Genomic DNA, 57,671 nt, shown 5'->3' with positions numbered 1-57,671 from the left:
CAGGGGACGGGGAGCTCGTCGGTGTCGGAGGACGCCGACGTCATCGAGGCGACCCGGGACCTCGAGGACGCCCAGCGCACCTACGACGACACCCTCGACCGCCTCGACGACCTCGCCTCGGGGTACGAGCAGGCGCTGGCCCATGCCGAGCGACTCGAGGGCGAGCTGTCGGGTGCCGAGACCCAGGTCGAGGAGGCCGAGGCCGCCGTCAGGGATGCGCAGGCACGACGTGCCGAGCAGATCCGGCAGGCCTACAAGCAGCCGGGGGTCGACCTGCTGCGCACCTCCGGGGCGTTCCTGCTGGCCCCCGACGTCGGCTCTGCCCTCCACGCCTCGGCGGTGATGACCACCGTTGCGACGGAGACCGCCGCGCAGGCGGTCAGCCTGCACGCCGCCGCGGAGCGGGTGGTCGACAACGTCGCCAACCAGCAGGGGATCCAGGCCGGGACCGCGTCGGCGATGCAGGACCTGCGCAACCTGACCGTCGTGTTCGACGACGCCCTGGAGGAGGCGGCCGCGGCCGTGTCGGCGGCCGAGGAAGCCCTCGCCGAGGCGGAGGAGGACGCCGAGCGGCAGCAGCTCGTCTCCACGGGCTATCAGGCGTCCTTCGGCTACGTGCCTCCCGGCATCCTGCGCGAGGTCACCCTGCCCGGCGGCACCCAGGTCATGACGTGCCCGCTGGGCCAGCCCAACGGCTTCATCGACTCGTGGGGGTTCCCGCGATCGGGCGGTCGTCGGCACCAGGGGGCCGACATGTTCGCGGCCTACGGCATGCCGCAGTTCGCCGTCGCCGACGGCTACATCCGCCGGGTCTTCCACAACACCCTCGGCGGCCTGTCCATCGACCTGATCGACAACCTCGGCAACCGCTACTACTACGCCCACCTGTCGGCGGCCTACGTGACGGACTACCAGACGGTCACCGTCGGCCAGCTGATCGGCGCCACGGGACAGAGCGGCAACGCGGCCGGCACGCCCCCGCACCTCCACTGGCAGTTCCACCCCGGCGACGGCGGACCGATCAACCCCTTCCCCCTGGCTGCGGCGCTCTGCCGATGACCACGTCGTCGGTCGCGTCCGTGCACGGCCAGCCCGTCGGTGCATCGCATCGGTCTACACTCCGGAACACACGATGACTGACCCTGCCCCGTACCGCCGGCGCATCGACCGGATCACCGACGAGGACTTCCTCGACGGCCTCGCCGACCTGACGCCCGCGGACATCCGCACGATGCGCGACGACTGTCGCGAGGAGGAGGCGCGGCTGTCCTACGCCCGCCGCCTGCTGCACGGCCAGCTCGACATCGCCCGGGCAGAGCTCCAGCGTCGTGAGGGGTCCGACACCGACTCGCTCGTCTCCACGCTGACGACGATCCTGACCGACGAGGTCGCCGGCGGGGCACGGTCGGTCAGCAACAGCGAGGTCTACGTGCCGAGTGGCCCGCAGGGTCGTCGCCGCGGTGACCGGGTGCTGGAGGAGATGCCGCTGGGACGGCTGCCGGACCTGTCCGATCCGGAGCTGGTCGCCGCCGTGCAGCGCTTGACGGAGGAGGAGCAGGCCATCTCCGCCCTGCGCCGCAAGGTCATGGACAACCTCGACCGGCTGCAGCAGGAGCTCATCGCGCGCTACCGCGACGGAGCCGCCTCCATCAACGACGTCGTCAGGACCGTCGAAGGTTGACCGGCTGATCGGCCCACCGGCCGGTCCACGGGCCGTGCCGTGCCGCCACCAGCGCATAGGCTGCCGGCCGTCATGCCCTCCTCCACCTCCCTGCTGGTCACCGTCACCCGTGACGGTGTCATCGAGTCCGGCCACGTCGGCGACGTCGTCGTGGCAACACCCGACGGCACCGTGACGACGCTGGCGGGCGACGCGACGCGGCCCGTCTACCCGCGGTCGGCGCTCAAGCCGTTCCAGACCACCGCCGTGCTGGCCACGCTGCAGGACCTGGGCCTGCAGCCGGACGAGGAGCACCTGGCGATCATCAGCGCCAGCCACGACGGCGGAGACGACCAGCAGGTCGCGGCCGCATCGGTGCTGGCCGAGGCGGGCCTGGACGAGTCGGCGCTGCGGTGTCCCCCGGACTGGCCGATCAACGAGGCGGTACGGGTCGAGCTCGACGCACCCACCACGCTGTCGCACAACTGCTCCGGCAAGCACTCCGGGATGTTGTGGGCTCACGTCGCCGCGGGGCACGACCCGGCCAGCTACCTCGACACCGACACCGTCCTGCAGCAGCGGATCGCACGGGCCCTGGCCGAGATCCTCGACGGGCAGCCGCAGGGACCGGGCATCGACGGGTGCGGCGCGCCGGCATGGCTGACCACCCCGGGCAGTCTGGCCACCGGCTTCGCTCGCCTCGCGGCAGGCACGACACCGGCGCTTGCTGCAGTTCGCGATTCGATGGTCGTCCACCCCGAGCTGGTCGGGGGTCCGTCCCTGCCCGACACCAAGCTCATGCTGGCGGACGCCCGCGTCGTCGCCAAGCGAGGGGCCGAGGGTGTCATGGGCTGCGGCTTCGTCCACGAGCGGCTCGGTCCGGTCGGGATCGCCGTCAAGATCCAGGACGGGGCGGACCGTGCGGCCGGCCCGGCCACCGCCGCCGTCATCGAGGCGCTGGGCGGGGTTCCGGCCCCGGACGTGCGTCGGGTTCCGGTGCTCGGGGGCGGCGTTCCACACGGCTGGATCAGCGCGGTCCCGGAGCTGTCGACCCGGGCCACCGAAGCCTTCGGCCTCTCCTGACACGACCCGGCGACCGTCCGCCGGTCGACCCCGCGGAATCGCACGAAAATAGTTGGTGCTAACTCTTGCACGCAGTGCTTGCAACTGTTAACGTTGCAGACAACGGGGGCAAGCAGTGCCCTCCGAGACTCCAGACCATCAAGAGCCGAGGGTGAGGTGAGTGCCGTGAAGGATCCGAAGGACGCCATCGACGCCGCGGGTGACACCGTGAGGGACGTCGCCGATGCGGCCGACCGTCGCGTCCGCGACCTCGGCGGCTTCATCCGGGAGCAGCGCGAGGCCGCGCAGCTGTCGGTTCGCCACCTCGCCAAGCGCGCCGGGGTCAGCAACCCCTACCTCTCCCAGATCGAACGCGGCCTGCGCAAGCCGTCCGCGGAGATCCTCCAGTCCATCGCGTCCGCCCTGCGCATCAGCGCCGAGACGCTCTACGTCAAGGCCGGGATCCTCGAGGAACGGCAGACGGACCTGGCCAGCGCCATCCTCAGCGACCAGACGCTGACCGAGAAGCAGCGCCGGGCGCTGCTGGAGATCTACAGGTCGTTCACGGCCGGCCACGACGAGGTCGACACGACTCGCCAGGCCGACGACGACGCACCTGGCGAGGCCGAGGAGCACGCCTCGTAGGTCGTCGATGACGACCGGGCGCCGATGAGGTGCCCAGCAAGTGTGGTCAGGGGCGGCCGGCGTCGAACCGTGCTCCGCCCTCCAGCGGTCCGCTGGCCCCCCTGACCCTTCCCACCCATGCACACACCTGCCCGATGACGGGCACTTCCCGAGAAGGACACACCACCATGGCCACCACCGCCAAGAAGACCACCGCCAAGAAGGCCCCCGCCAAGAAGACGACCGCCAAGGCCACCACTGCCAAGGCCAGCACCGCCAAGGCCAGCACCACCAAGAAGGCCCCGGTCAAGAAGGCCGCGACCACCAAGACCGCCGCCACCGGGACCGCCACCACGACCAGGGCGCAGGACGGCTTCCGCCTGTCCCTCGCCGGTGTCGACCTGGCTGCGGAGGACGTCAAGGGCTTCGTCACCGACTACGCCTACGCCACCGTCGGCGCCAGCGACCGTGTCGTCGAGGTCGCCCGTGAGCTGCCCGAGCGCCTCGAGAAGCTGGGCAAGGCCCGCACCGAGCAGGCCGAGTCCTTCGTCGCCGAGACCCGCGGCAAGGTCGAGACCTTCGTCAAGGAGGCCCCCGCCAAGCTGCAGGCCGAGCTGAACGACGGCGTCGAGACCGCGCGCAAGGAGTTCGGGACCTACGCCACCCGTGGCCGCAAGGTCGTCGACACCCTGTCCAGGAACGAGACCGCCAAGAAGGCGCTGGACCGCACCGAGACGGCCCGCACCCAGGTCGCCCAGGCCGTGACCAGCCTCCGCAAGGTCGTCGAGCAGGGCCAGGACCGCGTCGAGCAGGCTGCCGAGCGCGTCGGCCTGCGTCGCACCGCCGAGTAACCCCGTCGCACCGGACGGTCGGGCCTGCACCGCCTCGACCGTCCCCGTGCACATCCCGCCGCGGCGTGGAGCACCCGCCGCCTCGCTCCCGCCACACCACGACCCCCGCATCCGTCCGGTGCGGGGGTCGTGCCCTGTCCGGGTCGGGTTCGTGCCGTGCCCACCGGGGCAGGCTGCCCGCGATGGGAAGATGCTTGCCGTCCTGTGACGTTTATCCTTTGCCGCGGCCGCGGTGTCGCGGCTCGAGGTACGGACGACACGGAGAGTGACTCGGGAACCCATGACTGACGACCAGGCGCTTCGTCGGGTTGGCCTCGTGGCCGTCCACACCTCTCCGCTGGCGCAGGCGGGAACCGGCGACGCCGGGGGCCTGAACGTGTACGTGGACAACGTCGCGCACGGACTGGCCCGTCGCGGGGTCGAGGTCGACGTCTTCACCCGCCGCCCTGCAGGTGACGTCCCCTCCACGGTCGAGGTCGAACCCCGGCTTCGCGTTCACCACATCGAGGCCGGGCCACCCGAGGCCGACAAGTCCGAGCTCGCTTCCCACCTGTGCGCGTTCTACCTGGGCCTTGCCGACCACCCGGCCGCCCGGGCCTCCCAGATCCTCCACGCCCACTACTGGATGAGCGGCTGGGTCGGGCTCCGCGCACAGAGCCGCCTCGGCATCCCGCTGGTCCAGACCTTCCACACGCTCGCCAGGCAGAAGAACGCCACGCTGGCGCCCGGCGACAACCCCGAACCGGCGCTGCGGCTGGCCGCCGAGCAGCGTATCGCCGTGCACGCCGACGCCATCGTGGCGCCGACTCCCGACGAGTCGGCGTTCCTGCGCCGGGAGATGGGCGCGTCGCGGGTGCACGTCGTCGAGCCCGGCGTCGACCTGACGACCTTCAACACCGCCGCGGGCCGCTCGTGGACCGCCGACCTGCTCGGTGGTGGTCGTGACGCCCGGATCGTGCTCTTCGTCGGCCGCCTGCAGCCGCTGAAGGGACCCGACACCGCAGTGCGGACCATCGCGGCGCTGGCGGCAACCATGCCCGCGGACGCCCCTCCGGTGCGGCTGGTCGTCGTGGGTGGCCCCAGCGGCAACGGGGCCGGGGTCGTCGACCCGCCGGCCCTGCAGGCACTCGCCGAGCAGCTGGGCGTCGCTGACCGCGTGGCGTTCCTGTCTCCCCGCAGCCACGAGCAGCTCGCCGCGCTGTACCGCGCCGCCGACGTGGTGCTGATGCCCAGCCACTCCGAGAGCTTCGGGCTCGTGGCCCTCGAGGCGCAGGCATGCGGCACCCCGGTCGTGGCCACCGACGTCGGTGGCCTGCGCCACGTCCTCGGCCCCCTCGACGGGGAACCCGGCGGCGGCACGCTGGTGGCCGAGCACGACCCCAACGCCTTCGCCAAGGCGCTGATGCCCTACCTGCTTGACCCGGCCGTCCGTGCCGACGCCGCCGACCACGCCGTCCGGCGCGCGGACCGGTTCTCCTGGGACGCCACCGTCGAACGGACCCTTGCGGTCTACGAGCAGGCGCTCGGGTTCCGCGACACCGCCGTGCAACGAGGCGCCTGATGGGTCGGGGAGAGGAGTCCCTGCGAGGTCGGGCGGTCGAGGCGATCGAGACGTGGGTGGCTGCCCAGGAGGACCTCGAGGTCGAGCGGCTCGACGACCACAGCTGGGTCGTCGCGCTCGCCGGGGAGAAGAAGCGGACCATCGGGCTGTTCCTGAGCGTCGGTGACCGCACGCTGGTCGCCCAGGCCCACTTCATGCGGGCGCCGGACGAGAACGTCGCGGCCCTGTACGAGCTGCTCCTGAAGCGGCACCAGCGCAGCTACACCCTGCGGTTCTCCGTGGAGGACACGGGCGACATCCTGCTGGTCGGTGTCGTGCCCCTGCTCGCCGTGACGGCAGAGGAGATCGACACGCTCGCCGGGGCGGTCCTGACCGTGGCCGACGAGACCTTCAACGCGGCCCTCCGGCTGGGCTTCGAGGGCTACATCGAACGGGAACAGCGCTGGCGCGAGCACACCGGGCAGGGTCGCAACCCCATCTCCTGAGCCGAGCCGTAGGCTGGTGTGCTGCGGGCACGGACCAGCCGCGCCAGTCGAAGGGACCAGTGGACGTGAACGGCAACATCGGCATCCTCGGCGCCGGCCGCATGGGCGAGGCGCTGCTCTCGGGACTGCTGCGAAGCGGTGCCGCAGGGCCCGACCGGATCCGTGCGACGGTGCGTCGGCCGGAACGCGCAGCGGAGCTGTCCGCGCGGTACGGGGTCGAGGTGTCCACCGACTCCGCCGCGGTGGCCGAGTGGGCCGACCAGGTCGTCATCGCCGTGAAGCCCCAGACGCTCGGACAGCTGCTCGACCAGATCGTCGGCCACATCCGCCCGGGCGAACCCGTCATCTCCGTCGTCGCCGGCATCACGTGCGCCCGGTTCGAGAAGGTGCTGGGCGACATCCCCGTCGTCCGGGTGATGTCCAACGTGCCGGTGCTCGTGGACGAGGCGATGAGCGCGATCTCGCCCGGCGCGTTCGCGACCGAGGCGGATCTCGTCACGGCGGAGAAGCTGCTGACCAACGTCGGTCGTGTCGTCCGCCTCGGCGAGCAGCACATGGACGCGGTCACCGCCCTTGCCGGATCCGGCCCCGCGTACTTCTTCCTCCTGGCCGAGGCGATGATCGACGCCGGGCTGCTGCTGGGCCTCTCGCGCGACGTCTCCACGGAGCTCATCGTGCAGACCATGGTCGGCAGCGCGCTCATGCTGCGGGACACCGGGCGCCATCCCGTCGAGCTGCGGGAGTCCGTCACCTCACCCGGCGGGACGACCATCGCAGCGGTTCGCGTGCTGGAGGAACAGCGGGTCCGCGCGGCCTTCCTCAACGCCATCGAAGCGGCCCGCGACCGTGCCGTGGAGCTCGGCAGCGACTGACCACGCCGTTGTGACCAGTCAAGTCAACTGCATCACGAACGACCGTGTTACCCGATTGTTCGCGTTATCACTCGGTGCGGCTGTGGCGGATGGGGGTACCTTCGTCTCCAGATGTACCACCCGATCGAGGGAGGCCAGATGACAACAGACACCTTGAGCCACGATGAGCTGCTCGCCGAGTTCGAGCAGCCGTGGCGCGGCGGATCCCCCGTCTTCGCCTGCTGCCGACGTTCCGTCGGCGTGGCGCTCGACGCGGTCGACATCGCTGCGCTCGGCAGCGAGGACGTCACGACCCGTGTCAACGCCCTGCGGGACGGGGTCGAGATGGAGCTCCCCGGCCACCTCGACGCCCACCGCTGCTGCGTCGGACACCTTGCCGACATCGCGTTCGACCTCCCCGACACGGTGGCGGCCACGGCCTGATCCGACCACACCGAATGACCACGGCGCCCCGACGGGGCGCCGTTCGTCGTTCCGGCGCCGACGTCCGTAGGCTGTCGGGTCCAGTGCTGATCCGTCGCGCCGTCCTCCCGACCCTCCTCGTCCTGCTCCTGCTCGGGACGCTGGTCGGCACCAGCCCGGGGGCCGGCCCCGGCACTGACGTCGACGTGGCGGTGCACGACGGACCCCGGCGCCACGGCACCGCCCTGGATGGGGTGCCCGAGCCGGGTGGCGACGCCGACGAACCCGTCGTGCGGTCCGGCCTCGTGGCCGGCGGCTACGCCGCAGCGCTGCGGGAGGCAGCCGACGTCCCCGTGGCTCCACTCACCCGGCCGCACGACTGGGTCGAACGGGGACCGTTCGCGACGGGCGGGCGCATCACCGACCTCGCCCTGCACGACGACGTCCTCTACGTCGCGACGGCGTCCGGTGGCCTCTGGCGGTCCGACGACGACGGGCGGACCCTGCAGCCGGCCTGGCCGCGTGACCTCCCCCAGCCCATCGGCGCCGTGACCGTCACCGCCGGAGGGGTGCTGCTGGCCGGCACGGGCGAGGCGAACGCCGGTGGCGGTTCCACGACCTTCCCGGGCACCGGCCTGTACCGGTCGACCGACGGTGGCCTGACCTGGGCTCCTTCCGGGCTGCCGGACTCCGCGACGGTGGCCCGGCTGGTGGCCCACCCGACCGATCCCGATGTCGTCTGGGCGGCCGCGGGAGGGGACCTGTTCGGGCCCGGGGGCGAGCGGGGCATCTACGCCTCGGAGGACGCAGGCGTGAGCTGGACCCGCGTGCTGGAGGGGGCAACCCCGACGGCCGGCGGCGCGGACCTCGCGATCGACCCGGCGGACCCCGACCACCTGCTGGCCAGCATGTGGGACCGGCATCGCATGCCCGACCTCCGGCGGTACGGCGGGTCGGGATCCGGCCTGTACGAGTCAACCGACGGCGGGCGGTCGTGGGCACCCATCAGCGACGGCATCCCCGGCTTCACCGACGACGCCGGTCGGATCGCCGTGGCCTTCTCACCCGCCGATCCCCGCGTGGCGTACGCCGTCGTGACCCGCGGCGACGGCCGCTCGGCAGGATTTCACCGGTCCGAGGACGGCGGGTCGACGTGGACGATGGTCACCAACGGCCCCCGCTACGCCGGCAGCCAGTTCATCTTCGGTTGGTGGTTCTCCAAGGTCTTCCCTGCCCCGGAGGACCCCGACCGTGTCCTCGTGCCCGGGCTGACCCTGCTGGAGTCCACCGACGGTGGTGCAACGTTCGCCGCCGACGGCAGGGTGCACGCCGACCACCACGCGCTGCTGTGGGACCCCGAGGACCCGTCCCGCGCGTGGCTCGGCAGCGACGGCGGGCTGTACCGCTCGACCGACGGGGGGCGCGTCTTCACCTGGACGCTCGCCGAGCAGCAACCGTTCACACAGCCCTACACCGTGGCCGTCCCGCCGACCGACCAGACCCGGGTCGCCGCCGGGTTCCAGGACATCGGCTGCATGCTCGCCGACGGAGACGAACCGTGGACGTCGGTGGGTGGCTGCGGTGACGGGGTGACCGTGTCGCCCCACCCGACCGACGCCGACGACGTCATCGTCTGCGGACAGTACGGGCGATGCCGGCGGACGACGACGTTCGGGGGAGGCGCCGCCAACCTGCCCACACCGCCGGTGGACCGGGCCGCGTGGAGCGCGCCGCTGGTTCGACTGGCCGCCGACCCCGAGCACCTGCTCTTCGGCGGCAACACCCTCCACCGCTCCGAGGACGGCGGAGGGACCTGGACGACCGTGTCACCCGACCTGACCCGAGGCTCCTCACCCGACATCGACTATCCCTACGGGACCATCACGGAGATCCTGCCGCTGGACGGCGACGGGACGGGCATCGTGGTCGGCACCGACGACGGGCTCGTGCAGCGCACCGACGACGGGGGTGCGACGTGGCGGACCCTGCTGGACGGAGACCGCTGGGTGACCAGCCTGGCCGCCGGCGGACGAGTCCTGCTGGTCGGCACGTCCGGCTACTTCGACGGCGAGGACAGCCCGCACGTGCGGGCCTCGACCGACGGCGGGGACACGTGGGTCGACGTGGCCGCCGGGCTGCCCGACGCTCCCGTGAACGATGTCGTGGTGGCCGGTGACGCGGTCGTCGTGGCCACCGACGTCGGTATGCACGTCACGTGGGACCTGCTGGGCCCGGACGGACCCACCGGCCACCCGGTGCGGTGGTACCGGGTCGGCGCGGACCTGCCTCAGGCTCCGGCCCTGGACCTCGACCACCGGGACGACACGGGCCTGCTGACCGTCGCCACGTTCGGTCGAGGGGTCTGGCAGACCCGGTTGCCACGGATCTCCCGTTGGGCCGGCGAGGGGCGCTACGCCACGGCGGTGGAGGTCGGTCGGGCCGGCGCGGTCGCCGACCCGGTGGACACCGTGGTGCTCGCGTCGGGCGAGGACTTCCCCGACGCCCTGACCGCTGCGGCGCTCGTGGCACGCGCCGAGGGCTGGCGGCTGCTGCTGACTGCCCGGGACACCCTGCCGGAGGCCACGGCGGAGGCGCTGACCGACCTGGCCCCCGCCACCGTGATCGTGGTCGGCGGCCCGGCAGCCGTGGCCGACCGCGTGCTCGACGAGGTGTCGTCGCTGGTCGACAGCGGCACGGTGCTGCGCCTGGCCGGGGACAGCCGCTACGCCACCGCCGTGCACGTCGCCATGGCCCACCGCGACGTGCAGGAGGTGCTGCTGGCCACCGCCGACGGTCCGTTCGACGCGCTGGCCGCCGCCGCGCTCGCGGTCCAGCGTGATGCCGTCGTCCTGCTGACCGACCCCGACGCCCTGCCGGCGGTCACGGCCGACGCGCTGGCGACGCTGGCCCCCGAGCGGGTGACCGCGATCGGCGGCAGCGCGGTCGTCAGCGACGAGGTGCTGGGAGGGGCCACGGCTGCCGCGGGGGGTGCGACCGGTGAGCGCCTGGCGGGTCCCGATCGATTCGCCACCGCGGGCGTCGTGGCCCCTGCGTCGGCGCCGGACGGCGCCGATGCGGTGTGGCTGGCCTCGGGGACGGCCTGGGTGGACGCCCTCGCCGCCGCGGCCTCCGGCGACCCGGTCCTGCTCGTGGGCAGCGACGGCGTGCCCGGCGTCACCGCCGACGTGCTGGCCACGCTCGGGCCCGTCGACGTGCGGTTGGCCGGCGGCACCGCCGTCGTCGGTGATGCCGTGGAGTCCGCCGTCCTGCACGGCGCGGGGTAGGTTGCACGGCCATGCCGACCGCGCTGATCTGGAACGACGAGGCCATCCAGTACGACTTCGGGCCGCACCACCCCCTCAAGCCCATCCGGGTGGAGCTGACCGTCGACCTGATCCGCGCCTGCGGGCTGACCGACCACGAGGACGTCCTGACGCTTCCGGGTGACCCCTTCGTCACCGACGACGTGCTGGCGCTGCACTCCCCCGAGTACGTCGACGTGGTCCAGCGGCTGTCCGCGAGCGCCGACCTGGCCGGCGACATGCGCTGGGGACTCGGCCCCGGCGACACCCCGGTCTTCAAGGGGATGCACGAGGCGTCGATGGACGTGTGCGGCGCCTCGGTCGCCGCCGCACGCGCGGTGTGGGAGGGCCGCGTCGAGCACGCCTTCAACCCGGCAGGGGGGCTGCACCACGCCATGCCCGACCGGGCCGCCGGGTTCTGCGTCTACGACGACCCGGCCGCGGCGATCCGCTGGTTGCTGGACCACGGCGCCCAGCGAGTGGCCTACATCGACGTCGACACCCACCACGGCGACGGCGTGCAGGCCTTCTTCTACGACGACCCGCGGGTCCTGACGATCTCGTTGCACGAGTCGGGCCGGACGCTCTTCCCGGGCACCGGCTTCGCCGACGAGATCGGCGTGGGCGACGCCCTGGGGACGTCCCTCAACGTCGCGCTGCCCATCGCGACGACGGGGTCGATCTACCTGGACGCCTTCGACGCGGTCGTGCCGCCGGCGCTCGACGCGTTCGCGCCGGACGTGCTGGTCACCCAGCTGGGCTGTGACACCCACATGACCGACCCGCTGGCCCACCTGGCCTTGACCACCAGCGACTACGAGGTGCTGGCCCGCAAGCTGCACGGACTGGCTCACGAGCACGCGGGCGGCAAGTGGGTGGCGATGGGTGGCGGCGGCTACCAGATCGTGTCGGTCGTCCCACGAGCCTGGACCATCTACTTCGCCGAGCTGACGGGGCAGGAGGTGCCGTTCGAGCTGCCGCTGGACTACGTCCGCAGGGCCCACGACCGGACGGGACAGGACACGCCCACCACGTTCCTGGAGGGGGCAGCCCGCATCAGCGCGGAGCGGGAGAAGCTGGTCCGTGCCGGCGCCGAGGAGGCCGTCGAGGCCCTCAAACGGGCCGCGTTCGGCCACCTCGAGCGGCTGACGTGAGGCCGTGGCCGACCGTCGGGTTGCGGTGAGGGCCGAGAACGGGAACGATGGACGGTCGCTGATTCTCCCCTGAAGGAACGACCATGCCGATCACCCGAGTCCAGAACCGCAAGCGGCCCAAGAACCGCGACAACACCCGCGAGCGCCACGTGCAGGACGCCGCGCAGGCCCGTTGGCTCGTCAACGGCTCCACCGCCACCCACGAGGAGCGGCTGGGCCTGGACAAGTACAACACCGAGGGCACCGCCGCCTCCGCCACCGCCGAGGGTGACAAGGCCTAGGCGGTTTCGGGGCCCCGGCTCCGACCCCGTTTCACGACCCCGGCAACCCCCGCGGTGCCGGGGTTCTGCCGTGCCCGGACATCTTCGGCGCCGCATCCCCGGCCGCGCCGTTTCCCCGGCCGCCGTTTCCCCGGCCGGCGTTTCCCCGGCCGGCGTCTCCCCGGCCGGCGTCGCACCGGCCGCAGCGCTCCTCGTGTGCGTTCCCCCTCCCGTGGGGCGGCCGATCGCACCCACCCTCGGGCCGCGTGTGCGATGGCCCGCCCAGGGAGGTGGGCATGCCACACGACGCGGATGGGCGTGTGCGATTCCGAGCGCCTGAGGACGTGCATCGCACACGCGTCCGCCAGGCCGGAGGACACACGCGTCCGCCAGGCCGGAGGACCGACTTGCGCGAGGGAGCAGGGTGGTGTCGGGCGATCACGACGGGCGGCCCGATATCCGACACGCATGGGCCGTACCGGCCAGTGTCCGGACAGCTGACCGTTCGGACCGTGGCCCGCGGGGCAGGCCGAAATGTCCCCGCAACCTCCGACCCGATACGCTCGACATCTCCCGCGTTGCAGGGCGACACCAAGGAGGGCGACCGGGTGGCTGGCATCGACCGACCGGAAGGCCGAGGGGGCCGTCGGATCCTGATCACCGGGATCGCTGGCACCCTCGCTGGTCGGCTTGCCCTGATGCTGGAGGCCGACGACCGCGTGGACTACGTCGGCGGCGTCGACCTGGCGCAGCCGTCCATGGACCTCCGCCGGACCGAGTTCGTGCGCGCGGACCTGCGCAACCCGCTGGTGGCCAAGGTCATCGACTCCACCCGCGTGGACACGATCGTGCACATGTCGCTGATCGCCGAGCCGGGCTCCGCCGGCGGCCGCTCCCGCATGAAGGAGCTCAACGTCATCGGCACGATGCAGCTCATGGGGGCGGCGCAGAAGGCCAGCAGGGTGCGCCGGGTCGTGATGCGCTCCACCACCGCGGTCTACGGCTCCCACTACCGCGACCCCGCGCTGTTCCGCGAGGACCACCAGCCGCGACAGGTGCCCCGTTACGGCTACACCGCCGACGTGATCGAGGTCGAGGGCTACGCCCGCGGGTTCGGTCGGCGACGGCCCGACGTGGACCTGACCGTCCTGCGGTTCGCCAACTTCATCGGGCCCGACATCGAGACCCCGATGACCCGGTACCTGTCCCTGCCGGTCGTGCCGACCGTCCTCGGCTACGACCCGCGGCTGCAGCTGTGCCACACCGACGACGCCGTGGAGATCCTCTACCGCGCGACGATGGACAGCCACCCCGGCATCTTCAACGTCGCCGCCCCCGGCGTGATCTACCTGTCGCAGGCCGCTCGGATGCTGGGGCGTCCGACGGTGCCGATCCCGGCCGGACTCGCCGGCACGGTCACGTCGGTCCTCAAGCCCGCCAGCGGCATCGACTTCACCGGCGAACAGCTCCCGCTGCTGCAGTTCGGTCGGGCTGCCGACACGAGCCGCATGATCGCGGAGTTCGGGTACACCCCGGCCTTCACCACCAAGGAGGCGCTCGCGGACTTCATCGCCGCCGGCAGGGTCGAGCCGCTGGTCTCCCACGAGGCCATCGAGCGGGCAGAGACCATGCTCGGCAACGTCGTGTCGAGCGTGCTGAGGAGGGTCTCGTGACCGATCACCGTGGAGCCGAGGTCATCAGCCTGGACGAACGCCGCCGCCCGCTGGGCCCCGTCGACTCGGGGCGACAGCGCTGCCAGAAGCTGCGGGCCGACGGATCCCCCTGCCGTCTGTACCTCGACGAGGAGGGCCGCTGCCGGGTCTGCGAACCCACCGGCCGAGCAGCACACCCGTCCTCGGGCGAGGAACGGGGACGCGGGGCACGCCTCGGCCCCGACCTGCCAACCCTCTCCGACCGGGACCTCGCCGACCTCGAGCAGGCCGTCCGCGGGGTGCTCGCCTTCACCCGCCGACGCTTGACCGGGGACTACGACGTCGACGACTACGGGTTCGACCGCGACTTCACCGAGCAGGTCGTGATGCCGCTGGCCCGCCCGCTGTACCAGCGGTGGTGGCGGATCCGCACCGACGGCATCCACAACATCCCCGACTCGGGCGGGGCGCTGCTGGTGGCCAACCATGCCGGCACCGTTCCGTACGACGCGATCATGACCAAGCTCGCGGTCTTCGACGAACATCCGGCCCACCGGCACGTTCGCGAGCTGGCCGCCGACCTCGTCATGAAGGTGCCGTTGCTGGGGCCGATGGCCCGCAAGTCCGGCAACACCCTGGCCAACGGCGAGGACGCCGTGCGCCTGCTCGGCTCCGGCGAGCTGGTGGGCGTCTGGCCCGAGGGGTTCAAGGGCATCGGCAAGGCCTACCGGGACCGCTACAAGCTGCAGCGGTTCGGACGTGGGGGCTTCGTCGAGGTCGCCATCCGCACCGGCGTGCCGATCGTCCCGGTCGCCACGATCGGGTCGGAGGAGATCTTCCCGATCGTCGCCAACCTCAAGCCGCTCGCCCGCATCCTCGGCCTGCCGTACTTCCCGATCACCTGGCAGTTCCCGCTGCTCGGACCGCTGGGCCTCGTGCCGCTGCCGTCCAAGTGGGTCATCGAGTTCGGCGAGCCCATCCCGACCGCCCATCTCGGCCCCGACGCCGCCGACGACCCGATGCTGGTCTTCGAGATGACCGACCGGGTCCGCGACACCATCCAGCAGATGATCTACCGCAACCTCATGGGACGGCGTTCGGTCTTCTTCTGATCGACCGGCTGGTGCCCGTCGGCCGTCGCGTCCGGCAGCGTCGCACCCGGCGGGCACACTGTTGACCCCCATGGTCACGACGTTCACGGTCCTGCAGGTCGCCGAGCACATCGAGCGGCAGGTCACCGATGTCTGGGACCGGCAGTTCTGGGTCCGTGGCGAGGTCTCGGGCCTGAAGCGGCAGGGCAAGGGCGTGTGGTTCGACCTCGTGCACACCACCGAGGACGGGCAGGTCGTGGCGCAGCTCAACGTCTCCATGCCCGCCTCCAAGGGACGCCTGGTCGACCGGCGTCTCGCCGCGGTCGGCCAGCCCCTGGAGGACGGCCTGGAGATCCGCATCAAGGCCAACCTGCAGTTCTGGGTGAGGGGTGGCCGGCTGTCGTTGTCCCTGGCCGACATCGACCCCTCCCACACCGCCGGGGCGCTGGCGCTCGCCCGTCGTGACCTGCTGGCCGCCATGCAGGCCGACGGGTCCTTCGACCGCAACGGCCGGCTGCCCACGCCCCGGGTGCCGCTGTCGCTCGGGCTGATCACAAGCGGCGGGTCCCAGGCCTTCCACGACCTGGTGGAGGAGCTGCGGGCCAGCGGCCTGCCCTTCCGGCTGCACCTGGTCTCCACCCGCGTGCAGGGGCCCGACGCCCCGCCGCAGATCGTCGGGGCGCTCCGCACCCTGTCCGCCCGGTCCGACATCGACCTGGTCCTGCTGACCCGCGGGGGCGGCGCGGAGGTCGACCTGATGACCTTCGACCACGCCGACGTCGCACGTGGCATCGCCGAGTGCCCCACTCCCGTCTGGACCGGTATCGGCCACCACCTGGACCAACCCGTCGCCGAGCTGGTGGCCGCCCGCGCGCACAAGACCCCCACGGCCCTGGCCCAGGGGGTGGTCGCCACCGTGCGAGCGGCGGCCGACGACACCGAGCAGGTCTGGACCGACGTCCGCGACCGGGCCCGTCGCCGCCTGGACCGCGCCGACCGTGCGCTGTCGACGGCCGCCCGCCGAACCGCTGCGGCACGGACCGCGCTGCGGGGTGCCCATGGCCGCGTGGACGCCCACCAGCGACGGCTGCAGCAGGCGGCCACCCGGGTCACCAACCAACGGCTGGGTGCCCTGCAGGACCGCGCCGACCGGCTGCAGCGCGACGCACCCAGGGCGCTGGCTCACCGCGCCGACCGGCTCGACCGGGCCGAACGCCTGGTCACCCTGGCCGACCCCGACCGCCTCATCGAACGGGGCTGGACCGTCACCACGCGGGCCGACGACGGGGGCCTGGTCACCGGGCCCGTTCCCGCCGGCACCGTCCTGCGCACCCGCACCCGCGGGGGCACCATCACCTCGGAGGTGATCCACACCGATGACCGCTGAACCGACCACCGAGCCGACCGCGTCAGCGCTGGAGGGGCCCGAACCCGACAGCTACGCCGACGCCGAGCAGGAGCTCGAGACGATCCTCGAGGCGCTGGAGGCCGACGACGTCGACGTCGACGAGCTGTCCTCCCGCGTCGCTCGCGCCCGCGAGCTGATCACCTGGTGTCGCGGTCGGCTGCGCAGCGCCGAGGTCACCATCACCGAGCTGCTGGCCGACCCCGACGACTGACGACTGGGGACTCACGACTGACGACTCACGACTGACGACGTCGACGCGGTCAGGACCCGGGCAGCTCGTCGACGTCCATCGGCGCCGACGACGGGGCGCTCCCCGGATCGTCGGGCAAGCCGTCGATGAGCTCCTCGATCGCCTCCCGCACCGGGTCCGGGACCTGCTCCTCGACGGGACCGGTGTCGGGCAGCGGGAACGGGGCCGGTTCCGGCTCCGGCTCGGGCGGTCCACCCGGGGACGGATCGCGCGACGGCGGCGTGCCGCCGTCACCCGGGACGGGATCGCGTTCGTCGGGAGGAGTGGACCCGGTCGGCGCCGGCGCGGCCGGTGGCGGTGTCGCAGCACCCGGAGGGGCGGCCGGCACGCAGGGACACGCCTGGAAGGGCTGGTCCGCCGGGGGGATGAACGTCAGGTCGAGGGGCGACTGGCTGGGTGGCGTCGGCGGGGTGCCGTCGGCCTGGGTCCCGCGCGAGATCGACGGGTCGGCAGCAGGGTTGTCGTGCACCCCGAGGGCGCATGAGGTGCAGGCCCCCGTCACCAGGACCTCGATGCGCTGGCCGATGCGGTTCAGCGACGTGCGCAGGTCCTCCAGCGCCGCCGCGGCGTCGCCCTGGACCGGTGGCAGCAGGTCCAGCTGGCGGTTGGTCGTCACGACCCAGTCACCGAGGGCCTGCAGCACCTCGGTGTCGCCCGTGTCGAGGTAGGTCGCCAGGTACTCCTGGGCCCCGTCGCGCGTGTGGTCGTCGGCCAGGCGCAGCCCGGCGGCTGCGGCGACCGTCTGCTGGCGTTCCGCGGCGGTGTGGGCCTCCTCCACGCGGGTCGTGGCCTGTCCGAGCAGCCCCTCGCCCCTGGACACCCCGGCGTCGGCGAAGGACAGGGCCACGTCCTCGGCGGCCAGCTTCAGGTCGTAGAAGAGGTCCCCGGGGAGGGACCCGCTGGTGGCGGCGGCAACGCCTCCAGTGGAGAGGACCATCGCGGCGGTCCCACCGGCCACGGCGGCCCTGGAGGAGTACGCCCAGCGTTCGGTCGTCGCGGTCACGGTCTCGCGGATGCGGGTCAACAACGGCGGCGGTGCGGCCGCTCGGAGGTTCGCCTCGCGGATCAGCGTGGTCCGCAGGTCCGCCCGCGCCTCGGGTCGCATCGCCACGGGTTCGGGTTCGGCGGTGTGGCTCACGAGGTCGGCCAGCATGGCCAGCCGATCGAGCTCCGCCGGGACGTCGTCGCCGACGCGCGAGCCCTGCGGGAGGGCATCGCCCTCCAGCAGTCGCTCCAGCAGATCCGCATGTCTCATGTCGTCACCACCCTCTTCAACGACCGGTGCCCGTCGGCGTGACGGAAAAAGTTGACGGCCGTGTCAGACGCGCCGCGCCCGCCGGTCATCCGGCCACCGCCTCGACGTCGACGAGCGTTGCGAGCGCCTTGAGCGCCCGGTGCTGCAGCGCACGGACGGCCCCGACCCGGCGCCCCAGGATCTCCGCGGCCTCCGCGACCGACAGGTCCTCGACGAACCGCAGGTGCAGCACCTCGGCGTGGTCGGGCTTGAGCTTCGTCAGGGCCGCCTGGACCTCGGCCACAACCGCTGCCCGCTCGGCGTCGCGCTCGGGGGCCGACGACAGGTCGATCTCGGTGACCCCGGCGTCGGGCTGGGCCTGCTCCAGGCGGAACCTGGCGCTCTTGTAGTGGTCGTGGACTCGGTTGCGGGCGATCGTCAGCAACCAGGCGATCGGATCCGCACCGGTATACCGGTAGGTGTCTATCCGGCGCAGGGCTCGGGTGAAGACGTCGCCGGTCAGGTCCTCGGCGAGATGGCGGTCACCGACCCGGCGATACACGAAGGCGTACACCCGGTCGACGTAGCGGTCGTAGAGCGCGGCGAAGGCCGCCGACGACCCACCCTGGGCCTCCTCGACCAGCCGGACGACCTCCGGGTCGACCGGGCGCAGGCCGGGCTGCGCCACGGACGTGGCGACGGTGTGGAAGGCGGAGGCGCTGAGCATGGACGTTCCCGCACGAGCGCGGGTTCCTCACCTACACCTGGGCCATCGAGAGCTGGACGACGAGGGCTGCGATGATCGTGATCAAGAGGATCGCGATGGTGATCATGGTCCCGGGACGCATGCGTTGTGCCCTTTCAGTTCGCCGTCGACCCAACCGAATCCTGCACAGGAGCCTGCCGTGACCGACGAGTCCTTGCCAACTCCCTCGCCCCGGGACCCAACGGCATGGGGCACGGTCGGGGACGCCCTGGCCGATCCGGAGCGCAGCGCCGTGGGGCTGATGCTGGCCCAGCGGTTCGGTGAGGAGGCGATCTGGCAGACCCCGGGCGCACGCCACGAGCTGCAGGACCCGCGGGTCGGGCCTCCCGACGCGCTGGCCCACCTGGTCAGCAGCGGCGCCGAGGACCGGCTGCTCCACGCCGTCGGCCGTTCCTTCACCGACATGGTCGCCCTTCGCGAGACGGGTGTCCGGCACGGCCCCGACGTCGTGGCGAGGCCCCGCACCCCCGACGAGGTCGAGGCGGTGCTCGGCTGGTGTGCTGACGCCGGGATCGCGTGCATCCCCTTCGGTGGTGGCACGTCCGTCGTCGGCGGGGTGACGGCCGGCGGGGTCGACGGTCCGGTCGTGGCCCTGCAGACCCGGACGATGGACCGGGTGCTGGAGGTCGACACCGCCAGCCGTGCCGCCCTCGTCCAGGCCGGCGCAACCGGCCCCGGCCTCGAGTCCCAGCTGCGGCCGCACGACCTGACCATGCGGTTCTTCCCGCAGTCCTTCGAGATGTCGACGCTCGGGGGCTGGGTCGCGACGCGGGCCGGTGGGCACTACGCCACCCGGCTGACCCACATCGACGACCTCGTGGAGTCCGTCGACGCGGTCACCCCCAGCGGTCGTTGGTCCTCCCGTCGGCTGCCGGGGTCCGGCGCGGGCCCCAGCCCCGACCGTGTGCTGCTCGGGTCGGAGGGCGCGCTCGGCGTGATCACGTCGGCGTGGGTCAGGGTGCAGGACCAGCCGGTGCACCGCGGCGGGATGTCGGTCACCTTCGACGGCTTCGGCGAGGCGCTCGGCGCCCTGCGATCCCTCGTCCAGTCCGGCCTCGACCCGGCCAACTGCCGGGTGCTCGACCCGGGGGAGGCCTACCTGAGCGGTGCCGGCGACGGCTCGCGGGCCGTCATGGTCGTCGGGGCGGAGTCCCCGACGGTCCCCGTCGACGCCGACCTGGCCGCGATGGCCGAGCTGCTGGCCGACCACGGCGGAGAGGTCGGCACGGTCCGCATCCGTGGTCGCCAGCTGTCAGCAGACGGCGGCGACGCGTCGGATGCGTGGAAGCAGTCGTTCCTGCGGGCCCCGTACCTGCGGGACGCCCTCGTCGACCACGGCATGGTCATCGAGACGTTCGAGTCGGCCGCGACCTGGGACCGCCTCGGCGACCTCGTCGAGCGGGTGCGGGCCGCGACCACCGCAGCGGTGGAGGAGGTCTGCGGACAGGGCATCGTGACCTGCCGGATCACCCACGCCTACCCCGACGGCGCCGCCCCCTACTTCACCGTCATCGCCCCCGGCCGTCGCGGCGCCCGGGCCGCGCAGTGGGCCGAGGTCAAGCAGGCCGCCTCGGAGGTCCTCCTCGCCGAGGGTGGCACGATCACTCACCACCACGCCGTCGGCCGTGACCACCGCCCGTGGTACGACCGCCAGCGTCCCGAGCTGTTCGCCACCGCCCTCGGTGCCGTCAAGGCCGTCACCGACCCCACGGGCATCATGAACCCCGGGGTGCTGGTCGGGTGACGGCGTGCTGGTCGGGTGACGGGTGCGGGTCGGGCGGCCCCGGTCAGCCGGCGCCGACGAGGTCTCCGGCCAGCGCCTGCTCGCACTTGACGCGCTCACGAGCCAGGAACTGCACGAGGGAGTCCCGCGTGTCCAGGTAGGAACGGCAGTCCAGCTCGAGGGTGATCGTGCCGTTCCAGCCGGACGCGCCGACCTCGGCGAGGAACGCCTCCAGGGGCAGGATGCCGGCGCCGATGGGGGCGTGGGAGTCCTTGCCGTTGCCGAAGTTGTCGGCCACGTGCAGGTGGACGATCTTGTGCCTGAGGGCCCGCCACATCTCGAAGATGTCGATGCCGGCGACCGCACAGTGGCTGGTGTCCATCACGACGTGGTCGAACGCGTCCATGTCCTCGGTCGTGATCACGCTGGAGAAGGACCGGCCGGCGACCGGGAACAGGTTCTCCATGCCGAAGGTCACGCCCGACGCCTCCTCCATCGGGAGGATCTCCTCCTCCAGGAACCGGCGGGACCGGCGCTCCCAGCGGAACGGGGCGTGGGCGACCATGACCTCGGCCCCGACGGCGGCGGCGATCTCCATCGACATCGCCGCCTTCCCGGCGTAGGCGGTGCCCAGCACGTTGCGCAGCAGCAGCAGGAAGGGGCCGTGGATCGCCGGGACCGACAGGCCGGCCTGCTCGGCGCACGCCACGATGCGTTCGGGGTCCTGGGTGTCGGCGTTCTGTCCGACCATCACCTCGACCGCCCCGTACCCGGCGTCGGCGATGGCGTCCATGACGTAGTCGAGCGGCGTCATGAACAGCGGACCCGTGGCGGCAAGGATCCTGGGACGGGACGTGGGCGAGGCGGAAGCCATCGTCGGCAAGGATATCGGCGTCGTGGCACGATCCGACCCGGTCAGGTCACGCAGACGTTGACCGTTGGTGAAGGCTCGATGACGTCGATCTCCTTCTCCGCGTGATCACGAGGCACCATGCAGCACACGACACCGACTCCCCCCACCCTCCACGACGGGCTGCGCGCCGTCGCCGACCGCCACGGCGACAACCTGGCCCTGCGCTCCGGCGAGGACGAGGTGACCTACGGCGAGCTCGACGCGCTGGTCGACCAGGCCGCCGCGGCGCTGGCGGCCAACGGGGTCGGGCGTGGCGACCGTGTGGCGCTGATGCTGGGCAACCGCGTGTCCTTCGTCGTGACCTGCTACGGCGCGTGGCGCGCGGGGGCAGCGGTCGTGCCCATCAACACCGGCCTGACCGCACCCGAGATCGCCCACGAGCTGAGCGACTGCCGGGCCGCCGTGCTCGTCGTCGGCCGCGCCTGGACCGACACCGTCGCCGAGCTCCGCGGCACCCTGCCGGAGCTCGAGCACGTCTTCGTCGCCGACTCCACACAACCGGTCCCCGTCGACAGCGGCATGCGGTCGTGGCGCCAGACCCGCGCCGGCCACGCCCAGGACGCTCCCAGCGGGGTCGAGGTCGGCCCGGACGACCTTGCGTTGCTGGCCTACACCAGCGGGACGACCGGCTCGCCGAAGGCGGCGATGCTGACCCACGGCCAGCTGCTGGCCAACCAGCGCCAGCTGACCGCGAGCAACATGGGCCTGACCGCCGACGACGTGGTGTTCACCGCGTTGCCGCTGTTCCACAGCTACGCCCTGAACGTGGCCATGGGGATGGCGGTCCAGGCCGGCGCCACGCTGGAGCTGGTGGAGCGCTTCGAGCCGTCCTCGGCGCTGTCGTTGGTCAGCCGCACCGGCGTGACCGTCATCGTGGGCGCACCGCCCATGTACGTCGCGTGGCTGAACACCCCCGGGGCCGACGAGGTCGACCTGTCCTCGGTCAGGCTGGCGACGTCCGGTGCCGCACCGCTGCACCCGAAGGTGCTGGCCAGGTGCGCCGAGGAGCTGTCGCTGGACATCCGCGAGGGGTACGGGCTGGCCGAGGCGTCCCCGGTCGTCGCCTCCTCTGCGGCACTGCCCGAGGCGGTCCCCGGCAGCGTGGGCCGTCCGCTGGAGGGCGTCGAGGTGCGGATCCTCGACGACGACCACGAGGCCGCACCCGGTGACCCGGGGCTGATCGCGGTGCGCGGGGACAACGTGTTCAGCGGCTACTGGGACGCGCCGGAGGCCACCGCCCAGGTGCTGGACGCCGACGGCTGGCTGCACACCGGGGACATCGGCTACACCGACGGCGGGCTGCTGTACCTCGTCGACCGGGCCAAGGACGTCATCATCGTCAGCGGCTTCAACGTCTACCCCGTCGAGGTCGAGCAAGCGCTCGCGTCCCACCCCGACGTGGACCGGGCCGCCGTCGTCGGCGTGCCCCACCCCTACACGGGTGAGGCCGTCAAGGCCTTCGTCGTCCGTCGCGAGGGCACCGAGGTCACCGGCGACGAGCTGCTGGGCCACGTCGCCCGGCGGGTCGCCCGGTTCAAGCAGCCGAAGACGATCGAGTTCGTCGCCGACCTGCCGACCCTGCCGACCGGCAAGATCCGCCGTCGGCTGCTCCGCGACCTGTAGCCGACCCGGGATCGCGTCGACGGGGGGTCGCCGGGTACCCTCGCGAGTGCCATGAACCCCGTCTTCCCCCTCATCGCCATCGCCGTGGCGTGGACGTTCGCAGGCCAGCTGGGCCGGCAGTGGTGGGACCGTCGCCGTGCCCACGCGTTGGCATGGGCGTTCTCGCTGTTCCTGTTCGGCCTCGGTCACGTCGCCGTGCTGATCGGCCTGACCGCCGGCTGGTCCGCGCCCACCTTCGGCATCTACTGGCTGTCCGGTGCCCTGCTCAACGTGCCGCTGCTGGCGATCGGCCAGCTGCACCTGCTGGACCGAAAGCGGTCGGTCATCTGGTGGACCCTCGCCGGCCTGGCGGTCCTGTGGAACGTCGTGTTCACCATCACGGCGACCTACGACACGGCGGTGCTGGAGGCGGCGACGGGCGGCATCCCGGCTGGCAGCGAGGTCCTGGCCGGCACGACCGCCTACGCGTTGCTGCGCCCCATGACCTACACCTTCGCGATCGTGGTCATCGGCTCGGTGTACAGCGCCGTGAAGATGAAGAAGTGGGCGCTCCTGCTGATCGCGGTCGGGACGACCGTCGCCGCGGCCGGGTCCAGCGTGATCGGCTCGTCGGTGGACTACCTGTTCCCGGTGCTGTCCGCCGTCGGGGTGCTGCTGATGTACACGGGCTTCCGGACCGTGTCGGCGCCCGCGCGGACCAGCGAACCCGCCACGGCCACCGCGTGAGCCACGTCCGCGTCTACACACGTTCGGGCTGCCACCTCTGCGAGGACGCGATCGCCATCGTCGGTCGTCTGGCCGGGCCCCCGCACACCGTCGAGCTGGTCGACATCGACGCCGACCCCACCATCACCGACGAGTACACGATCCGCGTGCCGGTCGTGGAGGTCGACGGCGAGGAAGTCGCCCAGTACCAGGTGAACGAGGCCGTCCTCGCTGGAGCGCTCGGCGCCTGACCTGTCGGGGAGCGGCCGGCGGGCGCACGATTCGGGGGCTCGGAGCGATGACGATACAGTCACCCATGTGAGTCAACGGCAGATTCCCGAGGCCTCGGTGGCGCGCCTCCCGCTGTACCTCCGCGCCCTGATCGACCGGGCCGAAGCGGGGGTCGAGAGCATGTCCTCGGGCGAGCTCGCCGCGGCCGCAGGCGTCAACTCCGCCAAGATCCGCAAGGACCTGTCCTACCTCGGGTCCTACGGCACTCGGGGCGTCGGCTACGACGTGGAGTACCTGATCGCACAGATCAGCCGTGAGCTCGGGTTGACCCAGGACTGGTCGACCGTGCTGGTCGGGGCCGGGAACCTGGGGCAGGCGCTGGCCAACTACGGCGGCTTCGCCGACCGCGGGTTCCGCATCGCGGCGATCCTCGACGCCGACCCGGCGAAGGTCGGCATGACCGTGGCGGGCGTCGAGGTGCTTCACCAGGACGAGGCCGAGCGGATCATCAAGGAGGAGGACGTCGCCATCGCCATCCTGGCGGTTCCCGGCGACGCGGCGCAGGAGGTTGCCGACCGGCTGGTCGAGGCCGGCGTCACCTCCATCCTCAACTTCGCGCCGGCGGTCATCCAGGTCCCCGAGGGGGTCAGCCTCCGCAAGGTCGACCTGTCGATCGAGCTGCAGATTTTGGCCTACTACGAGCAGCGTCGGCTGGTCAGCGACGACCTCGCCAACGGAGCCGTTCGGCGACACCTCGACGGGCTGCCGGACTGACCGTGGCCGGCCGCACCCCGCTGCTGCTGGACCTCGCCGGTCGGCGGGTCACCTGCGTCGGTGGTGGGCCGGTCGCGGCCGCCAAGGTCGTCCCGCTGGCCGCGGCGGGGGCCGAGGTGCACGTCATCAGCCCGACCTGTCACCCGGACCTGGCGGCCGTCGCCACCCACCACGCCCGCGAGTGGCAACCCGGTGACCTGCACACCACCCCACCCACCTGGCTGGTCGTGGCCGCAACGGGGGTCCGCGAGGTCGACGACGCCGTCCACGCCGAGGCCGAGCACGCCGGGACCTGGTGCCTGCGCATCGACGGTCGTGGCCCGGTGGCCGTGCCGTCGGTGATCCGGGACGAGGACCTGGTGGTCGCGGTGTCGACCGGCGCGCCCGCCCTCACCAAGCGGTTGCGCCAGCACCTCGAGGCGACGCTGGGGGGTCGCTGGGCCGACGCCGCCCGCACCCTCGCCGCGCTGCGCCGCGACCCCGAGGTCCGCGCCGCGCTCGCCGAGGTCTCCCCCGCCGAACGCCGTGACCGGTGGCGCCGCGCCGTCGACGCCGCCCTCGCCACCACGCCCGAGCCCCCCTTCCCCCACACACCCTCCTCCGACACACCCTCCCCCGCGGACGTCCTCCGCGGCTCCTGACGCGTCGACCGGGTCGGGAAAGAGTGACGCCCCCGGGGGGTGGGACCGGGGGCGTCAGGCGGCCGCGCCGTGGGGACGGCTGGCCACCTCTGGCTCAACTGTACGACGAAAACCAACGACACAGGGAGTGCAGCTTGGGGCTGCGCCGGGTGACCGGAGTCATCTTCGGGATCGGTCCGGCGGACGGTCCGTGACGGGCGGCGGCTGTGCCATCCTCACCCCGTGACCTCCTCCACCGTCCCCAACGTCCTGGCCGCCCGCTACGCCTCCCCCGCGATGACCGACATCTGGTCGCCCGAGGGCAAGGTGGTCCTCGAACGACAGCTGTGGCTCGCCGTCCTGCGCGCCCAGCGCGACCTCGGCGTGGACGTGCCCGAGGACGCCATCGCGGCCTACGACGCCGTGGTGGACACCGTCGACCTCGACTCCATCGCCGCTCGCGAACGGGTGACGCGTCACGACGTCAAGGCCCGCATCGAGGAGTTCTCGGCGCTCGCCGGCCACGAGCACGTCCACAAGGGCATGACCTCCCGCGACCTCACCGAGAACGTCGAGCAGCTGCAGGTCCTCCGCGGACTCGAGCTCGTCCGCGACCGCTCGGTCGCCGCGCTCGCACGCATCCAGCGGCTGGCGACCGAACACGCCGAGCTCGTCATGGCTGGTCGGACCCACAACGTCCCGGCCCAGGCGATCACGCTGGGCAAGCGCCTGGCCAACTTCGGTGAGGAGCTGCTGCAGGCCACCGTCCGCCTCGACGAGCTGATCGCGCGGTACCCCCTCCGCGGGATCAAGGGCCCCGTCGGCACCCAGCTGGACCAGCTGGACCTGCTCGGCGGCGCCGACGCCGTGGACCAGCTCGAGCAGCGCGTGGCCGAGCACCTCGGGTTCGCCCGGACCCTCGACAACGTCGGCCAGGTCTATCCCCGGTCGCTGGACCTCGACGTCGTCTCGGCGCTGGTCCAGGTCGCATCCGGGCCGGCCAACCTGGCTCGCACCCTCCGGCTGATGGCCGGCCAGGAGCTGGCCACGGAGGGCTTCAAGCCCGGCCAGGTCGGCAGCTCGGCGATGCCCCACAAGATGAACAGCCGCTCCTGCGAGCGGGTCAACGGGTTCGCCGTGATCCTCTCCGGGCACCTGACCATGGCCACGGGGCTGGTCGGTGACCAGTGGAACGAGGGTGACGTGTCCTGCTCCGTCGTCCGCCGGGTCATGCTGCCGGACGCCTTCATGGCGGTCGACGGGTTGTTCGAGACGTTCCTGACCGTGCTCGACGAGCTCGGCGTCTACCCGGCGGTGATCCAGCGCGAGCTCGACCGGTACCTGCCGTTCCTGGGGACCACGCGCATCCTGGTCGCCGCGGTCCAGCGTGGAGTGGGCCGCGAGGTCGTGCACGAGGTCATCAAGGAGCACGCCGTGGCGGTGGCGCTGGGCATGCGGGAGGAGGGACGGGTCGACAACGACCTGCTCGACCGGCTCGCCGCCGACGACCGCCTGCCCCTGGACCGTGCCGCCCTCGACGACCTGCTCGCCGACCCCGCGGCCTTCGTCGGCGCCGCCCCCCGGCAGGTGGCGGCGTTCGCCAGCACCGTGGCGGAGTGGACGGCGCGGTTCCCCGAGGCCGCCGGCTACACCCCCGGCGACATCCTGTGACGACCGGCCCAGCCCGACCGGTTCACTGCTGACCGGTTCGCTGCTGACCGGTTCGGGGTCGACGGTTCACTGGCGGACGGCGACCGCGTCGGGGCCGACCGTCGACAGCCAGACGGGGTTGCGGCCGGTGGGGACCTCCGCGATCGGCGACATCGCGCCGTCGTCGACCAGTCCGATGACCAGGCGGCGGTCGTCGCCGGTCAGCACGGCCACCGCAACCTCCCGACCGGAGGGGTGCACCACGCCGGCGGCCCGGTCGGCGCCGTCGAGCAGCGGCATCGACGTGCCGTCGGCCAGAACCAGCCTCGAGGTGGTCCCGTTGTCGGTCGTGACGGACACCGTGATCGCACGACCGTCGGCGGATGACGAGTCGACGCCCTGCACCGCGAGGTCGTCCAGCACGCGGGTGACGCCGCGTGTTGCGGGGTCGACGACCAGGCCGCCGGTGACCGTCCCGTCGACACCGGTGGCCCACAGCACGCTGGCCGGCCCCAGCAGCAGGGGCTCGTAGCCGGTCGAGTCCGGGATGACGGTGGCCGTTCCCGCGATCAGGTCGACGACGGCCAGCGCGTCACCGGACACGGCGATGGCGGTGCTGGCATCGGCCGAGGACCGGATCGGCGTCGTCAACGGCACCGACGGCTCCAGCGGAGTGACCGTGCCGTCGACCCCCATGACCCCTGGTGCCTGGCCCAGCAGCAGGACCCGACCGTCCTCCAGCGGGTGGGGCAGGGCCGGCTGCTCGAGCGTGCCGACGACACGTCGGGTGCTGCCGTCGACGGCCTCGACGACGACCTGGCGGTCCGGCGGTGGGCCCACGCTCGCCACCGTCAGGCCCGACTCCGACAGGGCCACCGCGACGGCGTCGAGCGGTCGGACCTCGGCGGTCCGGGTCTGGAGCACCGCGAAACCGTTCGGCACGTCGAGCAGGACCACCGATCCGCTGCGGGACGACGCCACCACCGAGGACCCCGGTGCGACGAGGTCCTCCATGGGGGTCACGGTCCCGGAGTCGAGGCGCAGCATGGTGGTCAGGTCGTCGGGCTCCCACAGCACGGTCGGCCCGTGGATGCCGTCGCCGGGTGCCACCGAGGGCGACGGCGGATCGTCCATCCCGAAGCTGATCAGGGACAGCTGGCCGCTGACGGCGTCGTAGCGCGCGAACCCGTCCGGCAGGGTCCGGATGAGGGCGTGCGAGGCGCCGGGCGCCGCCCACATGCCGACGGCCCCCGGCAGACGGAAGCGCTCGACCTCCTCACCGTCCTCGGTGCGGACGACCACGTCGGTGGCCTCGCGGTTGCCGAGCGGTCCCTCGAGGTGGACCAGGACCGTGTCGCCCGGCGCCGGCGGGGCCATCTCGTCGGCCATGTCGACCGGATCGGGGTTCTCCGGTGTGGGCAGCCCCTGCGGGCCGGGTTCGGTCGCGACGGGGACCTCGGGCGCGCCGGGCCCCGACAGCGCGGTGTCGTCGGAGGCCGACGGCGCCGGGTCGGGGTCGCCCGTGCAGGCCGCCAGCAGCACCATCACGACCAGCACGACGAGGGGAACCAGCGCTCGGAGGCGTGCGGGCGACGACGTCGCCCGATCACCGGCCCTCCCTGTCCGTCCCGTCATCCGGGCCGAGGCTACAGCGGTCCGCCGTCGGGGACGGACCGCCGTCGCACCGCGGTCAGCGTCGTGGTGCGGAGCCGAAGGTCATGGCGAAGTCAGGAGCGCCGATGTGCACCACGGGGGAGGCGCCGGACAGCCACCCGAGGGGGCCGGCAGGGGGGACCTCCCAGGTCGACCGTGTCCGGCGAACACGTCCTCCGGCGCGGATGCGGGAGGCGACCGTCCGCCCGTCGAGGGTCTGCACGACCCGCCCCGGCAGCGGGAACGGCAGGCGCACGTCCGGGCCGCCGGCGGGTTCGACGGCGGCAGCGGCGGCCAGCCCGTCAGCGGTGCTCGCCGACCAGGACCGGTACCCGATGTCGAAGGTGGCCATCTGCTTGGGGATGCCCCACAGGCCACGTCCACCGGCCATGGACACCTCGCTGTCCACCCAGATGTCGGTGATCGACAGCGCCGGACGCAGCCCGTGGCGAACGACGACCGCCGCCAGCAGCTCGTGATAGCCCATTAGTCCGCGTTCGTCGTAGCGCACGAACGCCGTGGCCACGACCGCGCGCCCCGCGACGGTGAGGGGGCGCGTCCCCTTGGGCAGGACCGGCAGCCGGTCGTGGTCGACGTGCCACATCGTGATGGCGCCGGTGCCACGCAGGTCCCACGGTTCGGCGGGGTAGCCGGTCATGCGACACCTCCGGCGGCGGCCGGCACGCCGACCTCCACCAGCTCGTCGAAGTCGACCTCGGCAAGGCGGCGTTCGTACTCCGCGACCAGGCCGGGCCAGTTGGTCGTGATGCGGCCGCCGTCGGTGTACCAGCTCGTGCAGGCGCTCCAGATGCTCTCGCCCAGCCGTTCCTGCATCTCCGCGTCGTAGGCACGTGCGACGTCGGCACGGACGTCGACGCATCCGACCCGGCCAGCGGCGATCGCGTCCACGACCTGGACGATCCAGCCCGCCTGTGCCTCCAGCATCTGGATGATCGAGGAGCCGCCCAGGTTGGTGTTGGGGCCGTACATCACGAAGAGCTGGGGGAACCCCGGCACGGCCAGGCCCAGGTGCGCCCGGGCACCGTCGGCCCACACGTCGTGCAGGTCCAGCCCGTCCCGGCCGGTGACATCGATGCCGTCCAGGAAGCGGGTGGCGGCGAAGCCAGTGCCCCAGATGATCACGTCGACCTCGTGGATCCGGCCATCGGCGGTGCGCAGCCCCTCGGGACGGGTCTCGACGATGTCGTGGGTGACCACGTCGACGTGATCGCGGTCCAGCGCCGGATACCAGTCGTTGGAGAACAGCACGCGCTTGCAGCCGAGCGGATAGTCCGGCACCAGGCGTTCGCGCAGGTCGGGGTCGCGAACCTGCGCCCACAACGTCGCCTGCCAGGTGGCCCGCAGGAGGGGCTGCAACACACCGCCCTGCTCGAAGGAGCGGTTGAACCACTCCGAGAGGCTGCGGGTCAGCCGTCTCCCAACCTGCTGGGTGGCCGGCCACCGCTCGAACGCCCGGTGGTGCAGCCCGGTGTAGGCACGGTCGGGCTTGGGGACGACGTAGGGGGCGGATCGCTGGAACACCGTCATCGCGCCCACGTCGTCGACGATGCCGGGCACGAACTGGATGGCGCTGGCGCCGGTGCCGACCACGGCGACGCGCGTGCCGGTCAGGTCGACGTCGTGCCGCCACCGGGCGGAGTGGAAGGCCGTCCCGGCGAACGTCTCGGCCCCGGGGATGGCGGGGATCGACGGCTGGGACAGCTGGCCGACGGCGGGGACCAGGACGTCGGCCTCGAACCGCTCGCCGGACGCGGTGTCGACATGCCACACGCGGGTGGATTCGTCGAAGGTCGCGGCCGTCACCTCCATGCCGGTCCGCACGTCGGCCAGCACCCCCTCCTCCTCCGCGGTGCGGCGGATGTAGTCCAGGATGTCGGGCTGCTGGCTGTAGCGGCGTGACCAGGTCGGCTGGGGGGCGAAGGACCACGAGTACAACGAGGACGGCACGTCACAGGCTGCCTGCGGGTAGGTGTTGTCACGCCAGACCCCGCCCACGTCGTCGGCCCGCTCGAGGATGGTGACGTCGTGGTGCCCGGCCCGGTGGAGCGCCATCGCGAGGCCGAGGCCCCCGAACCCGGCGCCGATGACGAGGACCCTCGGGGACGTGCGGGCGCGGCTGCGTGGTGTGGTCGGCTCTGCCATGGGAGGACGGTACGGGGGCGAGGTGGCGCCGACGAAGTGAAGAGCGGACAGCTGATCGAGGATTCCGGACAACCTTCGGGCAGGATGGCTTGAGTGCTGCCACTCCAACGACCGGCTGCCCGCGCTCCCGACTTCCCCCGCGGGGTCGGGTCGACGGTGCTGCTCGTCGCCCACGCCGCCGACCGGGGGGTCCCGGTCGAGCAGGTACTGGCCGGGTCGGGGCTGTCCTCGACCGACCTGGTCGACACACATCGACAGGTCACGGCGGGTCAGGAGCTGCGGGTCGTGCGCAACCTGCTGCGCGACGTCGCCCGAGGCGAGTACGCCGCGGAGGGTCGAGCGGTGGGCCGGCGATACCACGTCAGCACGTTCGGCATCTTCGGCTTCGCCCTGCTGTCGAGCGTCACCGTGCTGGACGCGGTCGACGTCGCGCTGCGGTTCTGGGACCTCTCCTTCGCCTTCGCCCTGCCGGTCGTCGAGGCGGAGGAGGGCCGCCTGCTGATCCGGCTGTCGACCGAGGGGATCCCCGACGACGTGGTGGCCTTCGTGCACGGCCGCGACACCGCGGCGATCGAGACGGTGCTCGGTGAGCTCCTGCCCGGTCGGCCGGCCCCGCGGTTCGTCGGCGGCACGCTGGAGGTGGGGCCGGACTACCTGGCAAACCCCCTCCCCCAGGGGGACGCGCGCACCCGGGCGATGTACGAGGGAATGTGCGAGGAGCTCGTGGCGTCCCGGCGGGCCCGGTCCGGCGTCGCCCAGCAGGTTCGGGTGCTGGTCACCCAGCGACTGGCCGAGGGGGCGCCGATGGCGGCGGTGGCCGCAGACCTGGGCATGACCGAGCGGACGCTGCGTCGCCGCCTCGGGGTGGAGGGGACCAGCTACCGGCTGCTGCTGGAGGAGGTCCGCGAGTCCCTGGCCACGGAGATGTTGGCCACCGGTCGGCTGGCGGTGGAGGACGTGGCGCTGCGGCTGGGGTACGCCGAAGCCTCCAGCTTCATCGCCGCCTTCCGCCGGTGGACCGGGCGGACCCCCACTGCCTGGCAGCGCGACCGTCCCTGAGGGGCAGCGTGCCCGTCCCTGAGGGGCAGCGTGCCCAACCGGCCCCGCCGGCCTCCGTCCGGGCGGCCGACCAAGAGGTCGTGTGGCATCCCCTCCTCCTGTGGCTGGGCAAGTCACCCGCTATCGGGTGCGGTGTGCGTTGCCCGCCCGGGCGAGGTGGTGATGCCGCACGGTGGCTTGGGGTGTGAGGGATGGGCGCCCACAGGGGAGGGGGATCGCACACGCCCCCGGTTGGGACGGACCAGCGGCCCGAGGGTGGTCGGCCCCGTCGGTGGACGGACGGCCCCGCCCCCGGGTGATCGGCCCGTGGGGGGCCGGCCCGCCACGGCCTCGTGTGGCATTCCCTCCTCCTGTGGCTGGGCAAGTCACCCGCTATCGGGTGCGGTGTGCGTTGCCCGCCCGGGCGAGGTGGTGATGCCGCACGGTGGCTTGAGGTGTGAGGGATGGACGCCCACGGGGGAGGGGGAACGCACACACCCCCGGTCGGGCCGACCGAGCGGCCCGAGGGTGGCAGCGGTGGCCGGCCGGGACCCGGGTCAGGTGGTGGGGGACGCGGCGATGTCGGTGCGGTGGTGGGCGCCCTGGAAGTCGATCGTGCCGACGCCCATGTAGGCCCGAGCACGGGCCAGGGGGATCGAGCTGCCCGTCGCGCTGACGGCCAGCACACGGCCACCGGCGGTGACGACCTCGTCGTCCCGCTCGGCCGTGCCGGCGTGGAAGACCGTGACGCCGTCGAGCTCGTCGGCGGCATCGAGCCCGGTGATCGGCAGGCCCTTCGGGTAGCTCGCGGGGTAGCCCTCGCTGGCCATCACCACCGTCACGCAGGCGTCGTCGCCGAACGTGACTGGCTCGGCCGCGGTCAGGTCACCCCTCGCGCAGGCCAGGAGCAGCAGGCCGAGGTCGCTGGTCAGGCGGGGCAGCACGACCTGCGTCTCGGGGTCACCGAACCGTGCGTTGTACTCGATGATCTTCGGCCCGTTGCTGGTGAGGGCAAGCCCCGCGTACAGCACGCCGACGAACGGGGTGCCCCGCCGGGCCATCTCGTCGATGACGGGCTGCAGCGCCCGGGCGTGGATGTCGGCGACCATGTCCGGGCCGACGGCGGGGACCGGCGAGTAGGCGCCCATGCCGCCGGTGTTCAGGCCTTCGTCGCCGTCCAGCGCACGCTTGAAGTCCTGCGCCGGCTCCAGCGGGACCACGCGCGTGCCGTCGGACAACCCGAACAGCGAGCACTCGGGGCCGTCGAGGAACTCCTCGATCACTAGCGCCGCGCCGGCGTCGCCGAAGACCCGGTCGACAAGGGCGTCGTCGATGGCCTGCTCGGCCTCGGCGCGGTCGGCGCAGATCCGCACACCCTTGCCCGCGGCGAGGCCGTCGGCCTTGATCACGTAGGGCGGGGCGTAGGCGTCCAGGGCCCGCTTGGCCTCGGTGGGGTCGGTGCCGCTCCAGTACCCGGCGGTCGGCACCCCCGCGGCCTGCATGACCTCCTTGGCGAAGGTCTTGGATCCCTCGAGTCGTGCCGCAGCGGCCGTGGGACCGAACGCGGTGATGCCCGCCTCGGTCAGCGCGTCGACGACGCCGGCGACCAGCGGCGCCTCGGGGCCGACGACCACGAGGTCCGCCTCGACCTCGCGGGCCAGGTCCACGACAGCGACGGGGTCCTCGGCATCGACCGGACGCCGCTCGGCAACGCCGTCGACCCCGACGTTGCCGGGAGCGCAGACGACGTGGTCGACCGAGGCCGACCGGGCCAGCGCCCAGGAAAGGGCATGTTCGCGGCCACCGCCGCCGATCACGAGTACGCGCATGGCCGCCGATGATGGCATGCCGTGGCGCAGTGGACCGCCTGCTCGGCGGGTGGGAGTCGGGGGCGACGGCGGGTGGGTGCCGAACCACGTGTGTGCGGCCACCGGGAATGAAAGTTGTTCATTCACACATGGGATTCAACTTCTCGTGAACAAATGTCTTGACTATGGCAACAGGGCGGCCCTAGTTTGTCGTGTTAATCACGAAACAAGGCCCGACCGCCGCCAGGTCGGACAAGTCGCCGTCGTGAGAGCCGACACGAGAGGTACGCCCGTCATGAGTCGATTGCTGCTGCTTGGAAGCCTGCTGGTCGCCGTCCTGTCCGCCGTGTGGATCGGGGCAGCGCCCCAACCCGCGCTGGCCCAGGACGACGGCATCGACGTCCTGGTCTTCAGCAAGACCGCTGGATTCCGCCATGGGTCGATACCCGCCGGCATCGCGGCGATCGAGCAGATGGGCGTCGACAACGGTTGGACCGTCGACACGACCGAGGACGGGGCTGACTTCACCGACGCCAACCTCGCCAACTACGACGTCGTGGTGTGGCTGAGCACCACCGGTGACGTGCTGGACGACAGCCAGCAGGCCGCGTTCGAGCGTTACATCCAGGGAGGCGGCGGCTACGCCGGCATCCATGCGGCGTCCGACACCGAGTACGACTGGGCGTGGTACGGCGACCTCGTGGGCGCCTACTTCGAGGGGCACCCGCCGGGGACACCGACCGCCGAGGTCGAGGTTGCCGACGCGGTGCACCCGTCGACGGCCCACCTCGACGCCGAATGGGTGCGGACCGACGAGTGGTACAACTACCAATCCAACCCGCGCGGTGACGTGCATGTCCTCATGACGCTGGACGAGGAGACCTACAGCGGCGGGGGCATGGGCGCCGACCACCCGATCGCGTGGTGCCAGGACTACGACGGGGGTCGCTCCTGGTACACCGGCGGTGGCCACACCGACGCCAGCTTCAGCGAGCCCGACTTCGTCACCCACATCGAGCAGGGCATCCGGACCGCCGCCGGGGTCGTCCCCGCCGACTGTGGTGCGACCGTTAAGGACCAGTTCGAGCGTGTCGTGCTCGACGACGGCACCCAGAACCCGATGAAGGTCGACGTCGCCAACGACGGGCGCGTGTTCTACCTCGAGCGCGATGGCCGCCTGCGCATGTGGGATCCCGAGACCGAGATCCCCACGACCGTCGGCACGCTGGACGTCTACCAGGGGCAGGAGGACGGGCTGCTCGGCATCGCGCTGGACCCCGACTTCGACACCAACGGTTGGATCTACCTCTACTACTCCGCCCCCGGCAACGTGCCCTGCACCGATGCCGACCCCGACGCCAACGTCTGCGGCGCCGGGCAGCTGTCCCGGTTCACCTTCGTCGACGGCCAGCTCGACGTGGCGTCCGAGGCGAAGCTGCTGGAGGTGGTGGTCCAGCGTGACGAGTGCTGCCACGCCTCGGGCGACCTCGACTTCGACGAGTCCGGAAACCTCTACCTGTCCACCGGCGACGACACGAACCCGTTCAACTCCGACGGCTACTCCCCCCACGACGAGCGGGACGGCCGCTCCACGTGGGATGCGCAGCGCACCTCGGGCAACACCAACGACCTGCGCGGCAAGGTCCTGCGGATCCACCCCGAGGACAACGGCACCTACAGCATCCCTGCGGGCAACCTGTTCGACGAGGCCGCCGACACCGATGACCGGACCCGTCCCGAGATCTGGGCGATGGGCTTCCGCAACCCCTTCACCATCAACTGGGACCCCGTCCACGACCGGCTGACCGTCGGTGACTACGGCCCGGATGCCGGCAACGCCAACGCCAACCGTGGTCCGGACGGACGCGTGGAGTGGCTCGCCATCGACCAGGCCAGCAACCAGGGCTGGCCCTACTGCCATGGGCCGAACTCCGCCTACCGGGACTACGACTTCGCGACGGGTACCTCCGGTCCGGCCTTCGACTGTGATGCGCCGGTCAACGACTCGCCGAACAACACTGGCCTGACCAACCTCCCGCCGGCACAGCCAGCCACGCTGTGGTGGGGAAAGAGCACGACGGGCGTCCCGGTCATAGGCACCGGTGGTGCCCCCGGCGCAGGCGGGATCCTCGAGTACGACCCGGCCACCAGCGCACCAGACGGCCTGCCGCCCTACTACGACGGTGTCGCGCTGCTCATGGAGTGGAACACCGGTGACATCTACGAGGTCCACTCCGATGACGCCGGTGCCATCACCGAGGTCGCGCCCTGGCTCGACGACGAGACCTTCCTCCGCCCTCACCACATGAAGGTCGGCCCCGACGGCGCGGTCTACCTGATCGAGTGGGGCTCGGGCTTCGGCGGCAACAACGCCGACAGCCGGATCTCCCGGATCGGCTACACGGGCGGTTCGTTCCGCCCCGTCGCCGTGGCAACGGCCACGCCGGACAACGGCCCGCTCCCGCTGCAGGTCAGCTTCTCCAGCGAGGGATCCAGGGCGGTTGCCGCTGGGGCCACCCTCGTCGGGTATGCCTGGGACTTCGACGGCGACGGCACCACCGACTCGACCGACCCGAACCCCACGACGACCTACACCGAGGCCGGTAGCTACACGGCCAGCCTGACCGTCACCGACGACCAGGGCGCGGTCGGCGTGACCGCCGTCACGGTGACCGCAGGAAACACGCGCCCGGAGGTCGTCATGGACACCCCCGTCGAGGGTGGGTTCGTGGACTTCGGTGACTCCGTAGCGTGGTCCGCCACCGTCACAGACTTCGAGGACGGCACGTCGGGCACGGAGATCGACTGTGCCGATGTCGATGTCCGGCTGCTGCTGGGCCACGACGAACACGCCCACGCCCTTGAGAACACCACCGGGTGCGAGGGGATCTTCAACACCACGCGTGACTCGGGTCACGGTGCCAGCGAGAACCTCTTCTACGTCCTCGAGGCCTCCTACATCGACGCTGGTGGGGACGGTGTCCCGTCGCTGAGCGACAACGACGTCGTCGTCCTCCAGCCCAAGCGCCGTCAGGCGGAGCACTTCGACGACTCCTCCGGCACCTCCACCGTGCGCGACCTCGAAGGCGCGCAGGGCGGCAACCGGGTCGAGATGGTCCCCGGCGCCTGGTTCTCGTTCGATCCCGTGAACCTGACCGGCATCGACAGCCTTCGCGTCCGCTACAGCGGCACCGCGGACGGCGCCACCCTCGAGCTCCGCAAGGGTGCGGTCGACGGCCCCGTCGCTGCCACCGTGCCGCTCCCCGCCACCGGCGCCCTCACCAGTTACCAGCTCACCGACGGCGTGGCCGTGACCGACCCCGGAGGCACCGACACCTACTACCTGGTGGCCACCGGCGCCAACGTCGCGATCGACGAGCTGTTCTTCGATGGACAGGGTGTGGCCGACAACGCCGCCCCGGTGGTGACCGCGACTGCCGACGTGACGTCTGGCAACGCGCCGCTGACCGTTGCCTTCGACGGAACGGCCAGCGACCCCGACGACGATGCCCTGACCGGGTACGCCTGGAGCTTCGGTGACGGCGCCACTGCCGACACCGAGGACGCAACCCACACCTACACCGAGCCGGGCGAGTACGTGGCCAGGCTGTCGGTCACCGACGAGCGTGGGGCGACGGGCTTCACCGACGTCACCATCACGGTGGCCCCGACACCCGAGCCGCCGGCCTGCCTGACGGACGCCTCCGACGACTTCGACGGCACGTCCCTGGACCTGACGCGGTGGAGCGAGATCGTCCGCCACGACGACACCCAGTACAGCGTGGTTGACGGTCAGCTGGTCCTCACCCTGAGCGACGGCGACCTGTACCAGGGCACCAACACCGCCGGCAACGTCCTGCTGCAACCCGCCCCGTCCGGCCCGTTCACCATCACCACACAGGTGACGGTCAACCCGACCGAGACCTACCAGCAGGCAGGCCTCATCGTCTACGGCGACGACGACAACTACACCAAGCTCGACCTCGTCTACAACGGCAACCGCGCCATCGAGTTCATCAACGAGGTCGCCGCGTCGGCGCGCAACGCCGGCCAGGACAACACCGGAGCCCTGCCCGGGGACTTCCCCTCGACCTTCCAGCTGCGCATCACCTCCGATGGCGCACAGCTGACGGCCGCGTACTCGGCCGATGGCGGTGCCAACTGGACCGACGTGGGTCGTCCTGCAGCCCTCCCGGCCAACCCCCGGATGGGCATCCTCGCCCTGACGGGCAACAACACCGCCGCCAACATCGACGCGACCTTCGACTTCTTCCACGTCACCTCTCCCAGCGACGGACCGATCAGCGTGTCCGACGAGTTCGAGGGTGATGACCTGGACCGCTGTCGCTGGAGCGAGATCGTGCGGCCCGAGCCCGAGCACTGGTCGGTCGCCGATGGCGCCCTGACCCTCACCACCCAGCCCGGTGACATCTACACCGGGGGCAGCGGCAACCCGCCGAACTTCATCCTCCAGCCCATGCCGGAGGAGGACTGGACCATCGAGACCCACATCTCCAGCGCCGAGCTGCTCGGCCGCTACCAGCAAGCCGGCCTGCTTGCCTACGTCGACGACGACCACTACGTGAAGTTCGACCTGGTCGCCGGCGGCCAGGAACAGGGCGTCGAGCGGCTGGAGCTCCGCAGCGAGCTCGGCGGCGCGATCCAGAACCCGCAGCCGCAGGTCAACACGACCGCGACCGCGGTCACGCTGCGCCTGACCAAGGACGGGGACTCCTTCATCGGGTCCTACTCATTCGATGAGGGAGCGACCTGGACCGACATGGCGGAGGCCGTGACCAACACGGCTCTGGCAGAGGAGGAAGCGTCCTTCGGCATCTACACCCTGGGCGTCAACCAAGCGAACGACACCCCCATCGACCCGGTGGACGTGGACTTCGAGTACTTCCGCCTCCTCGGTGAGAACGCCGACGAGACCGCGCCCACCGTCGACCTCTCCCTCCGTGGCGAGATCACCGGTGAGATGGGTCCGGCCGGCAACACCCTGCCCGACGTCAGCGGGACCGCGACGCTGACCCGCGACGACAACGGCACGACCGTCACCGTCGACGTACAGGGCTTCGCCGCGAACACCACCTACCGCGCACACCTCCACGAGGGGTACTGCGGTGACGGCGGTGGCCACTACCAGGACGTGCCCGGTGGTGCGGAGACCCCGCCCAACGAGCTGCACCTCTCCTCGACCCAGGACCCGATGGCGGGCCTGCAGTCCAACGCCTCCGGGGCCATCTCCGGTCAGGGCAGCGCTGCATGGATCGCACGCAGCGAACCCCTGTCGGTGATGATCCACGAGGACCAGTCCCCCGGGCTGCCAGTGGCCTGTGCCAGCTTCGACGCCTACGGTCCCCAGACCCTGATCCTGTCCGCTGACGACGGCGACGGCTCGGGCGTGGACACCATCGAGTACCAGCTCGACGGTGGCGACTGGACCGCCTACGACACTCCGCTGACCGTGGACGCCCCCGGCACCCACACCGTGGCGTTCCGCGCCACCGACCTGGCGGGCAACACCTCCGAGGAAGGGACCTTCGAGTTCACCATCCCGGAGCCCGACGAGACCGCCCCCGTGGCATCGATCGAGCTCGACCCCGAGCCCGACGAGAACGGCGAGGTCATCGACGGTCCCGTCGACGTGACCCTCTCCGCCACCGACCCGACCGCCACGGTCGACGTCATCGACAACGACTTCGACCCACGGACCACGACCATCAGCGCTGGCGAGTCCGTCCTGTGGACCTGGACCGGCAACCAGGAGCACAACGTCCAGGCCGACGACGGCAGCTTCGCGTCGCCGACCCAGACGGCTGGCACCTTCGCCCACGCCTTCGACACGCCGGGTACCTACGAGTACTTCTGCGGCATCCACTCCACCGCGAGCGGCAGCGCCCAGAACGGCACCGTCGTCGTGGAACCGGCCGCTGGACCCGCTGGCGAGCTGACCATCGAGTACCGGGTGGACGACCCGTCCGGTGACTGGGTCACCTACACCGACACCTTCGAGGTCGCTGGCCTCGGGGAGCACACCGTCGAGGCGCGGGCGACCGACAGCGCCGGCAACGTCTCCGACGTGGTGACGCGGACCTTCACCATCGTGGAGGAGGTCATCGAGGACACGACGCCGCCGACGGCCACCCTGGGCCTGCGCGGTGACGCCAGCGGGGACATCAGCTCCATCGAGGGGCGGACCACGCTGGACATCACCGGCACGGCAACCCTGACCCGCAGCGACAGCGGCACCGACGTGACGCTGACCGCCGCTGGTTTGACGCCGGGCACCACCCACCCCTCCCACCTGCACTTCGGCACCTGCGCCGATCCGGCAGGGCACTACGCCGATGACCCCAGCGGCCCGGGCACCCCGCCCAACGAGCTGTGGCTGTCCTCGACCGCCGACCCCACCGCGGGCCTGACGGTCGGCCCGGACGGCACGGTCACCGGCACCGGTTCCGCCGACTGGATCGCCCGTGCGGTGGACCTGTCGATCATGATCCACGACGCCGAGGCGCCCGGCCTGCCGATCGCCTGCGTCACCCTCGACCAGTTCGGGCCGCAGACCGTGGTGCTGGACGCCGAGGACGACCTGTCCGACGTCGACTCCATCGAGTACCGCCTCGACGGCGGTGACTGGACCACCTACTCCGCACCCTTCGCGGTGGACGCCGCCGGCGACCACACCGTGGAGTACCGGGCCACCGACACCGCCGGGAACACCAGCGACGTCGCGACCTTCGCGTTCACCGTGGTCCTCCCGGACACCGACGCCCCGACCACCACCGCGTCCCTGAACCCCCAGCCCGACGAGAACGGTGAGGTGACCACCCCCGTTCGGGTGACCCTGACCGCCGACGACGGCGAGGGCGAGGGCGTGGACCGCATCGAGTACCGCGTCGACGATCCCTCCGGGGAGTGGACGACTTACACCGACTCCTTCGTGGTCCCCGGCATGGGCGAGCACACCGTGGAGTTCCGTGCGATCGACCTGGCCGGCAACGTGGAGGAGACCCAGAGCGTCACCTTCACCCGCGTCCAGAGGACACCCCCCGGCCAGGGCGGCAACCCCGGTAACCCCGGTAACCCCGGCAACCCGGGCAACCCCGGCAACAGCGGGACCACCGCCGGTGGCGTGGACCACTCCGACTACGAGGGCGACGACCCCTACGGGTTCGGCGAGTTCATCGCCGGCTGGGACATGACCGCAGGCGGCACCCTGACCGTCACCACCGACGAGACGGGCCGGATCTGCCTGGTCCACGTCGACGAGACCGGAGCGGCCACGACCGTGCGCTGCACCGACGACGACGCGTCCTTCGCACAGGACGAGGCGATGCGCCAGCTGACCATCCCGGTCCAGCCCGGTGGTCGCGTCCTGGCCTACCGGGTCGACACCGCAGCCCTGCGGGTGACCGACAGCGACCGCATCGGCACGGCCATCCAGGCCTCCCGGTCCGGATGGGACAGCGCAGACCAGGTCGTGCTGGCCACCGCCGGTGGCTTCGCCGACGCCCTGGCGGCCGCACCGCTGGCCGGCCAGCTCGACGCCCCGCTCCTGCTGAGCTGGACCGACGAGCTGGACCCGCGTGTCCTCGAGGAGATCCAGCGCCTGGGTGCCACCCAGGTCGTGCTCCTCGGTGGCGAGGCGGCCCTGTCCAACGGCGTGGAGGCCACGCTCCGCGAGGCCGGCCTGCAGGTCAGCAGGCTCGCCGGTGCCAGCCGGACGGAGACGGCGCGTGCCGTCGCCGCTCGGATGGGCGGTGCGACCAGCGGACTGGCCGTGGTGGCCTCCGGTGGCTCCTTCGCCGATGCCCTGGCGATCGCCCCGATCGCCGCGGCCCAGGGGCTCCCGATCTACCTGACCGGTGGAGAGGGGCTCAGCCCGGAGACGTTGCAGGCGATGGTGGATCATCAGGTCCGCCGGGTCCTGATCGTCGGTGGCACGGCGGTCGTCGGTGACGACGTCGTCGACCAGCTGGCCGCCAACGGGATCGAGCTGACCGCCCGACTGGGCGGTGCCAACCGCTACGAGACCGCGACGACCATCCTCGGATGGGCGGTGGACGGCGGTGCTGACGTGACCGAGATGATGGTCGCGACCGGCGCCGACTTCCCCGATGCACTCGCAGCCGGTGCCTACGGTGCTCGGACCGACCGTTTGTTGTTGCTGGTCGACGGAGGCCAGCCGCTGGACGGTCAGCCGGCCGCCTCGTTCCTCGCTGGGGACGGGTCGGGAACCGAGCTGCTGGTCCTGCTGGGCGGGGAATCCGTCCTTCCCGCCGGCCTCCAGGAGGCGCTCGCCGCGGCCCTGCGGTAATTCGATCGGGGCGGGGGTTGACTTCGGTCAGCCCCCGCCCCTATTTTGTTGTCTGCATCACGAAAGGGCCGAAAGATCTTGGGAGCCGGAACCAACCGTGACTCCGTGCGTCAGCAGAACCTGAGCACGGTACTCGGACAGGTCCACCGCGCAGGGCAGCTGTCCCGCGCGGCGTTGACGACATCGACCGGGCTGAACCGTTCGACGATCCGAACCCTCGTCGCCGAGCTCGAGCAGCGCCACCTGGTCGTCGAGGGGGACGCGGTCGTCACCGGCTCGCCCGGGCGTCCCTCCCCGGTCGTCGCGGCCCGCGGTGACGGGGCGGTGGTTCTGGCGGCGGACGTGAAGGTCTCCCGGATCGTCTTCGCCGTGGTCGGCCTCGGTGGGACCGTCCACCGCCGGGTCGAGGTCCCGCTCACCGCCGACAGCCGCGGTGTCGCCGCGACCCTCGACCACATCGTCGAGCTCATCGGCGCCGCGCTCGCCGACGCCCCCGACCTGCACCTGGTCGGGCTCGGCGTCTCCGTGGCGGGCATCGTCCGGGTGGCCGACGGGTTCGTCCACCTCGCCCCGAACCTGGGCTGGACCGACGTGCCCCTCGGGGACCTGCTCGCCAGCCGGCTCGCCGAGGAGCTCGGGCTGGCCGACCTCGACGTGGTCGTCGGCAACGAGGCCGACCTGGGCGCCCTGGCCGAGCACATCCGGGGCGCCGGCAGCGGCACCCGCGACATGGTCTACGTCTCCGGCGAGATCGGCGTCGGCGGCGGGGTGGTCGTCGACGGACGTCCCCTCGTCGGCCGCAGCGGCTACGCCGGCGAGATCGGACACATGGTCGTCAACCCCGACGGCCTGCCCTGCCACTGCGGCTCCCTGGGATGCTGGGAGACCGAGATCGGCCAGCGAGCGCTGCTGCGCCACATGGGCTGGGCCGACGGTGGTGACCACGAGGCCGTCGAGGCGATCATGCGCGAAGCCGCGGCCGGCAGCCAGCGGGCGCTCGACGCCTTCGCCCAGGTGGGTACGTGGCTCGGCATCGGGCTGGCCAGTCTCATCAACATCCTCAACCCGCAGCGAGTGGTGCTCGGCGGGGTATTCGCCCGGGCCTTCTCCTACCTGATCGACGCCGCCCGGATCGAGGTCGACCGCCGGTCCCTCGGGCCGGCCCGTGCGGTCACGGCCATCACCCCAGCCACGCTCGGCGAGGACTCCTCGTTGATCGGTGCGGCCGAGCTGGCGCTCACCCCGGTCCTGGCCGACCCGACCCTGGTCGCCCTGCACGACGACGTCGATGTCGCCGCCACGGCGTCCTGACCGACGACACCCACCCTCCCCTTCACGACACAACCGACACCCAAGGAGACAACCAACATGGGCCGACCATTCACGCTGTTCACCGGTCAGTGGGCCGACCTGCCGCTCGAGGAAGTCGCACGGCTGGCTTCGGAGTGGGGCTACGACGGCCTCGAGCTCGCCTGCTGGGGTGATCACTTCGAGGTCGACAAGGCGATGGCCGACGACGGCTACATCCAGGGTCGCAAGGACCTGCTCGCCAAGTACGACCTGAAGGTCTTCGCGATCTCCAACCACCTCGTCGGGCAGGCCGTCTGCGACAGCCCGATCGACGAGCGCCACGAGGGCATCCTCCCGGCCCGCATCTGGGGCGACGGCGAGGCCGAGGGCGTCCGCCAGCGCGCCGCAGAGGAGATGAAGGACACCGCCCGGGCCGCCGCCGCGCTGGGCGTGGACGTGGTCGTCGGGTTCACCGGGTCCTCCATCTGGCACACGGTCGCCATGTTCCCCCCGGTCCCGCAGGAGATGATCGATCGCGGCTACGCCGACTTCGCCGAGCGCTGGAACCCCATCCTCGACGTCTTCGACGAGGTCGGGGTCCGCTTCGCCCACGAGGTCCACCCCTCGGAGATCGCCTACGACTACTACACGACCAAGGCGACGCTGGAGGCCATCGGCCACCGCGAGGCGTTCGGCCTGAACTGGGACCCGTCCCACATGGTGTGGCAGGGCATCGACCCCGCGAACTTCATCCTCGACTTCGCCGACCGGATCTACCACGTGGACTGCAAGGACGCGAAGGTGAACCGGCCCGATGGTCGCCGTGGCCGCATGGGCTCGCACCTCCCCTGGTCGGACCTTCGTCGTGGCTGGGACTTCGTGTCCGTCGGCCGTGGTGACGTCAACTGGGAGGAGTGCATCCGTGCCCTCAACGAGATCGGCTACGACGGTCCGATCTCGGTGGAGTGGGAGGACGCCGGCATGGACCGCCTGCAGGGCGCCCCCGAGGCCCTCGAGCTGCTCAAGACCCTCAACTGGGACAAGCCGACCGGCTCCTTCGACGACGCGTTCGGGAGCGACAGCTGATGGCGGGCGTGACCAGCGACGGGCGACTCAACGTCGCGATGATCGGCTACAGCTTCATGGGCCGCGCCCACGCGCAGGCCTGGAGCACGGTCGGTCGGCACTTCGACCTGCCCGTCAAGCCGCACATGAAGGTCGTGGTCGGCCGGTCCGCGGAGAAGGTCGAGGAGGCGCGCGCCAAGCTCGGCTTCGAGGAGGCCGCGACCGACTGGCGCGAGGTCGTCGCGCGTGACGACATCGACATCGTCGACATCTGCACGCCCGGGAACAGCCACCACGAGATCGCCATCGCGGCGCTGGAGGCCGGCAAGCACGTCATGTGCGAGAAGCCCCTGGCCAACACCGTGGAGGAGGCGCAGGCCATGGCCGACGCCGCGGCGAAGGCCCGGGTCAACGGCGTCCGCTCGATGGTGGCCTTCAACTACCGCCGCGTCCCGGCGCTCGCCCACGCCAAGCAGCTCATCGAGCAGGGTGTCATCGGCGAGATCCGCCACATCCGTGCGGTGTACCTGCAGGACTGGATCGTCGACCCCGAGTTCCCGCTCGTGTGGCGCCTCCAGTCCGACCTGGCGGGCTCCGGTGCGCTGGGCGACATCGGTGCCCACATCATCGACCTGGCCCAGCACCTGACCGGCGCCACGGTCACAGAGCTCACCGGGCACACCCACACCTTCGTGACCGAACGCCCGCTGGCGGAGGGGTCCGACGGCCTGTCGGCCACCGGCAGCGGCGGTCCGGGGGCGGCGGAGCCCCCTCGGGAGATGGGGCCGGTGACGGTCGACGACGCTGCGCTGGTGATCGCCCGGATGTCCGACGGCGCGCTGGCCACCTTCGAGGCCAGCCGGTTCGCCACGGGACGCAAGAACGGCCTGCGCATCGAGCTGAACGGATCGAAGGGCAGCATCGTCTTCGACCTCGAGCGCCTGAACGAGCTCGAGCTCTTCACCGTCGACGGCACCCCCGCGACGGAAGGCTTCCGCCGCATCCTCGTCACCGAGGGCGACCAGCCCTACATGGCGGCATGGTGGCCGCCCGGCCACATCATCGGCTGGGAGCACAGCTTCGTCCACGAGGTCCGCGACTTCGCGGTCGCGATCGCCGAGGGCACGGACCCGCAACCGGGGTTCGCCGAGGGACTGCAGGTCCAGCACGTCCTCGACGCCGTCCAGGCGGCGTCCGACCAGCGCGGCTGGGTGTCCGTTGCGCCCGGGTGACCTCGGCATCGGTCGTGGGCGCTCGACCGCCCACACCCTTTCGAGGAGGAGTCCCTATACTTTGTTGACCGATCAGTCCAAAGTATTTAGTTTACTTGCACAACCTACTAGGGAAGTAGAAAGGACGAGCTGGTGAGCCGACCACTGCTCGAGATGCACGGCATCGTCAAGGAGTTCCCCGGCGTCCGTGCCCTCGACAACGTCGACCTCGACGTTCGTCAGGGCGAGGTCCACTGCCTGCTGGGCCAGAACGGCGCCGGCAAGTCCACCCTGATCAAGGTCCTGGCGGGTGCCCACACCCCCGACGAGGGACGGATCGTCTGGCAGGGCGAGGACGTGTCCTTCGCCCATCCGATCGACGCGCTCGGCCACGGCCTGGCCACGATCTACCAGGAGCTCGACCTCGTCGACGGCCTGTCGGTGGCCGACAACATTTTCCTGGGCCACGAACACGCCCGCGGCGGGTTCGTCAGCCGGGGTGAGACCCACCGGGCCGCCGCCGCGCTGCTGGCCCGCCTCGGCCACCCCGAGATCAAGCCCGGTCGCGAGCTGGGGTCGCTGACCCCGGCCGGCAAGCAGATCACCAGCATGGCGCGGGCCCTGTCCTACAACGCCCAGCTGATCGTCATGGACGAGCCGTCGGCGGTGCTCGACGGTGACGAGGTCGGCAACCTCTTCCGCGTCATCAAGGAGATCACCAACGAGGGCGTGGCCGTCGTCTACATCTCCCACCGCCTGGAGGAGATCCGCGAGATCGGCGACAGGGTCACCGTGCTCAAGGACGGCCGCACCGTCGCGCAGGGCCTGCCGGTGGCCGACGTCACGACCCGCGAGGTCGTCTCGCTGATGACCGGCCGCGACATCGAGTTCGTCTTCCCGGACCGTCCCACCGACGCCATCGACACGGGCGCGCCGCTCCTGCAGGTCGAGGGGCTCACCCGCAAGGGCGAGTTCGCCGACGTCTCCTTCGACGTGCACCCCGGCGAGATCCTCGGCCTGACCGGGCTCGTCGGCGCGGGCCGCTCGGAGATCCTCGAGACCATCTACGGGGCCCGCACCGCCGACGAGGGCAGCGTGACCCTCGACGGGACGCGCATGCGCGCCGGGTCGGTGACCGCTGCGGTCGCGGCCGGCATGGGCCTGTGCCCGGAGGAGCGCAAGGCCCAGGCGCTGGTGCTCGGTGACACGGTGATCCGCAACGTGTCGCTGGCGACGCTCGCTCGCTACTCCAGGGGCGGCATGATCGGCGCCGAGGCCGAACGCGAGGACGTCGAGAAGCTGACACGCGACCTCGACGTGCGCCCGGCCGACGGACGCCGCGCCGTCCGCACCCTCTCCGGCGGCAACCAGCAGAAGGCCGTCCTTGCCCGCTGGCTGCTGCGCGAGTGCAAGGTGCTGCTGCTCGACGAGCCCACCCGCGGCGTCGACGTCGGCGCCCGCAGCGAGCTGTACCAGCTGGTCCGTGACCTGGCCGACAGCGGTGTCGCCGTGGTCATGGTCTCCAGCGAGGTGCCCGAGGTGCTGGGCCTGGCCGACCGCGTGCTCGTCGTCCGCGACGGCCGCATCGTCCACGAGAGCGCCGCCACCGACCTCACCGAAGCCGACGTGCTGGACCTCGTCATGGAGGGCCACGCGGCATGAACACCACGACCGACACAACAGGAACAGAGCCGACGATGCTGACCGACGACCCCGCACACGTCACCGACGCCGAGGCGATCCAGGCCGAGGGCAGCGCCCGCGCCAGGCTGGGCGGCGCGATGGGCCGGATGGGCAACCTCGGACTGGTCGGGGCGATCGTCCTCGTGGCCCTCGTCGGAGCGGTCACGGCCCCCGAGAACTTCCTCACCAGCGACAACCTGCTGACCATCCTCCGACAGGCCGCCGTCATCGGCGTCGTCACCGTCGGCATGACCTTCGTCATCATCGGCGGGGGCATCGACCTGTCGGTCGGCGCGCTGGTCGCGCTGGCCTCGGTGTGGGCGACAACCGGGGCCACCCAGCAGTTCGGCGTCCTCGGCATGGTCGGCGTGGCGCTGCTGGTCGGCACCCTCGCCGGGCTGGTCAACGGGGTGCTGATCGCCTACGGACGCGTGGTGTCGTTCATCGCGACGCTCGCCATGCTCGTGTCCGCGCGGGGCCTGGCCGCCAACATCTCCAACAAACGCGTGCAGCTCGTCGAGGTCCAGAGCTTCACCCGGATCAGCCAGGGCGACTTCCTGGGCCTGCCGAACCTCGTCTGGGTCGTCGGCATCGTCTTCGTCATCGGCTGGGTGCTGCTGAACCGCACGACCTTCGGTCGCCACACCTTCGCCATCGGTGGCAACGTGGAGGCCGCTCGCCTGGCCGGCATCAACATCCGCCGGCACACGATGATGCTGTACGGCCTGTCGGGCCTGTGCACCGGCATCGGCGCGATCCTGATCGCGGCCCGCACCACGACGGGGTCCAGCACCCACGGCGAGCTCTACGAGCTCGACGCCATCGCCGCGGTGATCATCGGCGGCACGCTGCTGACCGGCGGCAAGGGCACGATCGTCGGTTCGGCGCTGGGCGTGTTCATCTTCACGCTGCTGCAGAACGTGTTCGCCCTCAACAACCTCTCCACCGATCTCCAGAACATCGCCAAGGGTCTGATCATCGTGGCCGCTGTTCTGCTGCAGATGCGGTCCGGGCGCGACCGCGCCTGACCCGTCGGTGGGGTCGTCACCACGACGGCACCCGCCAGTCGTCCCCCAGTCCCACCTGCTCGATTCGCCGAGCCGGTCCACCCATGCCAGTCCACCGTCCAGTTCTCGCATGCCAGTCCAGGCGTGCCAGTCACGAGCCACACAACGACAGAGGAGCCAGAGCAATGACCGAGCCAACCACTTCCCGCTTCGGGCTGATGCGCCTGATGGCGGCGATGATCGCCGTCCTGCTGCTGCTGACCGCCTGCACCGGCGACGGCACCAGCGACGACGAGACCACCGACGGCGACAGCGAGACCTCCGAGGCGACGTCCGACGCCGACTCCGGTGAGGGCGACGCCACCGGTGCGGCCGAGGAGTCCGGCGAGCCGGTCACCATCGGCTTCTCCGCCCCCGCAGCCGACCACGGCTGGATCGCAGCCATCACCGAGAACGCCCAGGCCGCGGCCGACGAGTACGACGACGTGACCCTGGAGGTCACCGAGGGCACCAACGACGTCAACCAGCAGATCGCCCAGGTCGAGACGCTGATCAACTCCGGCGTCGACGCCCTGGTCATCCTGCCCTTCGAGGGCCAGGCCCTGACCCAGGTCGCCCAGCAGGCCATGGAGGCCGGCATCCCGGTCGTCAACCTCGACCGCGTCTTCTCCAGCCCGCAGGCCTACCGGACCTACATCGCCGGTGACAACTACGGCATGGGCGTCAGCGCCGGCAACTACATCGGCCAGCGCCTGACCGACGAGGGCGTGACCGACCCGGTCATCGCCGAGATCGCCGGTATCGACAACCTGCCCCTCACCCAGGACCGCAGCCAGGGCTTCGCCGACGCGCTGGCCACCTTCGGCTTCGAGGTCTCCGCCCGTCAGGCTGCGGAGTTCACCGTGGAGTCCGGCCAGGCCGTGACCGCCAACCTGCTGCAGGCCGAGCCCGAGATCGACGCCATCTGGAACCACGACGACGACCAGGGCATCGGCGTCCTGGCCGCCATCCAGGAGGCCGGCCGCGACGAGTTCTTCATGGTCGGTGGCGCCGGTTCCGCCAACGCCATGCGCGAGATCCAGTCCGGCGAGTCCGTGCTGCAGGCCACCGTCCTCTACAACCCGTCCATGGCCTCCTCGGCCGTGCGCCTCGCCCGCGCCATCGCGCAGGGTCAGGGCCTCGACGGGCTGTCGGAGAACGACGTCCCTGCCGAGATCATCACCTACTCCGCGGTCGTGACCGCCGAGAACGTGGAGGAATACCTGCCGGTCGGCTTCGAGTCCTAGGACCCGACCGCGGCCGGCCGCGAGGCCGGCCATCCACCTGCACGACGGCGCGACCCGGGGGAGGGTCGCGCCGTCGTCGTTGTGTCACGCGGCCTGCTGGCTGGCTCAGCCGAGGGCATCGTGGCCGCGCAGGGACGCGGCGAGCCCGTCGGGGTAGTCGGTCAGGGCGTCCTGCACCACGACGACCTCCGCGCCGGTACTGGCGGCTGCGGCCAGCGCACCGTCTGCCAGCGGCACCCGGGTGGCCGGCAGGTCCAGCTCGTGGAGGCGGGCGGAGTCGGCGACGATCTGCGACGGCTCGTCGCCGATGTAGGCGTGGGCGTCCGCGGCGGCACGCAGGTGCACGACCAGCGTCTGGACTCGTCCCTCGAACAGCGCCCGCAGGACGTCGTGGCGGCCGGTGACCCCGTCGCCACGGCCGACGGCGTCGGTGACCGCACGCTGGCGGGACGCACGGTGGTACGCGGCGGCACGCCGCACGGCCGCATCGGCCTCGTCCTCCACGTGCTCGGCGGAGCCGTCCTCGGCGCGCCCGCCGGTCTCGAGGTCGGTCACGAGGTCCTGAAGGTCGTCGGGCAGCAGGTCACGCAGCAGCGCCACGGCGGTCTCGTCGCCGGTCAGGGCGATCAGCTGGAGGTGGCGGTCGCGCACCTCCTGGGTCAGGCGGTCGGCGACGAGGCGCAGGTTCTCCTCCCACTGCTCCTCGGCCCGCTGCTGGAAGCGACGCTGGGACCAACCGCCGGGGTTGGACTTGGTGATGTGCTGGTCCTCGCCGTCGACGGTCAGGTCGATCTCGTCGTGGCTGGCCGTGACCAGCTCGACGTCGGCCCCGACCCGGTCGACCTTGACCAGGGCATGGGGGATCCACGTCTGCTGGGCGGCCATCAGCTCGCCCAGGGCGGGAAGCGGTCCGGCGGTGGCGCCGGCAGACAGCGTCTCGGCGGTCGCGAAGACGGCGACGTCATCGGGGCCTGCGACGGCGACGAGCGTCGCGGCGTCGGCGTGCCCGTGGTCACGGAGGGCCTGGACCACACGGTCGGCCGTGCCCTCGCCGTCGTCGTCGAGCAGCTCGACCACGCGACGGTGGGTGTTGGACAGCTCGACGTCGAACCGGTCGTCGGCGTCGGTGGACTGGCTGGGCGCCGGCACCGTCACGGTCACCAGCGCTCGTTCGGCGCTGCGTCGGAGGACGGGATCAGGGGTGAGGGTGGTGTGCGTCATGGCCATTGCGTTCCCGGATCCCCCGGCGTCAACCCCCCGGCACCCGGCACACGGTCGCACAGGTTCCGCTGCCCCCGCCCCCGGTCGGCGCGATCGGGGCCTGCGTCGCGCATGGGCGACGACGGGCGCGATCCGCGGTGAGCCCCTGGGCTAGGCGGGGCGGGCGGTGCGCAGCACCTCGGCCACACGGCCGACGGCGTCGACCACGACCTCGGGTGGGTTGGCCGCGTAGCACAGCCGGAACAGGCCCGGCTCCGGCGCACGGAGCGCCGACCCCGGGGTCAGGTTCACACCTGCCTCGTCGAGGACGCGCTGCCACAGGCGGTGCTCGGCCTCGAACGTGGGCGCCTCCAGCCAGCCGCGCAGGTCGCAGAGCACGAAGAAGCCTGCGGTCGGGGGCAGGTGGGGGACGGCGGCGTCGGCGAGGGTCCGGCTGACCGTGGTGGCGAGCGCCCCCAGCCGGTCGCGCATGGCGTCGAGGTAGGTGTCGACCCAGCCGTCGTCGGCCAGCATGGCGGCGATCGCGTGCTGGGCGATGCTGGAGACGCCCGTCCAGATGCCCTGCAGCTCGATGGCGTTGCGCAGCGCCTCGTGCTCGGTGACGACGACGCCGCAGCGCAGCCCGCTCATGCCGAAGTCCTTGCTGACCGCCCAGACCACGTGCTGGTACTCCCCGAGGGAGGGGCGGAGCCGACCGACGCTGTGGAAGTCGGTCCCCTCGCCGAACACCGTCAGCCCGTACACCTCGTCGGCGATGACGTGCACCCGGCGGTCCTCCGCCCATGCGACCAGCGCCTCCACCTCGTCGGCGTCACGGACCTGCCCCCTCGGGTTGTCGGGGTTGGTCAACAGCAGGACCGGGGTCGGCCGGCCGGCGTCGGTCCGGGCCCGGTCCAGCATGTCGGGGGTCAGCCGGTACCCGTCCTCGGCCGTGGTCGGGACCGCCACGACCTCCAAGCCCGCGCGGGCCCCGAGGTCCGGCCAGAACCCGGCGTAGGACGGGGTGGGCACGAGCACGCCGTCGCCGGGGTCGCCCAGCACGAACGCCATCGCCTCGAGCACGGCGCTGGCCCCGGACAGGACTCCCACGTGGGTCGGGTCGATCGCCCGTCCGAACAGGCGGTCGCCCAGCAGCCCCGCGACCGCCTCGCGCAGCACCTGCCGGCCGGCGTTGTCGTCGTAGCCGACCACACGCGGAGGGACGGGCGGGAAGGACTCCAGCCGAGGCCCCAGCAGGTCGAACATCTGCAGGTTCTCGGCGATGGCCAGGCTGACGTAGCCGGGATCGTCCTTGCGGGCGACGTGGGCGTCGATGTAGCTGGCGAAGCCGCCCGACACCATCCCGTTCCCACGAGAGGAGAGGGTCACGCTAGATGTCCCGCTCCAGGGTCTGCCGGCGGGCCGGGCCGACCGACACCCATCGGATGGGCGTGCCGCTGAGCTCCTCGAGCCGCTCGACGTAGGCCTGCGCCTGCTTGGGCAGCGTGGCGTACTCCGTCACCTCGGTGATGTCGGTGCGCCAGCCCTCCATCTCCTCGTAGACCGGCTCGGCGTGGTGGAACGCGGTCTGGTGCGGCGGGAAGTGCTCGAACTCCTCGTCCTGGTAGCGGTAGGCCGAGCAGACCTTGAGGGTGTCGAACTCGCTGAGGACGTCGAGCTTGGTGAGGAAGTGCTCGGTGAGGCCGTTGACACGGGCGGCGTAGCGGGCCAGGACGGCGTCGAACCAGCCGACGCGACGGCGACGGCCGGTCGTGGTGCCGAACTCACGACCGACGGCGGTCATGCGCTCGCCGATGTCGTCGTGCAGCTCGGTCGGGAACGGGCCGGCGCCGACGCGGGTCACGTAGGCCTTGGTGATGCCGATGACCCGCTCGATGTGCTTGGGACCGAGCCCCGCGCCGGTCATGGCACCGCCGCTGACGGGGTTGGAGGAGGTGACGAACGGATAGGTGCCGTGGTCGAGGTCCAGCAAGGTGCCCTGCGCGCCCTCCAGCAGGACCGTCTCGCCCTTCTCCAGGCCCTCGTGCAGCAGCATCATCGTGTCGGCGATGTAGGGGCGGAGCCGTTCGGCGTAGACCGCGTACTCGGTCTCGATGTCGACGGCCTTCATCGGCAGCCGGTTGTAGACCCGCGACAGGATCGCGTTCTTCTCCTTGAGCACGACGTCCAGCTTCTGCCGGAAGATCTTCATGTCGTACAGGTCCTGCACGCGCAGGCCCACACGCGAGGCCTTGTCGGCGTACGTCGGGCCGATGCCCCGCTTGGTGGTGCCAAGCTTCTGACGGCCCAGGTACCGCTCGGTGACCGCGTCGAGCTCGCGGTGGTACGGCATGATCAGGTGGGCGTTGGAGGAGATCTTCAGGCGCGAGACGTCCAGGCCCTGCTCGACCAGGCCGTCGAGCTCCTCCAGCAGCACACCGGGGTCGACCACGACGCCGTCGCCGATGACGGGTGTGACGTGGCTGTACATCACGCCGCTGGGGACGAGGTGCAGCTTGAGGGTGGTGTCGCCCACGATGATCGTGTGGCCGGCGTTGTTGCCGCCCTGGTACCGCACGACGTAGTTGACGTCGTCGGCCAGCAGGTCGGTGGCCTTGCCCTTCCCTTCGTCGCCCCACTGGGTTCCGACGATGACGATGGCTGGCACGGTGGTTCGCTCGCTTCCGGTGCTCGGGAGGCCGCGGATGTCACGGCAGGATGCCTGATCGTAAAGGGTCGGGTGCCCTCTTGCCTCGTGCCGGAGGGGCCGGGGTGTGCCCTATGCTCCGCCCTCCCTGGAGTCGGAGGAACCACCGTGAACAAGTACAGCGTTGCAGCCGCCACCGCGGCGATCGGATTCGGTGCGGGCGAGCTGCTCGCGCCCGACAGGACCATGAAGGTCTTCGGGGTGGCCGACGAGGACCTCAGCCCGTCGATGCGGACGATCGTCCGGGCCTTCGGCGCCCGCAACCTCAGCTACGGCGCGATGATGCTGACCAAGCAGGGTCGGAAGGCGTTGCTGGCCGCGCTGCCGCTGTTCGTGGCCTCCGAGGCGGCGGCCGCCGGCCTTTCGGTCACGCGGGACGAGGTCTCCCCCGTCCTGCCCGCGCTGGGTGCCGGCGCGACCCTGGTCGTCGCTGCCCTGCTCGTGAAGGGCCGCTAGCGACGGGGGCGGCTCAGCCGCGTTCGAGGGCGCGGATCAGCATCGCTGGGTCGGCGTTGCCGCCGGAGCAGACGACCGCCGTGGTGCGCCCCTCGGTCGGGACCTTCCCCGTCAGGACCGCCGCAAGCGCGATCGCGGCACCCGGTTCGACGACGACCTTCAGCTCGATCATCGCGGTCGCCATGGCGTGCAGCGCATCGTCGTCGGAGACCGTCAGCACCTCGTGGAGCAGCCGGCTGTTGATCGGCCAGGTCAGCCGGCCGGGGGTCTCGGTCTGCACGGCGTCGCAGATGGAGCGGGCGTCGGGGTCGTTGCGAAGGCGTTCGCCCGCCGCGATCGACCGGCGGGTGTCGTCGAAGTCGTCGGGCTCCACCGCGACCCGGCGGGTGTCGGGTGAGTCGGCCTCCAGCGCCAGCATGCACCCGGCCGACAGGCCGCCGCCGGAGATCGGCACGACTAAGGTGTCGAGGGTCGCGCCGAGCTCGGCGGCCTGCTCGATGACCTCCAGCCCGAGGGTCCCCTGGCCGGCGATGATGTCGGGGTGGTCGAACGGCGGGACGACGACCATTCCGCGTTCCTCGGCGATGGCCGTGCCGACGGCCTCGCGGTCCTGGGTGTAGCGGTCGTAGGTGACGACCTCGGCTCCGTACTCGCGGGTGTTGGTCAGCTTCATGGCCGGGGCGTCCTCGGGCATGACGATGACGGCGGTCACGCCGGCCATGCGGGCGGCCAGGGCCACGGCCTGCGCGTGGTTGCCCGAGGAGAACGCCAGCACGCCAGCGCGCTTCTCCTCCTCCGTCAGGCGGGAGATGCGGTTGAACGCCCCGCGGAACTTGAACGCCGCAACCTTCTGCAGCGACTCGGCCTTGACCAGCAGACGACCGCCGACGCGTTCGTTCAGCCGGGGCGACTCCAGCAGCGGGGTCCGCACGGCGTGGCCGGCCAGCCGCTCGGCCGCTGCCCGGACGTCATCGATGGTCGGCAGGTCGGTGGTCACCGGTTCATCGGCTCCTCGGTCGGTTCGGGCTGCGGGACCCGCCCTGGCTGGCCCGGGACGCGTGTGCGATCGACGCCGCCGGGAGACGTCCATGGCACACGGGGTCGGTCGGCGTGTGCGATCCCCAACTCGTGGGGTCGTTCATGCCACACGTTGCGCGGGGGTGTGTGCGTTCCCCAGCCCGTGGAGGCGTCCATCGCACACGCCACTGTGCGGACCGGCCGACGTGTCCGGACCGGCCGACGTGTCAGGACCGCTCGATGCGTGCCCAGGGGGACGCTGTCCCCCTTCGACCCCCTGAGCGGTCATCGCGGTCCAGTGGTGTCTTCAGGACCGCTCGATGCGGAACCGGATGCGGACGTGGGTGTGGAACTCGCTGATCTCGGTTCCCTCGACGACGGCCGACTGCTCGAGCACGTCGAAGCCCTGGATGCCGCGGAGGGTCTTGGCCGCCTCGTCAAGGGCCTTGGAGGCAGCGTCCTGCCAGCCCTCCGTCGAAACGCCGACGAGATCGATGGTCTTGATGACGGCCACGGGAGGCTCCTGTTCCGGGACGCGGATGTGGGTGGCGGGGGCCGCATGCTACCGAGCGCGACCGGCCCGACGCGAAGCGGGCACCGAGGAAGAGGTGTGCTGGTCAGTCCCGCCGGGCGTAGTAGGGAAGGTGGAACGCGACGTCCTCGGTCTCGCCGTCGCAGCCCTCGACGCAGTCGAACTCGACCTCGTACATCACCGGCCAGAGCTTGCCGGTGACCAGCCACGTGTCGGTCGTGGGGTCGTAGGCGATGCCGTTGAGCACGTCGGCGTTGCCGTCCTCGTCCTCCGCCCAGCGCCCGTTCGGCAACGCGATCGCGCTGGCGTCGACCTCGCCCGCGGTGCCGTCGGTGGTGTCGATGACGAGGATCCGGTTGGTCTGCCACACGTTGGCCAGCACCAGGTCGGTGCCCGCCACGCACTCCAGCTCGTTGATGCGGTCCACGGGTTCCCCGTCGAGGGTGACGGTGACCTCGTTCAGCGTGGCGAACGTGTCGGGGTCGCGTTCGGTGAGGGTCGCCGTGCCGTTGGACATCCACAACGATCCGCGTGGCATGTCGCAGATGCCCCACCCCTCGCCCACGTAGGTGTGGGTGCCGGTCTGCTCGAGGGTGTCGCGGTCGTAGACGTGGGCGATCTCGTTCTGCCAGGTGATCTGCACGATCCGGTCCCCGACGACGGTCGCCCCCTCGCCGAACTCCTCCTCACCCAAGGGGGTGGAGGAGAGGACGGCTCCGGTGGAGGGGTCGATCTCGGTCATCGCCGACTGCCCGTACAACCCGCGGCTCTCGAACAGCCGGCCCTCGTGGAACTCCAGCCCCTGGGTGAACGCCGAGGCGTCGTGCGGACGTTCGCCGACCACCCGCAACGTGTGCACCCGACCGGAGAAGGGCGTGCCGGTGGCGTCGTCTCCCTCGCTCGGCGCCGGCGACTCGGTCAGGTCGTCCAGCAGGTCGGGGACCGTCGGACCGGTCGCCGACTCGGTCGCGGCGGGCCCGCAGGCCGACAGCAGGCCGAGGAGGCCCAGGAGCACCAGTGGGGACAGTCGCTGCATGGCCTCGACTCTGGCACGATCCGCCCCGTCGCGCCCGCCTCAGGCTGCCCCGAGTGGCGAGGTCGGCCCCGAGTGGGCAAGGCTGGGCGCCGACGAGATCAACGACGATCGACGAGCCGAGACCCCCGGAGGTCCACCAAGACAATGAGCACCATCGACGACATCACCAGCCTGCTGGGCGACGACGCGAGCACCCTCCTGGAGCACCAGGCGACGGTTGGCTCCGACCTGCTGACGCTGCCGGGTGGTGACATCGTGGACCGCGTCTACGCCCACACCGACCGCAACAACCGCGTGCTCGGCAACCTGCAGTGGCTGGTCCAGTCCGGGCGGCTGGCCGGATCAGGCTACGTCTCGATCCTGCCCGTCGATCAGGGCATCGAGCACTCGGCGGGTGCCTCGTTCGCCCCCAACCCGGCGTACTTCGACCCCGAGAACATCGTCCGCCTAGCGGTCGAGGGTGGCTGCAACGCCGTCGCGTCCACCTTCGGCGTCCTGGGTGCGGTCAGCCGCAAGTGGGCCCACAGGATCCCGTTCATCGTCAAGGTCAACCACAACGAGCTGCTGACCGCGCCGAACACCTTCGACCAGATCAGCTTCGGCACGGTCGACCAGGCCTACGACATGGGCGCGGCCGGCATCGGCGCGACGATCTACTTCGGCTCCGAGGAGTCCAACCGCCAGATCGTGGAGGTGGCCGAGCAGTTCGCCCACGCCCACGAGCTCGGCATGTTCACCGTGCTGTGGTGCTACCTGCGCAACTCGGCGTTCAAGGTCGGCGGGACCGACTACCACGTCGCTGCGGACCTGACCGCCCAGGCCAACCACCTCGGCGTGACGCTGGAGGCCGACATCATCAAGCAGAAGCTGCCGGAGAACAACGGCGGCTACTCGGCGATGAACAGCGGTGACTCCAGCTACGGCAAGCTGGACCAGAAGATCTACACCGAGCTGTCCAGCGACCACCCGATCGACCTCTGCCGCTACCAGGTGCTGAACTGCTACTCGGGTCGCATCGGGCTGATCAACTCCGGCGGCGCCTCCTCCGGTGCCACCGACAAGGCAGAGGCCGTCCGGACCGCCGTGGTCAACAAGCGCGCCGGTGGCATGGGCCTGATCTCCGGCCGCAAGGCATTCCAGCGCCCGATGGCCGAGGGTGCCGAGCTGCTGCACGCGATCCAGGACGTGTACCTGTGCGACGAGGTGACGATCGCGTAGGAGGCAACAACCCGTGGCGCGGAGCGCCTTTCGGGTTGGCCCGAGTGCGCGATCCCGGGGGTCTGGGGGCGGAGCCCCCGGGTGAGCATCGCGTAGGAGGCA

General features: G+C 71.5%; 46 protein-coding genes. 33 read left to right on the top strand and 13 right to left on the bottom strand.

Annotation, left to right across the window (positions count from 1 at the left end; genetic code table 11):
- Positions 1-21 precede the first annotated feature (21 nt).
- The 16 genes from CUC05_RS12380 (at position 22) to xseB (ending at position 16,595) form a co-directional block, all read left to right on the top strand.
- Entirely contained in the window at positions 22-1,059 is a 1,038-nt protein-coding gene (locus CUC05_RS12380) for a M23 family metallopeptidase (RefSeq protein ID WP_108666427.1), read from the top strand.
- A 73-nt stretch (positions 1,060-1,132) separates the two neighbouring features.
- Positions 1,133-1,681, top strand: coding sequence for an RsiG family protein (locus CUC05_RS12375; protein WP_108666426.1), 549 nt, complete (start codon positions 1,133-1,135; stop codon positions 1,679-1,681).
- A gap of 72 nt (positions 1,682-1,753) precedes the next feature.
- On the top strand, positions 1,754-2,743 hold the full coding sequence (locus tag CUC05_RS12370; RefSeq protein WP_108666425.1) for an asparaginase: 990 nt from the start codon (positions 1,754-1,756) through the stop codon (positions 2,741-2,743).
- Between the two features lie 165 nt (positions 2,744-2,908).
- Positions 2,909-3,367, top strand: a complete 459-nt coding sequence (locus tag CUC05_RS12365) for a helix-turn-helix domain-containing protein (RefSeq protein ID WP_276308894.1) — start codon at positions 2,909-2,911, stop codon at positions 3,365-3,367.
- A 167-nt stretch (positions 3,368-3,534) separates the two neighbouring features.
- Positions 3,535-4,197, top strand: a complete 663-nt coding sequence (locus CUC05_RS12360; RefSeq protein WP_108666424.1) for a hypothetical protein — start codon at positions 3,535-3,537, stop codon at positions 4,195-4,197.
- A 280-nt stretch (positions 4,198-4,477) separates the two neighbouring features.
- Positions 4,478-5,758, top strand: coding sequence for a glycosyltransferase (locus CUC05_RS12355; RefSeq protein ID WP_108666423.1), 1,281 nt, complete (start codon positions 4,478-4,480; stop codon positions 5,756-5,758).
- Complete coding sequence (locus tag CUC05_RS12350; protein ID WP_108666422.1) at positions 5,758-6,243, top strand: YbjN domain-containing protein; 486 nt, start codon at positions 5,758-5,760, stop codon at positions 6,241-6,243. Before CUC05_RS12355 ends, CUC05_RS12350 begins: the two co-directional genes overlap by 1 nt.
- A 65-nt stretch (positions 6,244-6,308) precedes the next feature.
- Positions 6,309-7,115 (top strand): pyrroline-5-carboxylate reductase, encoded by an 807-nt coding sequence (proC, locus tag CUC05_RS12345; RefSeq protein WP_108666576.1) that lies wholly within the window; start codon positions 6,309-6,311, stop codon positions 7,113-7,115.
- A 138-nt stretch (positions 7,116-7,253) separates the two neighbouring features.
- A complete protein-coding gene (locus tag CUC05_RS12340; RefSeq protein ID WP_157965497.1) occupies positions 7,254-7,538 on the top strand; it encodes a hypothetical protein in 285 nt (94 codons plus the stop codon).
- An 83-nt stretch (positions 7,539-7,621) separates the two neighbouring features.
- Positions 7,622-10,801: a cell wall-binding repeat-containing protein gene (locus CUC05_RS25875; RefSeq protein ID WP_108666420.1), complete on the top strand. Its 3,180-nt coding sequence runs from the start codon at positions 7,622-7,624 to the stop codon at positions 10,799-10,801.
- 11 nt (positions 10,802-10,812) lie between these two features.
- Positions 10,813-11,973 (top strand): acetoin utilization protein AcuC, encoded by a 1,161-nt coding sequence (locus CUC05_RS12330; protein WP_108666419.1) that lies wholly within the window; start codon positions 10,813-10,815, stop codon positions 11,971-11,973.
- Between the two features lie 83 nt (positions 11,974-12,056).
- Positions 12,057-12,254, top strand: coding sequence for a hypothetical protein (locus tag CUC05_RS12325; RefSeq protein ID WP_108666418.1), 198 nt, complete (start codon positions 12,057-12,059; stop codon positions 12,252-12,254).
- Between the two features lie 587 nt (positions 12,255-12,841).
- Positions 12,842-13,906, top strand: coding sequence for an NAD-dependent epimerase/dehydratase family protein (locus CUC05_RS12320; RefSeq protein ID WP_205712298.1), 1,065 nt, complete (start codon positions 12,842-12,844; stop codon positions 13,904-13,906).
- Positions 13,903-14,997, top strand: a complete 1,095-nt coding sequence (locus CUC05_RS12315) for a lysophospholipid acyltransferase family protein (RefSeq protein ID WP_240606254.1) — start codon at positions 13,903-13,905, stop codon at positions 14,995-14,997. Before CUC05_RS12320 ends, CUC05_RS12315 begins: the two co-directional genes overlap by 4 nt.
- A 70-nt stretch (positions 14,998-15,067) precedes the next feature.
- Positions 15,068-16,363: an exodeoxyribonuclease VII large subunit gene (gene xseA / locus CUC05_RS12310; RefSeq protein WP_108666416.1), complete on the top strand. Its 1,296-nt coding sequence runs from the start codon at positions 15,068-15,070 to the stop codon at positions 16,361-16,363.
- Complete coding sequence (gene xseB, locus CUC05_RS12305; RefSeq protein ID WP_205712297.1) at positions 16,353-16,595, top strand: exodeoxyribonuclease VII small subunit; 243 nt, start codon at positions 16,353-16,355, stop codon at positions 16,593-16,595. The genes xseA and xseB overlap by 11 nt, the downstream gene beginning before the upstream one ends.
- Positions 16,596-16,644: 49 nt before the next feature.
- Here the strand turns inward: xseB and CUC05_RS12300 are convergent, their stop codons facing one another.
- Together CUC05_RS12300 and CUC05_RS12295 are read right to left on the bottom strand one after the other, a co-directional pair.
- Positions 16,645-17,889 carry a DUF5667 domain-containing protein gene (locus CUC05_RS12300; RefSeq protein ID WP_108666415.1) on the bottom strand — a complete coding sequence of 415 codons (1,245 nt, stop codon included), beginning with the start codon at positions 17,887-17,889 and terminating at the stop codon, positions 16,645-16,647.
- An 85-nt stretch (positions 17,890-17,974) separates the two neighbouring features.
- Positions 17,975-18,595: a sigma-70 family RNA polymerase sigma factor gene (locus CUC05_RS12295; protein ID WP_108666414.1), complete on the bottom strand. Its 621-nt coding sequence runs from the start codon at positions 18,593-18,595 to the stop codon at positions 17,975-17,977.
- A 178-nt stretch (positions 18,596-18,773) separates the two neighbouring features.
- Between CUC05_RS12295 and CUC05_RS12290 the strand changes: the two genes are divergently transcribed.
- Entirely contained in the window at positions 18,774-20,378 is a 1,605-nt protein-coding gene (locus tag CUC05_RS12290; RefSeq protein WP_205712296.1) for an FAD-binding oxidoreductase, read from the top strand.
- Between the two features lie 43 nt (positions 20,379-20,421).
- Here CUC05_RS12290 and CUC05_RS12285 read toward each other — a convergent pair whose 3' ends face one another.
- Positions 20,422-21,231 carry a sugar phosphate isomerase/epimerase family protein gene (locus tag CUC05_RS12285; RefSeq protein WP_108666413.1) on the bottom strand — a complete coding sequence of 270 codons (810 nt, stop codon included), beginning with the start codon at positions 21,229-21,231 and terminating at the stop codon, positions 20,422-20,424.
- A 117-nt stretch (positions 21,232-21,348) separates the two neighbouring features.
- Between CUC05_RS12285 and CUC05_RS12280 the strand changes: the two genes are divergently transcribed.
- The 6 genes from CUC05_RS12280 (at position 21,349) to purB (ending at position 26,894) form a co-directional block, all read left to right on the top strand.
- Positions 21,349-22,893 carry an AMP-binding protein gene (locus CUC05_RS12280; RefSeq protein ID WP_108666412.1) on the top strand — a complete coding sequence of 515 codons (1,545 nt, stop codon included), beginning with the start codon at positions 21,349-21,351 and terminating at the stop codon, positions 22,891-22,893.
- Between the two features lie 51 nt (positions 22,894-22,944).
- Positions 22,945-23,619, top strand: coding sequence for a hypothetical protein (locus CUC05_RS25340; RefSeq protein ID WP_205712295.1), 675 nt, complete (start codon positions 22,945-22,947; stop codon positions 23,617-23,619).
- Complete coding sequence (locus CUC05_RS25335) at positions 23,616-23,849, top strand: glutaredoxin family protein (RefSeq protein WP_205712294.1); 234 nt, start codon at positions 23,616-23,618, stop codon at positions 23,847-23,849. The genes CUC05_RS25340 and CUC05_RS25335 overlap by 4 nt, the downstream gene beginning before the upstream one ends.
- Positions 23,850-23,916: 67 nt before the next feature.
- Entirely contained in the window at positions 23,917-24,603 is a 687-nt protein-coding gene (locus tag CUC05_RS12270; RefSeq protein WP_108666411.1) for a redox-sensing transcriptional repressor Rex, read from the top strand.
- Between the two features lie 2 nt (positions 24,604-24,605).
- Positions 24,606-25,244 (top strand): precorrin-2 dehydrogenase/sirohydrochlorin ferrochelatase family protein, encoded by a 639-nt coding sequence (locus CUC05_RS12265; protein WP_157965496.1) that lies wholly within the window; start codon positions 24,606-24,608, stop codon positions 25,242-25,244.
- A gap of 222 nt (positions 25,245-25,466) precedes the next feature.
- Positions 25,467-26,894, top strand: coding sequence for an adenylosuccinate lyase (purB, locus tag CUC05_RS12260; protein ID WP_108666409.1), 1,428 nt, complete (start codon positions 25,467-25,469; stop codon positions 26,892-26,894).
- A gap of 66 nt (positions 26,895-26,960) precedes the next feature.
- Here the strand turns inward: purB and CUC05_RS12255 are convergent, their stop codons facing one another.
- From CUC05_RS12255 to CUC05_RS12245, 3 genes are read right to left on the bottom strand one after another with little or no spacing between them, the layout of a single operon-like run.
- The gene (locus tag CUC05_RS12255; protein WP_157965495.1) at positions 26,961-28,508 is read right to left on the bottom strand and encodes a hypothetical protein; all 1,548 of its coding nucleotides are present in this window, start codon (positions 28,506-28,508) and stop codon (positions 26,961-26,963) included.
- A gap of 55 nt (positions 28,509-28,563) precedes the next feature.
- Positions 28,564-29,184, bottom strand: coding sequence for an acetoacetate decarboxylase family protein (locus CUC05_RS12250; protein ID WP_108666407.1), 621 nt, complete (start codon positions 29,182-29,184; stop codon positions 28,564-28,566).
- Positions 29,181-30,689, bottom strand: coding sequence for a flavin-containing monooxygenase (locus tag CUC05_RS12245; RefSeq protein ID WP_108666406.1), 1,509 nt, complete (start codon positions 30,687-30,689; stop codon positions 29,181-29,183). Before CUC05_RS12245 ends, CUC05_RS12250 begins: the two co-directional genes overlap by 4 nt.
- Positions 30,690-30,782: 93 nt before the next feature.
- On the opposite strand from CUC05_RS12245, the gene CUC05_RS12240 reads away from it, so the two are divergent.
- Positions 30,783-31,748: a helix-turn-helix domain-containing protein gene (locus CUC05_RS12240; RefSeq protein ID WP_108666405.1), complete on the top strand. Its 966-nt coding sequence runs from the start codon at positions 30,783-30,785 to the stop codon at positions 31,746-31,748.
- Positions 31,749-32,284: 536 nt separating this feature from the next.
- Here the strand turns inward: CUC05_RS12240 and purD are convergent.
- Complete coding sequence (gene purD, locus CUC05_RS12235; RefSeq protein WP_108666404.1) at positions 32,285-33,556, bottom strand: phosphoribosylamine--glycine ligase; 1,272 nt, start codon at positions 33,554-33,556, stop codon at positions 32,285-32,287.
- Between the two features lie 274 nt (positions 33,557-33,830).
- On the opposite strand from purD, the gene CUC05_RS24720 reads away from it, so the two are divergent.
- The 7 genes from CUC05_RS24720 (at position 33,831) to CUC05_RS12170 (ending at position 49,403) form a co-directional block, all read left to right on the top strand.
- Complete coding sequence (locus CUC05_RS24720; protein WP_157965494.1) at positions 33,831-41,861, top strand: ThuA domain-containing protein; 8,031 nt, start codon at positions 33,831-33,833, stop codon at positions 41,859-41,861.
- A gap of 105 nt (positions 41,862-41,966) precedes the next feature.
- A complete protein-coding gene (locus CUC05_RS12195; protein WP_157965493.1) occupies positions 41,967-43,172 on the top strand; it encodes an ROK family protein in 1,206 nt (401 codons plus the stop codon).
- 57 nt (positions 43,173-43,229) lie between these two features.
- On the top strand, positions 43,230-44,237 hold the full coding sequence (locus tag CUC05_RS12190; protein ID WP_108666402.1) for a sugar phosphate isomerase/epimerase family protein: 1,008 nt from the start codon (positions 43,230-43,232) through the stop codon (positions 44,235-44,237).
- Positions 44,237-45,448 (top strand): Gfo/Idh/MocA family protein, encoded by a 1,212-nt coding sequence (locus CUC05_RS12185; RefSeq protein WP_108666401.1) that lies wholly within the window; start codon positions 44,237-44,239, stop codon positions 45,446-45,448. Before CUC05_RS12190 ends, CUC05_RS12185 begins: the two co-directional genes overlap by 1 nt.
- 153 nt (positions 45,449-45,601) lie before the next feature.
- Positions 45,602-47,089 (top strand): sugar ABC transporter ATP-binding protein, encoded by a 1,488-nt coding sequence (locus CUC05_RS12180; RefSeq protein WP_108666570.1) that lies wholly within the window; start codon positions 45,602-45,604, stop codon positions 47,087-47,089.
- Positions 47,086-48,138, top strand: coding sequence for an ABC transporter permease (locus tag CUC05_RS12175; RefSeq protein WP_240606253.1), 1,053 nt, complete (start codon positions 47,086-47,088; stop codon positions 48,136-48,138). The genes CUC05_RS12180 and CUC05_RS12175 overlap by 4 nt, the downstream gene beginning before the upstream one ends.
- Before the next feature lie 164 nt (positions 48,139-48,302).
- The gene (locus CUC05_RS12170) at positions 48,303-49,403 is read left to right on the top strand and encodes a substrate-binding domain-containing protein (RefSeq protein ID WP_240606252.1); all 1,101 of its coding nucleotides are present in this window, start codon (positions 48,303-48,305) and stop codon (positions 49,401-49,403) included.
- 105 nt (positions 49,404-49,508) lie between these two features.
- Here the strand turns inward: CUC05_RS12170 and CUC05_RS12165 are convergent, their stop codons facing one another.
- The 3 genes from CUC05_RS12165 to CUC05_RS12155 all read right to left on the bottom strand — a co-directional run bounded on the left by CUC05_RS12165 (position 49,509) and on the right by CUC05_RS12155 (position 53,271).
- Complete coding sequence (locus CUC05_RS12165) at positions 49,509-50,624, bottom strand: baeRF2 domain-containing protein (protein WP_157965492.1); 1,116 nt, start codon at positions 50,622-50,624, stop codon at positions 49,509-49,511.
- A 150-nt stretch (positions 50,625-50,774) separates the two neighbouring features.
- Positions 50,775-51,992, bottom strand: a complete 1,218-nt coding sequence (locus CUC05_RS12160; RefSeq protein ID WP_157965491.1) for an aminotransferase class I/II-fold pyridoxal phosphate-dependent enzyme — start codon at positions 51,990-51,992, stop codon at positions 50,775-50,777.
- A 1-nt stretch (position 51,993) separates the two neighbouring features.
- Positions 51,994-53,271 carry an adenylosuccinate synthase gene (locus tag CUC05_RS12155; protein WP_108666397.1) on the bottom strand — a complete coding sequence of 426 codons (1,278 nt, stop codon included), beginning with the start codon at positions 53,269-53,271 and terminating at the stop codon, positions 51,994-51,996.
- A gap of 147 nt (positions 53,272-53,418) precedes the next feature.
- Between CUC05_RS12155 and CUC05_RS12150 the strand changes: the two genes are divergently transcribed.
- Positions 53,419-53,766: a DUF4267 domain-containing protein gene (locus CUC05_RS12150; protein WP_108666396.1), complete on the top strand. Its 348-nt coding sequence runs from the start codon at positions 53,419-53,421 to the stop codon at positions 53,764-53,766.
- A 13-nt stretch (positions 53,767-53,779) separates the two neighbouring features.
- Here the strand turns inward: CUC05_RS12150 and CUC05_RS12145 are convergent, their stop codons facing one another.
- From CUC05_RS12145 to CUC05_RS12135, 3 genes are all read right to left on the bottom strand, one after another.
- Positions 53,780-54,763 (bottom strand): threonine ammonia-lyase, encoded by a 984-nt coding sequence (locus CUC05_RS12145; protein WP_205712292.1) that lies wholly within the window; start codon positions 54,761-54,763, stop codon positions 53,780-53,782.
- A 327-nt stretch (positions 54,764-55,090) separates the two neighbouring features.
- Positions 55,091-55,297 carry a dodecin family protein gene (locus CUC05_RS12140; protein ID WP_157965490.1) on the bottom strand — a complete coding sequence of 69 codons (207 nt, stop codon included), beginning with the start codon at positions 55,295-55,297 and terminating at the stop codon, positions 55,091-55,093.
- A 103-nt stretch (positions 55,298-55,400) separates the two neighbouring features.
- Positions 55,401-56,351 carry a glutaminyl-peptide cyclotransferase gene (locus CUC05_RS12135; RefSeq protein ID WP_108666393.1) on the bottom strand — a complete coding sequence of 317 codons (951 nt, stop codon included), beginning with the start codon at positions 56,349-56,351 and terminating at the stop codon, positions 55,401-55,403.
- 144 nt (positions 56,352-56,495) lie between these two features.
- Here CUC05_RS12135 and CUC05_RS12130 point away from each other — a divergent pair, with 144 nt between their 5' ends.
- The gene (locus CUC05_RS12130) at positions 56,496-57,569 is read left to right on the top strand and encodes a class I fructose-bisphosphate aldolase (RefSeq protein WP_108666392.1); all 1,074 of its coding nucleotides are present in this window, start codon (positions 56,496-56,498) and stop codon (positions 57,567-57,569) included.
- The last annotated feature ends 102 nt before the right edge of the window (positions 57,570-57,671 follow it).

This window comes from Euzebya rosea (assembly GCF_003073135.1).
Taxonomy (GTDB): Bacteria; Actinomycetota; Nitriliruptoria; order Euzebyales; family Euzebyaceae; genus Euzebya; species Euzebya rosea.
Note: the sequence above shows the minus strand (reverse complement) of the source record. Positions and strands in the feature narration are given on the sequence as shown.

Excerpts from the sequence above, each read along its gene's own strand:
- CUC05_RS12375 (WP_108666426.1), top strand. The coding sequence starts at position 1,133 with ATGACTGACCCTGCCCCGTACCGCCGGCGCATCGACCGGATCACCGAC.
- CUC05_RS12370 (WP_108666425.1), top strand. The coding sequence starts at position 1,754 with ATGCCCTCCTCCACCTCCCTGCTGGTCACCGTCACCCGTGACGGTGTC.
- CUC05_RS12360 (WP_108666424.1), top strand. The coding sequence starts at position 3,535 with ATGGCCACCACCGCCAAGAAGACCACCGCCAAGAAGGCCCCCGCCAAG.
- CUC05_RS12355 (WP_108666423.1), top strand. The coding sequence starts at position 4,478 with ATGACTGACGACCAGGCGCTTCGTCGGGTTGGCCTCGTGGCCGTCCAC.
- CUC05_RS12350 (WP_108666422.1), top strand. The coding sequence starts at position 5,758 with ATGGGTCGGGGAGAGGAGTCCCTGCGAGGTCGGGCGGTCGAGGCGATC.
- CUC05_RS12340 (WP_157965497.1), top strand. The coding sequence starts at position 7,254 with ATGACAACAGACACCTTGAGCCACGATGAGCTGCTCGCCGAGTTCGAG.
- CUC05_RS12330 (WP_108666419.1), top strand. The coding sequence starts at position 10,813 with ATGCCGACCGCGCTGATCTGGAACGACGAGGCCATCCAGTACGACTTC.
- CUC05_RS12325 (WP_108666418.1), top strand. The coding sequence starts at position 12,057 with ATGCCGATCACCCGAGTCCAGAACCGCAAGCGGCCCAAGAACCGCGAC.
- xseA (WP_108666416.1), top strand. The coding sequence starts at position 15,068 with ATGGTCACGACGTTCACGGTCCTGCAGGTCGCCGAGCACATCGAGCGG.
- xseB (WP_205712297.1), top strand. The coding sequence starts at position 16,353 with ATGACCGCTGAACCGACCACCGAGCCGACCGCGTCAGCGCTGGAGGGG.
- CUC05_RS12300 (WP_108666415.1), bottom strand. The coding sequence starts at position 17,889 with ATGAGACATGCGGATCTGCTGGAGCGACTGCTGGAGGGCGATGCCCTC.
- CUC05_RS12295 (WP_108666414.1), bottom strand. The coding sequence starts at position 18,595 with ATGCTCAGCGCCTCCGCCTTCCACACCGTCGCCACGTCCGTGGCGCAG.
- CUC05_RS12285 (WP_108666413.1), bottom strand. The coding sequence starts at position 21,231 with ATGGCTTCCGCCTCGCCCACGTCCCGTCCCAGGATCCTTGCCGCCACG.
- CUC05_RS12280 (WP_108666412.1), top strand. The coding sequence starts at position 21,349 with ATGCAGCACACGACACCGACTCCCCCCACCCTCCACGACGGGCTGCGC.
- CUC05_RS25340 (WP_205712295.1), top strand. The coding sequence starts at position 22,945 with ATGAACCCCGTCTTCCCCCTCATCGCCATCGCCGTGGCGTGGACGTTC.
- CUC05_RS12255 (WP_157965495.1), bottom strand. The coding sequence starts at position 28,508 with ATGACGGGACGGACAGGGAGGGCCGGTGATCGGGCGACGTCGTCGCCC.
- CUC05_RS12250 (WP_108666407.1), bottom strand. The coding sequence starts at position 29,184 with ATGACCGGCTACCCCGCCGAACCGTGGGACCTGCGTGGCACCGGCGCC.
- CUC05_RS12245 (WP_108666406.1), bottom strand. The coding sequence starts at position 30,689 with ATGGCAGAGCCGACCACACCACGCAGCCGCGCCCGCACGTCCCCGAGG.
- purD (WP_108666404.1), bottom strand. The coding sequence starts at position 33,556 with ATGCGCGTACTCGTGATCGGCGGCGGTGGCCGCGAACATGCCCTTTCC.
- CUC05_RS24720 (WP_157965494.1), top strand. The coding sequence starts at position 33,831 with ATGAGTCGATTGCTGCTGCTTGGAAGCCTGCTGGTCGCCGTCCTGTCC.
- CUC05_RS12190 (WP_108666402.1), top strand. The coding sequence starts at position 43,230 with ATGGGCCGACCATTCACGCTGTTCACCGGTCAGTGGGCCGACCTGCCG.
- CUC05_RS12185 (WP_108666401.1), top strand. The coding sequence starts at position 44,237 with ATGGCGGGCGTGACCAGCGACGGGCGACTCAACGTCGCGATGATCGGC.
- CUC05_RS12180 (WP_108666570.1), top strand. The coding sequence starts at position 45,602 with ATGCACGGCATCGTCAAGGAGTTCCCCGGCGTCCGTGCCCTCGACAAC.
- CUC05_RS12175 (WP_240606253.1), top strand. The coding sequence starts at position 47,086 with ATGAACACCACGACCGACACAACAGGAACAGAGCCGACGATGCTGACC.
- CUC05_RS12170 (WP_240606252.1), top strand. The coding sequence starts at position 48,303 with ATGACCGAGCCAACCACTTCCCGCTTCGGGCTGATGCGCCTGATGGCG.
- CUC05_RS12165 (WP_157965492.1), bottom strand. The coding sequence starts at position 50,624 with ATGACGCACACCACCCTCACCCCTGATCCCGTCCTCCGACGCAGCGCC.
- CUC05_RS12135 (WP_108666393.1), bottom strand. The coding sequence starts at position 56,351 with ATGCAGCGACTGTCCCCACTGGTGCTCCTGGGCCTCCTCGGCCTGCTG.
- CUC05_RS12130 (WP_108666392.1), top strand. The coding sequence starts at position 56,496 with ATGAGCACCATCGACGACATCACCAGCCTGCTGGGCGACGACGCGAGC.